Raw genomic sequence first — 57,671 nt, forward strand, 5'->3', positions numbered from 1 at the left:
CTTTAAAAAAATATGGCAATCGCGGTATTGACGGTAGAGAAAATTTACCAAAAGAACATGAAGTCGTAACTTTTCTGCACGATTAAATATAAAGGATAAAAAATGGCGCTATAGCAATAAGCAAGGTGAGAATTATAAAGTCACGTTGATAGATGCAAGAAAAGGATAAATAGTTTTTTATCCGATCAGAATTCAGCTCGGTAAATTTTAAAATTTAGCGCAGCGAAAGGCTAAAATTTGATAAGAGATCACGACAAAGTGTTTTTAAAAGTGCCGAAATGAAACGCGATATAAAAGCCGAATTGATCTTAAAAGCTATAAATTAGGGGCTAGGGTGATAAAAGAGTTCATTAAAAAATGTTTTGAGCTAAAAGGGGTGAGGATTTTATTCTGGATCGCCTTGCTCTTTTTTACAATAGATTGTTTGGGCGTTATATTTGCCAGCATAGACGCGGTTTTTTTGGCGGAGTATAGCGGTTACGATATCGCGCATCCGTTTTCTATCGTTTTAAAAGCTTTTGAACTAACGTGGCACGAAGAAGCGAGCGATAGCGAAAGCGATATTTTTGGCGCTATGGTGTTGTACCTATTTTGCGCGACGGTAATTTGCCTCCTATCATCTGCTGCTTCATATTTTCAAAGATAAAGACTTTTATTCTACTGGATAAAATATCCGGCGCATCCGCATTTTTTATAAGTTTATTTTATACTTATTCGCTGACCGTAATAATCCTAGCAAAAGCGGGTTTTACTTGGTTGGGTCATCTGTTTGATCGCTCAAATTTTAATTTTAATATAATGATGATAAGCGCTTTATCATCGCTAATAATAGCGTCTGCAACGGTTTTTATTCTAAAAAGAAGAGATAAAATTTAATGCAGATAAGTTTATGGGATCATCTTTTTCGGCTAAATTTTACATAAATTAATACGTAAAATTTTATGAATAGGGCTCGAGAAATGGAAATTTAAAAGGGCAAATTTTGAAATGATCTTGAAATTTGTCTCTGCTTCAGATTTGAAATTTCAAGTTGCACAGTTTGGAATTTTGATCATTGACTTCAAATTTTAAAATTTTAATCCCGCCTACTTTCTTAAATTTTATAATCTAAAATCCTCGTGTTTCAAACCATGCAGCTTGAAGTCGCTGCTTCTTAAATTTAAAATTCTAAGCTCTGGGATACGGAACCCTACTCGATAAATTTTAAAATCTAAGCCGGAATTTAATTTGGTAAAAATTTTATCAGGTAGAATTCGGCTCGGTAAATTCTATTAAATGCTCCTATAGGAGAGAAAAATATGAAATCTCAAATACAGCATTTCAATTTCCAACGGGATGGAATTCTACAGCACGAATTTTGCCATTTTTCTAGGTAAAAAGTGTTAGGAGTATATATTTTTATGCCTTAAAATGGACTAAATTTAAAAAAGCGCCGATTGCTCAATGCCCAAGATTTCGGCATTTCAAAATCTTAAAAGCAACTTTATCGCTATCTATATGTATCGTGAGTGCAAATGTTAAAATCTAAATATAAAGATATTCAAAAATCGAAGTGTGAATAATAAAAAGCTGAAATTTTAAAAGCATATGCGTTTTTAAAGCCAATTCGTTCGCCGTTCCGTGCTTCAGATCAAATTTATTTTAAAAGCACATGCATCTTAAGAGGGCACAATCTATAGGCGCAAGTGATTCTAGTCAAAATTTCAAAAGCACGAATGAGCTTAAACCCCCAACCTACCGCCATACCAACCCCTCGTAAGGCACGCCTTCACAGACGTATTTTTTAATCTGATTTGCCTCGCGACGGATAATTTGACGCCAGGTTAAGCTCTGTCCCGCTACGTTCGCGCAAGATGATAGTTTCTCAATTATTTTTAGCTCGATTTTTTGCACCGCTTCTTTACCGAATCGAATACGCCCCGCATCCGTTTCAAAATCTTTTGCCGTAATCTCGCGCTTGTTTAACATTCCAAAAATTAATCTATCTCCTAAGATCGGCTTAAAAATCTCTGCAAGATCAAGACGCAGGCTTAACGCGCGGTAGTTTGGCTCGTGCAAAAAGCTGATGCGCGGATCAAGCTCGGTTTTGTAAATTTCGCTGAGGCAGACGTTATAAATGCGCGTATTTACATAGCTAATGAGGGCATTAATTTTATCTGCCGGCGGGCGTTTGGAACGCGTCGTAAATTTAAAACTGCACTGATCCTCGATGATTTCGTTCCAAGCCGCGAAATACTGCTTGGCAAAGCCGCCTTCCACCGCCATTACCGCTGCTATGTCGCAGGTGCGCGCTAGGGCATCCAGATGCGGCGCAGTATCGAGCGAGACGCCGTAAGCCTTGCAATTAATGGCTGCATTTAAGATGCGAGCGCGAGTAATCTCTCGAGCGATAAAAAGGCGCTTAGAAAGATCGTCAAAAGCCCGCAGCTGCGCCAAAAGCACAAAGCCGCTTTTATTTACAGAATTTGAAGTGTTCGGGAAAAAACTGCCGCGAAAGCTCTGATAGGCGCTAAAAATATGCAGCAAAATGTTATTATCAGCCAAAAACGCCATAGTATAAGTGTCAAGCTCTACCCGAGCCAAAATATAAATTTCATCAATTGCGTTAATCGGCAAAATTTTACTAGTTAAAATTCCGCCCTCGTCATTAAATTTATCGAAGTATAGATTATTATCTTTGCGGCGCAATCGACCTGGGCTTAAAATAAAATGCGTGCGATCCGATTTTTGCATACTTTATCCTTAAATTTTAGCTGAATATTGCCTCGTTTTTATCGCACCCGATGACGAGACGCTGTGAATATTTAAGCGAATTAAAAGTATAAATTACTACCGAATCAAGCTTGCTGGCGCATTCTTTTTGCAAAATTGCTATTAATTTTTTAAGATCGCTCGCTCTGATTTCGCCTTCGAAAACGCTAAATTGCACGCGAGGCAGAAACTTCTCGACCGCCTTTCGGATGCGCGCAGCGTTATTTTTCTCCTTTTCGTCGCTGCTTGAAATATCGTAAAATAAAATAGCGTACATTCTATCTCCTAAATGCAATAATCACGATAAGCGCAACTCTCGCAAATCTTTTGCGGGCTAAATTTAGGCGGCTTTGGCTCGTTTACAAGGGCGGCGATGCTGTTTAGAATTGTTTCGATTTTAGTGAAATTTTCGGCGCTGTCCTCAATGGCTATGACGGTTTTGCCGCTAATTAATTTGCCTTTCACCTCTTTTAAATTTAAGCCTGTTTTTAAAAGATAGATATAAAAAAGTAGCTGCATCTTGCCTGCTTCTGGATTTTTTAGGCTCTTTTTATATTCGGTGATGAGATAATGTCCGCGCTGCTTGGAAAGCTTGTCGAATTTCAAATTTGAAAATGCAAAGTCCTGCAAATCGTTCTCTTTGATATCCGCTAGTGCCTTGCCCATCAGCACGTTTTCATCCTCCTGATTGGCGTGAATATTGTGTGCGTAAAGCCACGCCTCGCGCTTGCAGGTGATGTAATAATTCACAAGCGTGCCGGTAATTTGGTCCTTGCAAAACATTAGTCGAAAAACTCATTCTTGAGATTTAAGGCGGCATCCTTTTTAATCCCGAAATTATTATTGTATGAAGTATCGCCAAATGGTAAATAATAGACATCTTTTAGCCCATCAATACGCTTTATATTTAAACGCTTTGCATCAAATTCTGTGATATTTACACCAAATCTATTAATTTTCTTAATAGTATTCGTAAATATATCTTTCTTATTAAATTTGTCCATATCAAGCCTATTGATTTCAAAAATTTCATTTTGAAATTCTTTAATATAATCTTCTTTTGGCTCAATTATTACTAAAATTTTAAGCCTATCATCCATCGCCTCGCTAATCTTTTCGTTTATATCGTAAAATCCGAGCTCTCGCATCTGTTCCGCCAAAAGTAAGCTCTCTAGGCTTTGCTTTATGGCGCTGAAATACCTAGTGGAAATATCTAAAATTTCGCTTTCGATGATATCTCTTTGCTTTAGAATTTTTACCAAAATAGTATCGCTAATACGTTTTAAATCACCGTAAATGAGATCGGAATAGTCGCAAATATCGTTAAATACGTATAATTCTCCCAGAGCTGTGAAATTTCTATTTATACGACCGGCAGTTTGGATAATCGAGCTAATGGGTGCTATCTCTCTAAATCCGACATCAAAATCCAAATCCACGCCAGCTTCGATAGACTGCGTAGAAATTAGCAAGATCGGATCACCGTGCCCACTTTTATTTTTAGTAACTGCATCTTTTATATTTTCGATATTTTTTCGTTTGTGATCGTCGCACATATATCCGTTTAGGCAAAAAACTTTAAATTCATCGTAAAATTCCAAAAATAGCTCTTGCGCTTTTTTAATGGTATTTACGACGACTAGTGTATTTTTGCTTTTTGCCGATTGTTTAATCTTATCTTTTAAAGCACTCTCATTACCATCAAACCACTTTAAAACGTATCTATTTTGATCTTTGAAATAATCCAAATTTGAAATTTCTTTAAATTTAGTCGCATCAACAATAGGCATCGTAGCGGACATAAAGATAAAAATGCAGCCAAATTTCTCCGCTATCATCTCGCAAAGTTTCATAAAATCCGCCCTAAACTTATACGGTACCGCCTGCGCTTCATCGATTATTATTACACTATTTTTTAATCGGTTAAATTTTACGCTATCTTTATTTTTGTTTCCAAAGAGTGCAAATATAAATTGATATAGCGTAGTTACGTTGATATCTCCGCTAAAGGAATCCATCAAAAATTTAACTTTAGAATAGCGATCTTGCGGAGTGCTTTCATCTATCGTAGTTTTGTGATGAATTTTATGAATTAATATATTTTTATCGTCTTTGAAAATCTCTTTTATCTCATCATAAACTTGATCTATGATAGCCGTAAACGGCAGCACATAAATAATACGTTCTTTATTAAATTTGGCGGCAAAATTTAGCGCAGTCAAAGTCTTGCCGTAGCCCGTAGGCGCAGTTAAAGTAAAAAGATTATGATTTACATCGAAATTATTTAAAACGAATTTTCTAAACTCGCTTCTTTTTTCATTTGGCTTACGATTTTCCAGGACTTTGATATATTTTTCGATCGTATTAGGATTCGCCGGTTTAGAAGCAGGAATTCTTTGATTAAAAATAGCTTCATATTTGTCGCTATAAATAAGTGACGAAAATATGTCTTTGAAATTTAAAAAGTCATCGTAATCAAACTTCTTTTTCGTAAATTTGGAGTATTCTCTTAAATGTTTAGCTTTAATTAAAAGCTCATTTTTATCGCTTTTAATATCTTTGTAAATTTCTAAACCTAAAGCCTTATCTAAGACTTCGTCCCAAAAGTCTAGCTCTTTCGAGCTCTCAAAATATTTGCCGAAATTTTTATTTTGCGTTGTAAGCTCACAAAAATTTTCTACATTTCCATGGTGTGATACGATGGATAAAAATCCAAAAGCCGTATCTAGCTCATTAAATTCTGAATTTAGTAAAAATATGTAAGAGGATAATAAAGCATGATTTTTATCTGCAATTTTTTCGGTAGGATTTTTGATATAAATTTGAAAATTAGTTTTTAGCTTAGCTATATCGTGATAAATTTTAATGCATTGTAAAAGCCTACTATCCGATTCGGCAAGTATATTTATTATATGCTTTCTTAGCGGCTTATTAGGATGCGATAGCGGCTCACTTTGCAAAGTAGACCTTGTAGTCATTTATTTGATAAATATTTCCTCTATTCTTTGCTTTGATTTGACTATTGCCGCTTAGCTTGATAACGAAATCTTTAAAATCCTTAAAAATTCGACCCTCTTCGCATCCGCAAGCCATTCTAGCCGTAGTAAGTCTGATATCAAAGCTTTGTGCATCAAATATAAAATCGTCCATCAAAACGAACGTATCTATAAAACTTTCCTTTTCATGCACCAATTCACAATTTTTTATCTCGATATATTTAAAATCCGCTATACAAAAATTTATACCTAAATATGGCGTAAAGACACATCTATGAGCTTTTAAGCTGTCGATTATATTTTCTTTATAAGAAGCTTTTAAAGCACTTAAATCAACGAATATGACATATCTAGGATCTTTTATTAGCTCTTTATAAAACTGCTTTTTCTCGCTAGAATCTTGATAGCCTTGTTCGATATGCATATTTGACGATAGAGCAAATTTTATACCGTTAAAAATCATAGTTTTTTTGCGAAATTGCGAACTTAAAATAACGCTATAACCTATATCGTTAAGTTTAAAATAATTCATTTCACCTATAATCGATCCCAAAAGCCCCATGACGGCAGTCTTTGGCGGCACGGGATATGTAAGAGACGAGTATATAGTAGCCGGATGAGAAAAATGCGCGTAATCTCCCGATAGCTCAAAAGCTATTATATCCATTTAAAATCCTATTTTTATCCAACTACTATCAAATTGTGATCTATTATTTTGCTCGAAGTCAAAATCGATCATATACTCTATTTTTTCGATCTCTTGCGCGTATCTGGTAAGTTTAGCTTTTAATCTAGAAAAATCAATCGTAAAATCATTTATACTTCTTATCTCTACGTCTTCTTTGCTACTATTTATACTTATACAGTTATTTAAATCTCCAGCGAAAGTATCATTTTTATATGTAATTACTAGCATAAATCTAGGCATCTGACCCATTTTCGTGCGAGTAATTAAATTTTTAGTCCCGCCCCAAAGCGCTCTTAAAATCACTTTCACATCATCTTCACTTAAATTTGTAATCTTTGCACTATGATTATCTACTATTCCGTAAGTTGCAAACATTGCATAATTTAAAAAATCTTCTTCTCTAAACGTTTTATTTGCCTTATCGCTACCGCTTGCAAACGCGCCGGTGCCTTTTATATGCTCTACCGCAACTCTATGAAGCGATCTGCTCATTCTAAACTGAATGGGTCCAACAAATTGAATTCCTGCTGTTTTTATGCCTTCTTTTTTCATCTCATCTTTATCCGATATCGGCAAAACCCCACCAAATGCGCGAATATCGATAAATTTAGATAAAATTTCTTTTTCAATCTCGATTTTTTCTTGCTTTACATTAATCACTTCACGTATCGCGCTTTTGCAATCTAAGATATTTTCATCTCTTTTATACTCTTTAATGAAAATCGTACTTTCGTCTTTTTTCATAATTTCATCTCTAATTGTTCGCTTTATACGTACATCAGTAACTTCTGCTATACCCGTCTCATCGTCTATCCTAGGAGCGTTATCTCTTAGCATATCGCCGTTTGGATTAAAATTTTCGCCGTCCCAAAGAAATAGAATTTCCTTCTTTTTCATTACTCGTCTCCTTGAGTGTTATCTTTAATATATTTCGTAAAATCACTTCCGCCCATAGCAAAAGCTAGCGTTACATAAGCGCTCTTAACCCGCTTTTGAGATAAAAACGCACTTGGTAAAATTCCAATCAAAATATCGCGCATGATTTCTATATTAGCACTTCTTTTTCCTCGCGATACATTGGAGAGTTTTTTGTTAGTTTCATCGCACTTGGTCCAAATCCGTTCTAAAAGCTCTTTCGTAATTAGTCCGGCATTATTCAGCCATTTTTCAAATGAACTATTTTTGCTAATAGCAAATTGGCGATTTATCAACCCTGCTGACATCATTCCTAGCAAATATGCGCTCTGCAATACTTCATTATCTTTTAGAAATTCGCTATTTTTCAAAATAGAGCTTATTAGCTCTTTTTTATCGCTTAAGCTTTGCAAATTAACCTCCCTTGCAAATGATATTTTTCCATTTAAAGCACCTATTTCATTAAAGAAATTTTGATATTTTTCGATACTTTTTATACTTCTATTTTGATATGTCTTAACGCAATTAAAATAAAATCCCCACTCTATTTTTGACGCATAACTAGAGTTAATATTGCCTTTATAAATCAAAGCAGCATATTTTTCCATCATATCGTCCAAATTCATCCTATTTTGTGATAATAAAAAATTCATAATGTCGATGTTTTTAAGAAATAAATTTTGCATGTAAATAGTATCATCTTGTTGATCTTTACTATCTTTTCGCCTAATCGCCCTAATATTATATCTACCCATTAAATCGGAAATTTTAGAAATATAAGACGGCAATACATCATCTATTTGCAATAATACATTAACCGCAGCATTACTTTTTTTATAAAATAGAATTGTATTTAGCACGGGCATATTTGCTTGCGCTTTAGCTACGGATTCCAACTCGTAATTAATACTTTCTTCGATATTTTGTATGCCTTGTAGATCTTTTTTCTTTTCGCTCGGATCTTTTAAAATTTCCACTATTTTTTCTAATAAATTTGTATCATTTACCATTAACGTTGGTAAGACCGCCATTTTATCCCCGTAAAAATTAAAAGATAATTCCTTATCAATTGCCATAAAACCGTTTTTAACCAAATTTACATTAGCGCCATTTAGAGGTAGTAATCTAACTTTAATGTCTTGTAAAGCAGTCGGTAACTCATTTACGGAACAAAACGCCAAATTCGCATCTCCGCCGATACCAATACTATTTGTAAGCATATCATAACCATAAATTTTGGTAGTTTTACCATTATTGCTATCGCCTAAATGACACGTAAAAATATTTTTGAAATACGCTGAAATCGGTCTATCCTCCCAAGATAATGCAAAAAAAGTAGCTACTTTCATGCCCTTTTTCTTAGGCTCTTCTTGTAGAGTTGTAATTTCACTTAAAATATCATCAAAAAAGCTCTCGTTTAAGCTAGATAAATCCGTTAATATTTTATCATTTTTGATATCGTCAGGATTGAAGCAAGAGAGCATATTTTTTACGGCTTTTAAAATTCCTTTTATAAATTTAGGAGTATCGTCTTTTACGGCTTTGCTAATGAATTGGACATTGGGGAACAAATTACCAGAATTCGCGCCTATGCCAAATCTACAAACTATTAAATCGTCTCTTGAAATATTGTTATTTACCGATATTTCTTTACTTTTAATATCACAAAGATAAATTTTAATAGCATCGTATTCGTAGCTCTTGTTGTTAATTTTAGTTTTTTGTTTGTCGTAAATTTCGCCGATACTAGAAAAAATTTTAACTATATCGCCCAAAATTTATCCTTTCTAAAATTTAGCGCAATTATATCTAAATTAAAATCAATATGTCAATAGTTACTATAATTTAATATAAAGAAAGTTTGATTTTTTAAAAATTTTATTATAGAATTGCCATAAAGCAAGCAAATATTCTTTTAGAATTTGAAATCTATACTTTAATATAGTCTTGCTTTACAACCTCCAAAACCCCTACTCCGTAGTTCATACACCCACTTCCAGCGCCCGTGCCAAGGATCAAATTTATTAGTTCTGCATTAGCTACAATTCTCCATCTTGCTTGCCACGCATATACCGGCTCGCGGTTGTTGCCATAATAGAATTTCACAGACTCACCCAGCTTTTGCCACAATAAATTTAATTCCATTTCGCCATCATATTTTTGCCCCATAATCGTTTCAAATCGCTGTAAAATATTCGTCTTCATCATCTCTAAATGCCTACTATCTTGCGGCTGCAAATAAACCTTATGCCCCAAAAGCCCGCTTACTGCGCACGCCACGTAGCCTTGCACAATAGATTCGTTCTCGCAAATTTTATGATTTTTCGCTTCGACGGTAGTTTGCGTAAATAGAATTTCACCCAAGCTTAGCCCGTCTTTTAGCACTGCTAGCGCGATTTTACGTTCAAACTCCGGCTCGCATGAAGCAAATCGCACGCGCAAGTCCTCTCCTCGCAAGATAAAATCAAACACCGTGCGTTTAAAAATTTTACCGCTTGATTCGTGCCTGTATCCTACGTGCTCTGAAGCCGGCAAATAGCGATAAATAAAGCCCTGAATCAGCTGCGAGAGAGATTTTGTGATTTTTAGATTTTTAGTTGGTAATTTTGCGTTGATGATTAGCATTTGCGCTCCTTTGCGCAGTAAAATTTTGCCCAAGGTTCGCGTAAACCTTGGGCAAATGAGCTCTAAGTAAAATTAAAATCCTATCTCTTTGATATCGGCAAACTGCAAAAACGCGCGATAAATTTGCCCGATATTTGCGATACGATTTGCGCGTATCTTGACATCCTGGACGTTTATCATTACGTTATCGAAAAAATCATCAATCACGCCTTTAAGCCCAAACAGTGAGCGCAGATACCCACTCACGTCGTTTTCGTTGAGCTTAATCGCTCTGAATGCCGCATTTAGCGCACGCTCAGCATCGTGTTCGAATAGGTTTTCGTCCACCGCGCCTATTTTTTCGTCCTTGATGATATTGGCTAGGCGCTTAAAAGTCGCGAAATTTTCCCCGAAATCCGCTGCTGCTGCGATCTCGCCCAGCGCCTTTATGGCCTTGCTTAGTCGTAATAGATCGTCGTTTTCGCCGCTTGCGATGCACGCCTTGATCACAGACGGATTTATCTCGTCAAAAATTCCGTATAACCTATCTTTTATAAAATCCAGCAGCTTAGAAATGTCAAATTTCTTATAATTTGGCGCCAGCTTCTGCGCCAGCGCATTCGCATCAAAGCTCAATCCTTGATTTAGTAAAATTTTAATTAGCCCCGTAGCTGCGCGGCGAAGTGCATACGGATCTTTATTGCCGCTTGGAACTTTATTGATACTAAAAAGCCCCAGGAGCGTTTCAAATTTCATCGCCACAGCGATTACGCTACTAAATACACCGCTTGGCAGCTCACTATCCTCGCCGCTAGGCAGATATTGCTCGCGTATCGCGCGGCATACATGATCTGTAAGTCCAGCGTGTGCGGCATAGTAGCTGCCCATAATGCCTTGAAGCTCGCTAAATTCGCCCACCATCGTGCTGCCAAGATCTGCTTTGCTAAACATTACGGCATTTTCCACATCCCGCGCAAAATCCTTTTTGCCGATCTCCGCCTCGATCTGTGTAGCATAATCCGCGCTCAGTGCCCTTGCTACCGCTAGCTCGCGCACTTGCTTATCATAAACTGAGCCAAGAGCTTGCATATAGGATATTTGCTTAAGTTTTTCAGGGCTAAATTCCGCTTGCAAATCGCTTTTCCAAAAAAACATAGCATCGCTTAGGCGCGCGCGTAAAACTTTTTCATTGCCGCGCACCACTAGCTCGTCATCATCGGTGATCGCATTACTAACGACAACGAAGTGATTGCTTAAGTTTTTACCCTCGAAAACGGGAAAATAGCGCTGATTCTCCTTCATCGAAGTGATGATGACCTCCTTTGGCACGCTTAAAAAATCTCGCTCAAAGCTACCTAGCAGCGCCGTCGGATACTCAGTGATAGCCGTTACTTCATCCAGCAACGCAGGATCGACCTCGATCTTAAAGCCATGCTTTTTCTCGAGCTTTGCAAACTCGCTTAGAATTTTATCTTTTCTTTTTTGCTCGCTTAAAATTACGCCGTTACGCTCCAGCAGTGTAAAATAATCCGCAGCGTCTTTAAATTTAATCGCTTCATAGCCAAATTTTCTGTGCGGAAAAAATGCAGCCGCGCTTCGCACGCCATAAATTTCAAAATCTACGTTTTGACCGCCCAAAACGCAGGCTATGCTTCTTATCGGACGGATAAACTCAAACTCGCCGCTACCCCAGCGCATTGCGCGTCCAAAATTTAGTGATCGTAAAAACTCCTCTATCATTTCGCCTAGAATTTCACGACTATCGCGCCCCTTTTGCACCGCAGCGTGATATAGCACCTCTTTGCCGCCTATCTGCCGAAATTCCAGCTCGCTTTCGCTTATGCCGCATTTTTTAGCAAAACTTAGCGCCGCAGGGCTCCACGCGCCGTCTTTTAGGGCGACGGACTTAGGTGCTCCCGTGCTTACGATCTGCGCATCATCGCCGCGTTGTGGAAAATCCTCGTGAAATAGCACAAATCTACGCGGGCTAAATTCGAAGCGAAAGTCGCTATTTATGCGGTTAGCCTCAAGCACCGCGCGCCATTTTGGCGCGATATTCGCAAGCTCTTTTAAAAACGGGATCGCAGGCAGCTCCTCGACCCCAATCTCAATGAGTAGTTCCATCTTTATCCTTTTTTCGTTGATTTCGTTTTTCGTTTTTCTCCATCATTTCGCGGTTAAATCCTACGATCATAAATATCATAAAAAGCACGAAAAGTGCGGTTATAACGGCGTGTATCATTCTACTATAAATTCCTTTTGCCCTTTATAAATCGTAAAATAGGCATTTTTAAATTCTAAATTTTTGCCGTTTTGTACAGGAGCGCTTTTGCGAAAAATTCTAAACTCTCCCGTGCTTTTTAGATCAATTATGCCGTCCTTAACGTCGCCTTTGATCGTGCTTATCACATCTCCTGCGCGCAGCTGCCGTACCGATGCGCTAGGCAAAACGTATGGCGCGATAGAGCCTACGTTGCCGCTTCTAGCTACGATCTCATAATCGTCGATCTCAAAGCTTTGCTTATAAAATTTCGTCTTTTTTACTAGCAAATCGAGTTTGTCGCCTAGCTGCAGCCCGCTGCCGCCATAGACAAAAACTCCGCTTCCATCTTGAGAAATCGCAAAGCCGTGGCGGTTTGTAAAGCTCACGACTACGCCTTTTATCAGCACAGGCTCGCTTATAATGCGCCCGTAAAGCTCCTCTATCGTGACGGTCTTTGCGGCACTAGCGGTATTTTTAGCTAAAAATTCTTGCTTTTTCGGCATAGATTTTAAAGCGCCTTCGTCCGTCAGAATGAAGCTAATCGGGAAATGATCGGAAGTGAGAGAGGATTTGGCAAACGCGAAGCTGTCCTTTTTATATCCCGGCTCGCTACTAAAAAAATCGTCGCTAAGCAAGATATGATCGAGCACCGCACCGCTTTCGTGAGACTCACAAGAGCCAAAATGCTTTAACTGCGAGCAGGGATGCAGTGCCCATAGATCGCTAAATCCATCGCGCTCGATAAGCTCATTTAGCAAAGAATTTCGCCCGAAATTCGTATTAAAATCTCCCGCTATGATAGCGCGTTGGTGCCCTTGCAAAACCTCGCGTAAAAAAGCGAAATTGCGCTTGCGCTCGCTTAGCGGATTGCGCGCAGAGAGCATATGCACGACATAAAAGCTAAAATCAGTGCCACCAAGCGCAAAATCAGCGCGCAAAATATCTCTAGTTTTAAGCTCTATCGGGCGGTAGGTTTTTTGAAATTTTATCGGTATGCGCGACATCACCGCTACGCCCGCAGGTGCAGTCTGCGCGCGCGAAAAAGCGTAGAATTTATAGCCCGCTTTCTGCGCAAGTGCTTTTAGCACGGCTTCGTTTTCGATCTCTTGTAGCCCCAAAATATCGGCGTTGAGCGCGCTTATCTCATTCGCTATCTCTTGCAGCTTGCGCTCGTATTTTTGCTCGCTCCAGCCTCCGCGCCCGATCTTAAAATCCGCGTACTCCGTGCCGTCGTTTACGCCGTCGAATAAATTTTGCACGTTAAACGATGCGATTTTCAGCTCCACCGCACTCGCGCCGCAGAAAAACATCGCAAAAAGTAGTGCTAAAACTCGCAAACCGCGCTCCTAAAGTCGAATTTATCGATATTTTGACGGATCGCTTCGTAGGTTACGATACCCACGCTGGTGGCTAAATTTAAACTGCGCCCCGCCCCGCTCATCGGGATCGTGATGCAGTTTTCGCGGTTTGTGCGCATTATTTCAAGCGGCAGTCCATGCCCTTCAGAGCCGAAAATCAAAAAATCGCCCGGCTGAAATTTCGCCTCGTAGTAGAGCTTGTTCGTCTTCGTCGTCGCAAAAAAGAAGCGCTGCTTAAATTTATCGTTCGCCGCCATAAACTCGTCCCAATTTTCCCAAATTTTAAGATCCAAGTTCGCCCAATAATCAAGCCCAGCTCGGCGCAGATGCTTATCGTCGATGACGAATCCGAGCGGCTTAATCAGATGCAAGCGGCAGCTCGCATTGACGCACATACGCCCGATGGAGCCAGTGTTTGTGTGGATCTGCGGATATACTAACACGATATTAAACATCAAAAACCGCCGATTTTGCACGGGCACAATTTTGCGATTTAAAATTCCGCGAGGTAAAGTTTTGAGATTTAGAATTTTGCAAAGCTAAATTACGCAGCTTGGAATTTTGCGCGGTAAATCCTTGTAAATTTGAATGGGCAAAATTCCGTATTTTGAAATTCTGTGAAATAAAATTTAGGTCCATGATTTTGCGACGCTGCAGTACGTCAGATCTCTCCTCACAACGATACGTCTCTTTTGTTCTTATGTGGTGCGGCGCGAGAGCTGCTCCCATGGTACAGGACACGCGATACGGCTCGATAAATTTTGCTTTAATGCGTTTAATACGACGCGGGCTGTGAGATTTTGCGCCAAGATGTCCTAATCCGCAAAATTTCATCTCGCTGCAATGCGAGCCGTGAAATTCCGTCTCGCTGCTGCACGGCTCGTATAATTTCTCGCCGCAGTGATGTGATCTGCGAAATTCTCTCGATCCATAAAACTTAGCCTCGTGGGCTTTTTTGGTATGGCAGCACGATGGATGAAATTTTAATAGGTAAAATTCTGCGTCATAAAATTCTACCGAGCTAAGCTTTGCGCTATGAAATTTTACGCCGCAAAAATTTAAATTTCGCTCGCCAAAAAAGATAAAATTTCGTGCAGTAAAAATCACGAAATTTTGCCTGCGATCAAAGCAAAAAGCGCGCTTTTGCAAATACACAGCATTCTTGCAAAACGCGTAAATTTCGTCGCGACGATAGAATTTTTTCATAAAACTAGCTCCTAAATAAAACGGCAATTTTACAAAAATCTCTCTAAATTTACGCTTTTAAAGCCGCTACAAACGCCCTAATCTCCGCTTCTTGCAACCTCTCGATCTCCTTGCCGATCGCAGCGCCGCGCAGATTGCGAGCGACATCCGCGGCGCAAACCAAGCTTTTAAATTTCTTATCCCAAATCCCAAGCTGCTTTGCCGCTTGCACCCTACCTTTACAATACAGCCCGAGCCACTGCTTAAGCGGCATTTTTAGAGCGATTTTGCATAGCCGCTCGTCGCTTACCCGCTTAAAAAACGGCTCGCTAAGTAGCCTTTTATAAAGAGAATTTAGCCCTAAATTCTTTAAAATCTTATTTTTATCTAATCCTAAAAAATTCAAAAACGCGTATAAAAAAAACATTTCATTTCGCACAAAAGATTCGCCGCGCTCTATGAATTGCATCAGTCGCTCGTGCGTACGCGTATCAATCCGCAATCCAAAAACCCGCTCGTAAAGCCCTAGCTCTTGCATTAGCATCATTCCGTATCGGTGCGCAGGTGCACAGAAAAATTTAATCAGCTCTGCTTTAACGCGCTCGCAACTAAGATCGCTAACGTCGATACTACGCATGAGCTCTAAGGTGTGATGCTCGGTGCGAAGCTCAAATCTTGCGGCAAACTGTACCGCGCGATACACGCGCAAGCTATCCTCCACGAAAGTGCGTGGATCAACCACTCGCAAAATCCTCGCATGCAGATCCGCAAGCCCGCCGTAAAAATCGAGCACTTTGCCGCTTATAGCGTCTATCATCATCGCATTGATCGTAAAATCGCGCCGCCTACTAGCATCGCGTTCGTCCGTAGCCAAAGCGACACTAAAGCCCTTGTGCCCGACACCCGTCTTGCTTTCGGTGCGCGGAAGCGAAACATCGAAATTTTTATATTTATAGACGAAATAGCTTTTGCCGACGCCCTGTGCGCCGAAGTCCTGCATAATTTGCTCGAAACGGCGCGGTCCCACATCGTAAAGCTCCACATCCACATCAGCGCTCGCCCGCCCCAAAAAATAATCGCGCACGCAACCACCTACCAGATATATGCGTGAGCTAAATTTTTTGAGATAATCTAAAAGCGCGATGAAATCGTCATTTTGATAGATTTTCAAGTCGGTTTTCGATACTTGCAAGCAAAAATTCCATAAATTTTAAATTTAGCTCCACACGCGCGTTCAAATCGCCCTTCTCAAAAGCGTTCAGCCCCTCAAAAAGCACTAAAATCCGCTCTTTTATCGCGCTCAAAAACTCCGCTTCGCTTGAAATTTTAAAATCTGCATTTGTGAGATATTTTGATTTATCGCCCGCTTGTCTCGCGGCCCCGAGATGTCGTGCTTCCTCGGGCTGGCGCACGGCTGAATTTTGAGCACCATAAGAGGCAAAACTTCCCGCTTGCATATCCTGCACGGCAGAATTGCGAAGCTGCGGTGTGGCGAGCTCATCGTCTCGCATCCCAGGGATCGTAAAATTCTGCGGCTGCGAAACGAAATTTTGCTGGTGCGCGGCAACATTGCGGATATTTAGCGCGGCGGAATTTTGAGCTTGAAGCGACGCTAAATCCTGCTTTTTAGAATGCGCCGTGCTGAAATAATCGTCAACTTCGTTTTCTTTGAAATCAGAGCCAGACCCAAAATCGTCATTGCGTAGCTCCTTAAAATGAGCACCTAAAATACGAGGCGTCAAATCTTGCTCGCTTTGGGAGCCATCATCCGTAGAATTTAGCGCTAATTCAAAATCTTTACTTTCGGCAGAGCTTTGCGCTATGCTTGCGTCCCTGCTTTGCGGAGAAACAAATCCATTCATATCGCTGCCTAAACTATCGTAAATTTCGCCTGCGATGCCCGATAAATCACGAAAGCTTTCGTCAAATTTTGCGGCGGAGCTTTTTAAAATTTCATCGTTTGCAAAAGCAGTATTTGCGGAATCTTTGCCACTTGCAGAAGCGGAATTTATAAAATTTTCTCCATTTAAAGAGACGGAGGCCACAGAATTTTTACCGCCTGCAAGATCAGAATTTTTAAAATTCTCTTCACCGGAAAAAGTAAAATTTTCATCTTTTGCAGCAGATTTTTTTAAAGTAGCGTCCGCTGCAAATTCCGCGCCGCTAGGCGCAGAGTTCTTGCGTGCCAGGGCATTTGAACGATCTAGGGCGGAATTTAAAGCATTCGATGAAACAAAGCGCGAAGTGGAATTTTTAGTATCTGAGGAAGTGAAATTTTGCGCGTTTGATGAAGCGATATCTGGTGCAGATGTGGAATTTAAGGCATCAGGTGCAATGGGATCTGGCGCAAAAGAAGCGGGGCTTAAAGCATCCTGCGAAGCCTGCGATCCTGCTTCGGTACTGCTCGCATTCACAGCCCCCTCTTGCTGCACCGCCAAATCTTGCACGCGCTTTTGTGCTTTCATCTCATTTACTGCTTCGATGATATCTTCCAGTTCATTTTCATACATCAATTAGCCACCTCTTAAATTCCGCTTGTTTGCTCGCATCGACGCTTAAAAAGCGCTCCAGCATCGCCATATTGACGCCAGAGCTTACCCGGTGATTTAAATTTAGCCGCGCAAAAAGCACCGCCGCATCGCCATCTTGCGGATTATCGCGTAAAATACCGCGGCAAATCCGCATCGCGCCGTAGATATCGCCTTTTTTCTCAAGCTCCATAGCGTATGCTAGTGCGCTATTCAAAGCTGGCTCCTAAGCCTTAGCCGCGTAATCCGCGATGATCGAGCCGATCTCTGCGGTCGAGCAAATTTCTTTGGCGTCGTACTGCGCGATGTCTTTGGTGCGGTATCCGTCGCGAAGCACGCCGCGCACGGCAAGCTCGATCGCGGCTGCGGCCTCATTTTCGCCGAATGCGTATTTCAGCATCATCGCAGCGCTTAAGATCGTAGCGATCGGGTTTGCGATCCCCTGCCCCGCGATGTCGGGCGCGCTGCCGTGAATCGGCTCGTAAATTCCTACCTTGCCGCCAATGCTCGCACTCGGAAGCAACCCGATCGAGCCGCAGATCATACTCGCTTCGTCGCTTAAAATATCGCCGAATAAATTCTCCGTCAAAATCACGTCGAACTGCGCAGGCGCCCGCACGAGCTGCATCGCGGCGTTATCGACGTACATAAACTCCAAATTTATCCCTGCATAATTTTTCGCTAGCTCGCTTACGACCTCGCGCCACAGCTGGCTTGTTTCAAGCACGTTGGCTTTATCCACAAGCGTTATCTTTTTATTTCGCAAAAGCGCGGCCTCAAACGCGACCTTAGCCACGCGCTCGATCTCGGCGGCATTGTAGCACATCGTATTTAGCGCGTCCTTTTCGTTTTTAACGCGCGGCTGCCCGAAATAAATCCCGCCCGTAAGCTCGCGTACCACCATTATATCGACGCCTTTGATGATCTCCGGCTTTAGCATCGAAGCGTTTATCAGCTCATCAAAAATCATCGCAGGGCGCAGGTTTGCAAACGCCCCAAGCTCTTTGCGAATTTTTAGCAGTCCGCTTTCTGGGCGCAGTTCGCGCGGCAAGCCGTCCCATTTAGCGCCGCCGATCGCACCGAAAAGCACTGCGTCGCTTGATTTAGCGGCATTTAGCGTTTCATCCGGAAGCGGAACGCCCATAATGTCGATTGCCGCGCCGCCCATCAAGCGGTAGTCAAAATTTAGCTCAAAATTAAATTTATGGCTTACGGCATCGAGCACCTTGATCGCTTCTTCTATGATCTCAGGGCCGATTCCGTCGCCTTTTATCACGCATACGTCGTATTTTTTCATCCAAATTCCTTACAAGTTTATCTTTGTTTTTGCGTAATTTATCGCTCCGCCGGCATCGAGGAGCTTTTGCATAAACTCGGGGATTGCGCCGAATTTATACTGCGTCTTTTGAGTTAAATTTTTAATTATGCCGCCCTTTAGATCGATTCTAAGCTCGTCGCCCTGCGCGATCTTATCCGTCTCGTCGCATTCGAGGATCAAAAAGCCCGTGTTGAAGCTGTTTCGATAAAAAATCCTAGCGAAGTTTTTTGCGATCACGCATGAAATTCCGGCGGCCTTAAGCGCCATCGGTGCGTGCTCGCGCGAGCTGCCGCAGCCGAAATTTTTCCCCGCTACGATGATGTCGCCGCGAGCGATTTTGGACGAAAAATCCTTGTCCGCATCCTCCATGATATGCGTCGCAAGCACCGCCGCGTCGGACGTATTTAGGTAGCGCGCCGCGATAATGATGTCGGTGTCGATATCATCGCCGAATTTCCATACTTTTGCCATATTTCCGCCTTAAATTTTAAAATAGATGCGCGATTTTACCGACAAATTTATTAAAATCCGCTCAATCGCTCCGATATGAGGGCGGAATTCCTCGTTTGAAATTTAGGGCAAAATTTAAACGCAAAAGCTCAGAGATAGGAAGTGCGGAGGCATTAAATTTTAAAGCGACGGCGCAAAGGAAGCGGCGTTTCAGCGCGCTAATTTTCGTCTTGCGAACGCAGAATTTCAGCGGGCAGTCTTAAATTTAGCTAAAAATATAACCTAAATTTTAAAATTTAGCCTAATTTCTAGGATTTCAAAAATTATTAAATTTAGAGAGTTTGCGCCGTATATAAGCAAAAATAAAGAGCGTTTCGGTATAATCCGATCTTCCAAAACCAAATACACAACGACACAAGGAGATTTTATGGCGAGCCCAAAAGACGCCTTAACGCCCATCGAGCAGTTCTTCGACGAAAATCAGAAAAGCTACATCACCTACGAAAGACTGATAAAATTTTTCGACAAAGCCCCCACCGCGACGGCCGTTAAGAAGGTCGAAGCGCTTACGAAAAAATTCGACGTCGAGCTGATCTCCGCCGCAGAAATCTCCAAAATCAAAAATTTAGAGGACGCAAAACTCAAAGAAGCCACGCAAAAAAAGCTGCTGGACGAGGGCTGGGACGAGGAATTTGACCTATCCAGCGACGTCGAGCTTTTGGAGTGGAGCCGTTCGGACAGCCCGGTGCGGATGTATCTGCGCGAAATGGGACAGATCCCGCTGTTAACGAAAGAAGAAGAGATCGAGATCAGCAAAAAAATCGAGCTCGGCGAGGACATCATCATCGACGCGTTTTGCTCGGTGCCGTACTTAATAGACTTCATTTTAGACTATAAAGAGCCGCTCATCAACCGCGAACGCCGCGTCAAGGAGCTTTTCAAGAGCTTTGACGACAGCGACGAAGAGGGTGAAGAGGAGGACGAAGAGGAACTATCGGAGGAGGATTACGACGACGAGGAGGATGAGGAAAGTGCGGACGAGGCGAAGCAAAGGCGATCCAAAAAGAACGATAAGCGCGCTCTAAAGGTCATCGAAAGCTTCAAGGCTCTTGAAAAAGCCAAAAAGGACTGGATGAAATTTGCCGAGAAAAACGCCGAGGCGATTAAGCAGAGCAAGGGAATTTTATCGAAGCTAAACTTGGCGTTTAAAAAGAAAATTTTAAAAGAAAAGCTCATGGATCTGGGGCCTACGAGCAAGCTCATCACCGAGATCGTAAAATCGATGGAGACCGCGCTAAAAAGCGACGAGGGCTTTGAAAAGGAGCTCAAGCGCTTAGAGTACAAGCTGCCGATGTTTAGCGCCGAACTGCGCGAAAATCACAAAAAAATTCTAAAAGAGATTACGAGGCTTAGCAAAGACGACATCATCGCGCGCGTGCCAGAAGCTACGATGGTCTCGACCTATGTCGATATAAAAAAGCTCTTTTTGACAAAAGAGGCGAGCAAAAAAAGCTTCAACCTCGAGCCAGAGCGGCTGAAAGAAATTTTAGAGCAGATCAAGCGCGGCAAGCGCATTAGCGATAACGCAAAGGCGCGCATGGCGAAATCCAACCTGCGCCTGGTCGTCTCCATCGCCAAGCGCTACACCAACCGCGGACTGCCGTTTTTAGACCTCATCCAGGAGGGCAACATCGGGCTTATGAAGGCTGTGGATAAATTTGAATACAAGCGCGGCTATAAATTTTCGACATACGCGACGTGGTGGATCCGCCAGGCGATCAGCCGCGCCATCGCCGATCAAGCTCGCACGATCCGCATCCCGATCCATATGATCGAGACGATAAATCGAATTAATAAAATCACGCGCAAATATATGCAAGAGGGCGGCAAGGAGCCCGATATCAACGTCATCGCGCAAGAAGTAGGCCTTAGCGTCGATAAGGTAAAGCAGGTCATCAAAATCACAAAGGAGCCGATCAGCCTAGAAGCGCCGATCGGAAACGAGGATGACGGCAAATTCGGCGATTTCGTCGAGGACAAAAGCTCGGTTTCGCCGATCGAGCAAATTTTAAAATCCGATCTAAAAGAGCAGATCGACGATATCTTAGAACAGCTCAATGACCGCGAGCGCACGGTGATCCGCATGCGATTCGGACTGCTTGACGACGAGAGCGACCGCACGCTCGAAGAAATCGGCAAAGAGCTCAACATCACTCGCGAGCGCGTCCGCCAGATCGAAAGCTCGGCGATCAAAAAGCTAAAGCACCCAAAGATCGGTCGCAAACTGAAAACCTATATCGAGAGCTAGAACAAAACGCCAATATAGCGATTTAGCACACGCCGAGGTAGCGGGCTTTTTAAAGCGATGTTATCGCGCGTACTTGTAAAATCATAGAATTCCGCTCTAAATCCAAAGCGGAATTCTATGATTTTATAAATTCTACGATTTTGCTTAGTTTGATATGCAAACCGAACTGAGTAGTGTAGGTTATTCAAGGAGACTTTATGAAAACTTTAGTAATCGTTATTTTAGACGGCTTTGCCGACTGGGAGGCTTCGCTACTGGCCCCCGCACTACGTATTTCACGGACTATAGCATCCTTTATGCCTCAACCGATAAAAACGAGAAAGTATCGTTCGGAGCTTTACGCGCAAAACCTGATTTAACAATAGATGAAATTTCGCCAGATGCCGCGGCAATCGTGTTAATCGGCGCTAGAAATTCATGGCGCGAACTGCCTAGCGAAAACGCCTCAAAAATTGCTAATTTAATAGAGGAATTTAAACAACAAGGCAAGGTGGTAGGCGGTATTTGCGACGGGGCGTATTTCTTAGCGGCGGCAGGAGCGCTAAATGACTGCCATCACACCGCAAATAGTCTAGCAGACATCGTTAATTTGCCAAAATACAAAAATAAGCATGCCTTTATACAAACAAGTCGCGAAGCCGTAGTAGACGGTAAAATGATCACCGCAAACGGAAACGCATTTATTGATTTTACTATTCAAATGCTGCGCGCCTTAGGAGATATAGACGAAGCAATAATTGCCCAGTGCGAACAAATGTGGCGATAAGTAGGCAGTGCGCGTTTAGCAAATAAAATTTTGCCGAAGCAACACTCGAGCATATAAGCACAAATGAGATACAAAAAATACTGAAAATGAAATTTTGCCGAAGCGGTACGACATCGATGCTCGCTAGGTCTAACACAATACCTTAGTTTGCGTGCTTCCGTGCAAATACAGCATGGAATTTTACGCTCATTTTGCCACTAAAATTATATACGGCGCGAGCCTAAGCCAACAGACGCTATGAAATTTAAAGCAAAGTGTGCCGCCAAAGCGGTACTTCAGCACGCGCCCATCGTCGTAAGCAAAAACGATGTCTTTCCCGTTTCGCCTTTAAATTTAGTGGAGCTCACCATGCCTCAAATAACCCTCGCACGGCGAAATTAAATAGGTCTCAAAAAGCAAAAGCCACAAAGCTTGCTTTGTACATCTTATTTGCCACTTTATACCGAGTCCCGTTATCTCCCGCCGCCTCATTATTGCGCGCCGACATACAATGCAATACCTATAGCTTTTATGGCCCGTTTATCACATCCCACCGCTATGATGCCTTGCCCATAATGGAACGCTTTAAAAATAATGGTAGAGCTGTCTCTCTTTACTTACACTTGTCGTACCCGCAATCGCAGCGCCCATAAATTTACCGCATTGCTGCGCTGAAAACCGCAACACTCTTAAATTTACTGCTCCGCCGTGCCGTCTCGCTCTTAAAATTTACCTTTCGTAGCCAAGGGTGTGCTGGATAACACGACGTCGGTATTTTTGTCTTGCTCTAAATTTACCTTCCGTCGCGCCGCTAAATTTAGCCGCGTCGCAAGCTGTGTTTTCTAAGGTAGCTGTAAATCCAAGCTCCGAGCAATAAAACCGCCGCAAGGCAATACATATAAAAGGCCGCGCCGTTTTCGTACTCCACGTCCTGCGCGGTAAAGACCTGCTGCGACATTTCAGGGTTTCGCGCCGCCTCGTCTGCTATCTGCGCCATCACCTCCTCGTCATGTACCTCAAGCGTGATCTTTCGCAGCTCGATGAAATTTGTCCGCTTATCCAGATGCCTGCCGCTGCGACCCGTGACGTAGACGCTATACGAGTAGAAATTTAGATAATAAAATCCCGCGTCGTCTTTAAAAAGTTTCTCTGAAATCTGCCGCACGGCGCCTTTAAACGGGTTATCGCCCGCCCTTTTTAGCGCACTTAGCTTACTGCCGTCTGCTCCAAATTTATAATACACGTACCAAAACGCGTCTTTGAGCCAGCCCTCGGCGCCGCTACCGCGCGGTCGATTTAAAATTTTATCTTTGCTTAGATAAAATATGCCGTTTTTGCTCGCAAACAGCATATATTCTTGATGTCTGCCCTGAAAATTTAGCGGCGTATAGGGCTCGTTTGCGGGGTCAAATCTCTCGCCGTTCATCAGCACCGCGCCCGCCTTTGGATCATAAAGAAACTCTATGCCCGAGCTTGGCTCCACGAGATACATCTGCTCGCTAGGGGTGAAATTTAGCCTCTCGCCGTCCGCATAAACGCTGCGTCCGTCGCTTAGCCACCGATCGACCGGGCGAAAGTGCGCGGGCGAATCGGGGCCGTCTTCGTATACGGTTTTTAGCCTTATCTGTTTTAGATTTTTTGCATCCGCACCCGCTAAAATTTTACCCTCGTAAAATACCCGCTCACCGTCGGTTGCGACGTAAGGGCTGTCCGTCAGTGGCGAGATGGGCGCGCTAGTATCAAGTCTAGCATAGGGGTAGTTGTACTCCTGCGGCCATTTGGAGAGCCCAAACGCATGTAAAAATACTTTATAAATGTAGCTTATCGCGCCGCCCGTGCGCTGCGTGACGTCCGAGCAGAAGTAGCTCACGCGCCCGTCGCTGTAGTATCGCGCGCCGATCTTTTGCGTGCGAGTGGGATCCAGCCCCGACATCTTTCGAGCGCCGCAAAATACGCTACTAGCGTCCATGCCGACGTTTGTATAGGAGTATCTGCCGGTATCAAGCGCGCGAAAGCTCGCCGCGTCCGCGCCGCCCTCTAGCTCGTAGGGAGCGAGATTCCAAGAGCGCAGGTAAATTTTGCCGCCGATGTTGTAGTAATCGCTGCCGCTGATCTTTTGCGCGTCTGCGGGCAGCTCGCGCGAGCGGTCATACACCGATAACTCATAAATAAAAACGAGCGAGACGAAGAGCGGCACGAAAAGTACCGCAAAGAGAAGCTTTAGCGCCTTTTTATCAAACCTGCTTAAATTATCTGCCTTTTTCATAAGGCAATTATATATCTTGCCAGTTTAAAACGTTAGAAATTTAAAAGCGTTTGCGGGGGAAATTTTAAAATTTAGAGTGCGGTAAATTTGACGGCGAAAAGCTGCGGGTAAATTTAACGCCGAATTTTAGCTCAAATTTACCCGCAACCGCGCGAAACGACTCAAGCTTTGCGCAAATTTAACTTAGTAGCCGTCAAAATGCTTGGTCTTTGGCAGCACTAAATTTAACGTAATGCCGATGAGCGCGCCAAGTCCCACGCCGCTAAAGCTCATCGCGCCGAAATCCAGCACCATGCCGCCGATCGCGCAGACGAAAATGAGCGCGACGATGATCATATTGCGCGGTTCGGCTAGATCTACGCCGTTTTTTATAAGCGTTTCCATGCCCACGCTAGCGATGATACCAAAGAGTAGCAGCATGATGCCGCCGATGACGGGAGCGGGGATTGTGGAGAGCGCGGCGCCGAGCTTACCCACAAAAGCTAGCAGTATCGCCGTAAGCGCAGCAAAGGTCATGATGGCGGGATTGTAGGCCTTCGTGATACTGACTGCGCCTGTGACCTCCGAGTAAGTGGTGTTTGGCGGACCGCCGAAGCAGCCTGCTAGCGACGTCGCGAGTCCGTCGCCAAGCAGCGTGCTTTTAAGCCCCGGATTTTTGAGGAAATTTTCCTTCGTGACGTTGCTGATCGCAAGCATATCGCCGATGTGCTCGATCGCGGGTGCGATAGCGATAGGCACCATGTAGATCACTGCTTCGAGTTTGAAAACCGGCGCGGTGAAATGCGGCAGCACAAACCACGGCGCGTTTAGAATCGGCGTAAAATCCACGATACCTACAAACAGCGACGCGCAGTATCCAGCCGCGATACCGCAAAGTATCGGCACGAGGCGCAGCATGCCGCGTCCAAACATCATCACGACGATAACTGCCGAGAGCGAGATGAGCGCGATCGTAAGCGACTGGCCTTGCGTATAGAGCGCCTCCTTGCCCTTGCCCATGACCATATTTACGGCCGCGGGCGAGAGGATGAGACCTATCGTCATGATGACGGGACCAACGACTACGGGCGGTAAAATTTTATGCAAAAAGCCCTCGCCTTTGAGCCTAATAAGCAGGCTCAGAACCACGTAAAAAAGTCCCGCCGCGATCACCCCGCTCATAGTCGCGGCGATACCCCACTCCTTCACGCCAAAGCTTAGTGGCGCGATGAACGCAAAACTAGACGCGAGAAAGATCGGCGGGACGTGTTTGCGCGTGATTAGCTGAAACAGCAGCGTGCCGATGCCCGCCGTAAACAGCGCCACGGACGTATCAAGTCCCGTCAAAATCGGCACCAGCACGAGCGCGCCGAACGCGACGAATAAAAACTGCACGCCGACGAGAGCGTCGCGTAGCCTGAGATTGTAGCCTTCGTATTTTTCCATCTTCTCCTCTTTTATCTTTGCGGCTTGCCTCGCGAGCGTCTTTAACGAAGCTAATAAAAATTTAGCTTGGTAGGCTATATGCCTTATCTTCGCTAAATTTTTACGTCGCAACCCTTAAATCCATCTCGCGATCCTTCGCCTTGGCTCCTGTATTAAAAATTTATAATACACCGACATTCTGTAAAATTTAACTCGCCGCAGTCACGGACGAATAGTCCGCTCCTTTGCAAGCACTAAAAATTTATCGAAACTATACATCATCTGTCTTGAATATTTTCAAAATTTATGCCTTTCCGCCTCATCTAAAGAAAAAATACTACGCCTTAATTTTTAAATCTGACACATCAAAAATTTTGACCTACCCGGTCGCAGACGGGCAGTCCGCTCCACCCTCCACTGCCGACCATCGGCGGCTGCAAGCAGAACAAAGCAGTAGTACTTCCAAACTACCTGCGACCCACATTAAATGTTTTAAAATTTTAGCCTCTTTTTAAAATTTTACGACCTCATTTTAAAATTTCGCACTCAAGCTTAAAGCTAAATTTTAAGTCAAAGCCGCGTAAACAGATCCAAACAAACAACGACCAAAATCCGCAAACCAGCAACTAAATTCCACAAGCATAGCGGCTAAATCAAAACCTATGCAAGCCGAATTTACCGCTAAAATTTAGCGAGAGAATTCCATCGTACGGCTATTTTTTGCGCAGCAGGTCTTTTAGGCTCGCCCTTACGTCCTTGCCACGCAGAATTTGCGCGACCTCGGTAGCGATCGGAGCGTAGATCTTATGCTTTGTCGCGATATTTACGACCGCTTCGGTCGTAGCCACGCCCTCGGCGACCTCGCCCAACTCGCGCAGAATTTCCTTGAGTCCTTTGCCGCGCGCAAGCCCTAGTCCCACGCGGTAGTTTCGCGATAGTGCGCTCGAGGCGGTCAAAAACAGATCGCCCACACCGCTTAAGCCCAAAAAAGTCTCGTCTCGCGCGCCGAAAAACTTGCCGAAGCGCGCGATCTCTACGATGCCGCGCGCGATCAAGCTCGCTCTAGCGTTATTGCCGAGCTCGAGCCCATCGCAAACGCCGCTAGCGATGGCGATGACGTTTTTATACGCGCCGCACACCTCTGCGCCGATGATATCACCACTCGTGTAGGTCTTGATGTAGGCAGGGAAGGCACTTGCGAAAAGTTCGGCTAGATTTTCGTTACACGAGCTTACGACGAGCGCGCAAGGCAGCTTCTGCATGACTTCGGTGGCAAACGACGGACCTGATAGATAAGCAAGATTGCCGCGTGCGACGTGAGATTCAAAAATTTCGTTCAAAAACCTGCCGCTTGCGGCGTCGATGCCCTTGGAAGCGACTAGAATTTTTTGATTTTTGTAAGTGAAATTTTGATCCAGCCACTGCGCGGTTTGCTGCGCTGCGAGCGCGAAAACGAGCGCTTCGCACTCCAATGCCTCGCTCACGCTTACAAAATGCGGAATTTGCCTTGGCGTGCGCGAAGTGATGACGCATTCGTTTTTTGCGCTAAGCGCGTCAAAAAGTGCACTACCCCATTTGCCCGCGCCGATAACCGCGATTTTCATTATGTTCCTTTTTAAAAATTTATTCGCAAATTTGCGGTTTCTCAAATTTCATTCTCTTGAAATTCCCGCTCTTTGAAAATTTAGCCCAAAAGCGCCGACATGAGCCTGCGCAAATGCTAGCCGAAGCCACGCTTTAAAATTCGCTTTTTAAAATTTACCTTACTAAAATTTCATACTTTTAAGGTTTTGCTCCTCCGTCAAAAAACACTTTCACAAAAGGCGCGGCAGTGAACGAATGAGGATTTTGAAACTCCATTATACGTTTTAAATTTCACTTGTGCATCGCCAAGGCAAATCAAATTTTTAAAAATTTTACTTAGACGCCCGATCGCAAATCGCGCTTTTAAATCCACTTAAATCTATCAAGGCGTGCTTTGGACCTAGATGATCTGCGGTCGCTCGCCACGTTATCGTTTGGCGCAAGGTTTGAGGCACGCGTATCCGACGCAGCGATTGATTAAATTTAGCCTGCATATGGACTCGCCGCTCAAATTCGACCCTACGTATTCGATCCTATCCGCGCACCCCGAGCTTCCGTTCTCGCTCTCGCAAGCAAAGCAATTTTACGCATTCCCTATAAGCTTTACCGCGCTTTGACGGTAACCGTGAGTAAAATTCCTAACGGACGCGCTTCTTAAAACCCCTCCGTCGCAGACCGACACTCGCGCAAACGACCCGCACGAGAAAAAACGAGCTCAAAAGAACAAAACGTGCGCGAGGCAGAGCGGGTAGCCGCCGAGATCGCGCCGAATGAAATTATAACACACAAAAGCCCTCGTCATTGGCGCCTGAAAGCTTTAGCTCGAAGCAAAACGTTGCGAGCGGATTTAAAATTTTACCCCAGAGGTTTTATCTATCGCGCTCGCACCGCCGCCTTTAATTCGCCGTTTGCTGCCGCAGAAGCTGCGAAATCAGCCCAGCTTCTGTTTCAGAAGCTCGTTCACCTTCGCGGGGTTAAACGCGCCCTTGCCCTCTTTCATCACTTGACCTACAAAGAAGCCAAATAGCTTGTCCTTGCCGCCGCGGTAGTCCGCGACCTTCTCCTCGTTCGCGCCCATCACGCGCGCTATGATCTGCAAAATCGCGCCGTCGTCGCTTACCTGCCTCAAGCCCAGCTTATCGATGACCGAGCTTACGGCCTCGTCGTGCTCCATTAGATAATCAAGCACCTCTTTGGCGGCCTTTTGCGACACTACACCACCTTCGATCGCGCCGAGCAGATCGCCGAGTTTGGCGCTGCTAACAGGCGAATCCTCGATCGTAACACCGTTTTTGAGCCTGCCCGCAAGCTCGACGGTAAGCCAGCTGACGCAAAGTTTTGGCTCGTGTCCCGCCGCGATCAGATCCTCGAAAAATCGCGCGTTTTCATAGGTCGAGATTATGATCTCGGCATCCTTCTCTTTAACGCCCAGCTCGCGGACGTAGCGTGCCTTTTTTTGATCGGGCAGCTCGGGGATCTGCTGCGCAGCAGCCAGCATCTCGTCATCCACTATCACGGTTAGCAGGTCGGGGTCTGGGAAGTAGCGATACTCGGCGCTGTCTTCTTTGCTGCGCATCGGTTTAGTGATAAACTTAGCGGTGTCGAAAAGGCGGGTTTCTTGCACGACCTCTTGCTCATATTTGCCGTCCTGCCACGCTTCGATCTGACGCTCAATCTCGAACTCGATCGCCTTTTGGATAAATTTAAAGGAGTTTAAATTTTTAATCTCCACGCGCGTGTAGAGCTTTTGCTCGCCTTGCGGACGGATGCTGACGTTTACGTCGCAGCGAAACGAGCCTTCCTGCATATTCGCGTCGCTAATATTTAAAAAGCGCAAAATGCTGTGGAGTTTTTTTAGATACGCGACCGCCTCGTCCGCAGAGCGCATATCCGGCTCGCTTACAATCTCCAAAAGCGGCGTACCTGCGCGGTTTAGATCGACCAAGCTGCGCGAACTTTCGTGATTATTCTTGCCCGCGTCCTCCTCCAGGTGCGCGCGCGTGATGCCGATGCGCTTGCTCTGTCCGTCCGCAGCTATAAAAAGCTCGCCGTGCTCGACGATCGGGATCGTCCACTGCGAAATTTGATACGCCTTGGGAAGGTCGGGATAGAAGTAGTTTTTGCGGTCAAATACCGACTTGCGATTGATCGTCGCATTGACGGCGGTGCCGAAGCTGATGGCTTTTTTAACCGCTTCCTCGTTTAGCACGGGAAGAGCGCCGGGAAGCGCTAGGCAGGTCGGGCAAACGTGCGAATTCGCCTCATCGCCGAAGCTCGTGGGGCAGGAGCAGAAAATTTTGGTTTTGGTATTTAGCTGGCAGTGTACCTCCAGGCCGATCACGGTTTCAAACATAAACTTAACCTTTTAGAATAAAAATTTCGCGTAATTTTACAATTTTTTGCTTTAATACTCGCTTGCGGCGGCACACGGCGCGACTAAATTTTAAAATTTAATCGGATAGATTTTTACTCGCCGCCGCTAAGGAGCTTTTCTTTCAGATCGAAAACATCGACCATCAAGCAGGTAATGATGACGCATATCACGCCCGGAGCGGTGCAAATGAAGAGGAATTTTAACCCCAAAAAATAAAATGACGGATAGGCAAAAAAGACGAATGCGCCGACGAAGATCAATCCGAACGACGCACCCACGAGGAAGTATAAGAAATTTCGCTTAAAATTAATGCTCATCGACGATCACGGCGCCCGCTAGATAAACGTAGCTTAAAACCATGAAAATGAAAGTCTGCAAAATCGCCATAAAAGTAAGCAGCGCAAACGGCACCATCGGCACTAGCGCAGGAGCAAGAGTAAGCATAACGAGCAGGAAAGTATCGTCGCCTTTGATGTTTCCGAAAAGTCGGAACGAAAGCGATACGACGCGCGAAAAATGCGAGACGATCTCTATGACGAACATAAACGGCGCTAGGATTTTCACCGGGCCCATAAAGTGTTTTAGGTAGTTGATCACGCCGTGCTCGCGAACGCCCTCAAAATGGTAATATAACCAAACGCAAAGCGTAAGCGAAAGGGTTAAATTTAGACTCGCGCTCGGCGACTCAAAGCCCGGCACCAAGCCGATAACGTTACTAAAAAATATCACAAATCCCAATGTTGCGATTAGCGGAAGATATTTTTTGGCTTGTTCCTCGCTGCCCATAGCGTCCTTACCGATCGTTAGTACGCCGCTTAGGTAGGCTTCGGCGATGTTTTGCATGCCGTGTGGTACAAGCTGAAGAGAGCGAGTGGAGCAAAGCGCGACGACTACGATGATAGCGACGACCAAAAAGAAGTAAAAAAGGTAGATAAAAGTGTGGTCGTAAGAAATTAAACCGCCGAAAAGGAAGATGTCTTTTAGCATAAAAACCCTTGATCGTTAAAATTTGAGGCGTATTTTACACTTCTATTCGTTAAAGTATATTTAAATTTGCGCCAGCGAATAAAATTTTGAGCTTTGCGAGTTCTCACACCGCTTACTTGCCTAGCACTTACGTCTAGCTTGCGCGCCATTTCGGCGGGAATTTTGCGTTTTTTTGGCATTTAGCTCCATATTTACAGCAAATGACAAAATTTTTGCTAGTAAGCACGAAATTTACGGCTACACTGCCAATTCGCCATTATTGCAAATATAGAATTAATCTGGCACATACGGCGAAGCTCTAAGCCGGCTGTGTGGTAAAATTTATATTTAAAGATACGAAAAGCACGATAAAATTTACCGCAATGGCACCGCGATAAATTCCAAGAATTCCAAGAATTCCAAGAATTACGCTCATCTCAAAAATCATAGTTAAAATTTAGCAAACTCAGGACTTGATTGCTAAAATTTTATAAAATTTATATAAAAACCTTGACATCCTACCACTCAATGTTGTATAATACTGGCAATCTTACCGAAAGAGTGCTAAAAGTGAAAACAAATAAACGCGATATGATCCTGGAATCCATCATTTCCGCCTATCTCGATAGCAATACCCCGATCGGATCTTCCGAGCTGGGTGAGCGTATGGGCGTAGCGATGTCAGCGTCTAGCATTCGAATTTATTTTAAGCGCTTAAGCGACGAGGGGGCTTTGACGCAGCTTCATGTAAGCGGTGGTAGAATCCCCACAGTTGCGACGATGCAAGATTACTGGCGCGCTAGACTTAGCTTCGACGATGAGTTAAAAATAGACGATGCTCGCGAGCTAGAAGCGGTGCTTGAGGATTTTGAAATTTACTGTATGATTTTCAATGCCGAAAACGAAGCCCTAAGCGAAGTCATCAATCATGATGATCGTTTCATAATCCTTACATTTAGAACGGACGAGATTATCTTAAAATACGATTTTAGAGTTTTTAAATTCTTATCAAATTTAATAGGAATTTCACTCGGAGATTTGGAGCTAGCTTCGATGCAGATCGGTCTGCGCGAGCTTAGCACCAAAATCAAAGAGCTAAAAAATTCTAAAATCGAATTTCTTTGTAACGAGGTCGTAGCGTATAAGATTTTCAAAGACGAGCGGTTTAAAATTTTACTCAACCCCTCGATCGCCGTAAATTTTACTAAAAATTTGATCTTCGCGCCCTACTTCGAGCACGGATTTATGGGGATCAAACGCCCCGTAAAATTCGAAGGCGAGGACGCTACGATGATCTGCGCAGGCAGCGTTTACGAGAATTACGAGAAATTTTTTAACTACGCTAAAGGAGTAGCATGAGCCATAAATTTAAAGAGCACGGCGATAAAAACGCAGCGTGCGATAGTGAAGAAAAAGAGGTTTGCGAGCAGCGCGCGTCAGAGGTGAGCGAGCCGCAAGAGGCGCAGACATGCGACGATACCGATGCGCAGATACAAAAGCTTCAAAACGAGCTGAGTGAGATCACTGATAAATTTTACCGCGCCAATGCGGATTTTGAAAATCTCAAAAAACGTTTGGAAAAAGAAAAAGATAGCGCTGTTGCTTACGCTAGCGAGAGCTTTGCGAAGGATCTGCTGCCGATAATCGACGCGCTTGAGGAGGCCGCCAAAATTGATGTGGAAGGTAATGAGCTTGCGGATAAAATCGAAGTCGGCGTAAAACAATGTCTAAGCCTTTTTACAAAGACTTTTGAAAAATATGGTATCGTTCCGATAGCGACGGATGCGGGATTCGATCCTAGCGTGCATAACGCTATTTCGATGATTGAAGCCGAAGGCGTTAAAAAAGGCGATATAGTTCAGGTCTATCAAAAAGGCTATATGTATAAGCAGCGCGTTTTGCGCGCCGCTATGGTAGTAGTGGCGAAATAATCGTCCAAATTTTAAAATTTTAAATTCAACACAAAGGATAACAAATGGCAAAAGTCATAGGCATCGACCTAGGAACAACAAACTCGTGCGTAAGCATATTCGAACGCGGCGAGAGCAAGATCATACCGAACAAAGAGGGCAAAAACACCACTCCGTCGGTAGTCGCTTTCACCGACAAAGGCGAGGTTTTAGTAGGCGACAGCGCCAAGCGCCAAGCAGTCACTAACCCGGAAAAGACGATCTACTCGATCAAGCGCATCATGGGTCTTATGATGAATGAGAAAAACGCGCAGGAAGCCAAAAAGCGCCTACCGTATAAGATCATCGACCGAAATGGCGCGTGCGCGGTAGAGATCGCGGGCAAGGTTTATACACCGCAAGAAATTTCAGCCAAGGTATTAATCAAGCTAAAAGAGGATGCTGAGGCGTTTTTGGGCGAGCCCGTCGTAGATGCGGTCATAACCGTGCCTGCGTATTTCAACGACAGCCAAAGAAAGGCAACAAAAGAAGCAGGAACGATCGCGGGCCTAAACGTGCTTCGTATCATTAACGAGCCGACCGCAGCGGCGCTTGCGTATGGACTGGATAAAAAAGAATCCGAAAAGATCGTCGTTTACGATCTGGGCGGCGGTACGTTCGACGTAACCGTGCTAGAAACCGGCGATAGCGTCGTAGAGGTTTTAGCTACCGGCGGTAATGCATTTTTGGGCGGCGATGATTTCGATAACAAACTGATCGACTTTTTAACCTCGGAATTTCAATCTGAAACAGGCATTGACTTGCGTGGCGACGTCATGGCTATGCAACGCCTAAAAGAGGCTGCAGAAAACGCCAAAAAAGAGCTAAGTAGCGCGATGGAAACGACGGTAAATTTACCTTTCATCACTGCTGACGCCACAGGTCCAAAACACTTAATGAAAACCATCACTAGAGCTAAATTTGAAAGTATGATCGATTCTTTGGTAGATGAGACCATAAGCACTCTCAAAAAGGTCGTAAGCGATGCAGGTCTTAGCATGAACGACATAAAAGAAGTTGTCATGGTAGGCGGCTCGACGCGCGTGCCTTTAGTGCAAGAGGAAGTCAAAAAGGCTTTCGGCAAGGAGCTAAATAAGAGCGTAAACCCTGATGAAGTCGTAGCGATCGGCGCTGCAATCCAAGGCGCGGTCATCAAAGGCGACGTAAAAGACGTGCTACTGCTCGACGTCACTCCGCTAAGCCTAGGCATCGAAACCCTAGGTGGCGTGATGACCAAGATCATCGAAAAGGGAACTACGATACCTACGAAAAAATCTCAAACCTTCTCGACAGCAGAGGATAACCAAAGCGCCGTTACGATCAACGTCTTGCAGGGCGAGCGCGAGTTTGCAAAGGACAACAAATCGCTAGGAAATTTCAATCTTGAAGGTATCATGCCCGCTCCTCGCGGCGTACCGCAGATCGAGGTGGAATTTAACATCGATGCGAACGGAATTTTAACCGTTTCGGCAAAAGACAAAGCCACCGGCAAGGCAACCGACATCCGCATCACCGGCTCAAGCGGCTTAAGCGATGCCGAAATCGATAAGATGGTGAAGGATGCCGAGCTTCACAAAGAGGAAGACAACAAGCGCAAAGAGACCGTCGAAGCGCGCAACCAAGCCGACAGCATCGCACATCAAACCGAAAAGAGCCTAAGCGAGATGGGCGAGAAGGTGCCGGGCGATCTACGCGCTAAGATCGAGGGCGCGCTAAATGATCTAAAAGCCGTGCTAAAGGATGAAAACGCGAGCAAGGAAGCGATAAACTCTAAAGTAGAAGCCCTAAGCAAGGTCGCCGAGGATCTATACAAGGCTGCCAGCGCAAATCAGGGCGCGCAAGGCGGATCGCAAAGCTCCGGCTCAAACGGCGGTAAAAAAGACGACGACGTCATCGACGCCGAAGTCGAATAGCTCGCTCACGCAAAGTGAAATTTTATAGCCGCGCGCTCGGTAGTTTTGTCTGCGCTTGAAAAGTAATTTTACCGGCGCGCGGCAGAAGCGACCCCATAAACCGCACATAAAATTTCATAGCCTCACAGACTCGGGCGTTTTTCATACGCCCGAGCTTAACTGCTACTTCAAATCAAATTCCCAACAAACTAAAATTTTGAGTCACACATAAATACTACTAAATTTTGCGCTGTATAAATATCGCTAGACATTAAAGTATATCCGAACGCGACTGAAATTTCTCCGTGCCGATCTCAAATATAGCTGAAATTTTAAGCCTATCGCCCACAAACGAAGCTGCGATAAATTTAAACGTATGGCTAGAAAGTAAAAAATGTATCATAAAGAGAAGTGCCGGTTAAATTTTAGAAGCAAAAGAACTAAATTTAAAGGCGCACAGATTGATTTATGAAAAAGCAAAAGTCCAAAGGCGACGCTTCGTCTTTGGGCTTTAAATTTAGCTTTATTTAACTAGAGCTAATTCTTGCGAGTATTCGCATCAGGGGTGAAAAGCGGCTTATTTAGCAGCTTGAAATCGCCTACGAACTTCTGCCCCTTCTCGCTAGTGATCCATTTGATGAAGCGCTGCGCGTTTTCGTAGTCGGCTTTTGGGCAGTGCTTCGGATTGACCGCGATTACGGAATAAAAATTCTTCAGATCGTTATCGCCTTCATTGATGATAACCATATCGGGATTGCCCTTTTTATTGTCCTCGTATTTGATGTAGGTGCCGCGATCGGTAAAGGTCACGCCCTTTTGCTCGGCGGCTGCGTTGATCGTGGCGATCATGCCTTGACCGGTTTGGTTATACCACGCCTCATTTTCAGGCACGGCGCCCTCAACCTTTTTCCAAATACCTTTCTCTTTGTTATCGGTGCCCGATTTATCGCCGCGAGAGAAAAATTTAATCTTCTCCGCCTTGATTAGCTCAAACGAGCCTTTAAGGTCTTTGCCTTTAAATTTAGGCGCGATCGATTTATCGGCGATGAGGATAAAATCATTATACATAACGGGCGTGCGGTCAACGCCGAAGCCTTTTTCTACAAATTCTTTCTCGACCTTCGGCGAATGCACGAAAAGTATGTCCGCATCGCAGTTCTCGCCAAGCTTTAGAGCAGCACCTGTGCCTACCGCCGTCCATTTGATATCGACGCCGGTTTCCGCTTTATACGCAGGATAGATAGCGTCTAGCAAGCCCGTATTATCGGTGCTCGTTGTGGTTGCCATCACCAAATCGTTATCGGCGGCAAAAAGGCTCGCACTAAGAGCAAGCGAAACAAAAAATATTTTTTTCATGTTATCTCCTTTAAAAAATATGCTATTATAGCATATAAATTTGCCAGAATAGAACATTTAGGACACAATCTTGGACTTTATTTTAGAAGGAATTTTAAGCGCATTCGGGCTGCTTCTTAGCGGCGATGCGGAGACCTTTTCGGCGATTAAAGCGACGCTTTATACTTCGAGCATCTCGATACTTTTTGCGATTATAATCGGCTTCCCGATAGGATTTATCCTCGGATTTTACGAATTTCGCGCTCGCAGAACACTTAGACTTTTAAGCGACGTAGCGCTTGCAATGCCCACAGTGGCGATAGGACTGATTCTTTACGCTTTCATATCCAGAAACGGCCCTTTGGGCGAGCTGGGGCTGCTTTTTACGCTCAAAGCCGTGATGCTCGGGCAGTTTGTGCTGGCACTTCCCATCATCGTCTCGCTAAGCGCCAGCGTCATCGAAAATATGGACAAAAAACACTATCTAAACATTATGAACTACCGCCTAAGCCCGCTAAATTTAATCCTTTGCGTGCTTTACGAGCTGCGCTACGCCCTGCTGGTCGTCATCGCCACCGCTTACGGGCGGATCGTCGCCGAGGTAGGCGTAGCGATGATGATCGGTGGCAATATCAAATATTTCACCCGCACGATCACCACGGCGATCTCGCTTGAGACCAACAAAGGCGAGTTTGCGATGGGTATAGCGCTCGCGCTGGTGCTGATTTTAATAGCGTTTGCGGTAAATTTAGCCATCCACGCGCTAAAAAGGCTGGATCGATGAGTGCAGATAAACTAAAGCGTCCGAGCAAAGATTTCACGGACAAAAACCGCGCGGAGCGGGAGCGCGAAAATTTTATAAGCGAAAATTTCACGGACGCAAATTCCGCCCCCGAGAATTCTACGAGCGTAAATTCTATGCGCATAAATTTCGCCGCCGAGAATTCTGCGAATAAAAATTCCACTGCGGTAAATTCTAAGAGTGTAAATTCTGCGACCGAGAATTCCATTAGCGCAAATTCCGCGGGTAAAAATTCCAAAAGCGAGAATTTCGCGAGTGAGAATTCTGCGAGAAAGAATTTTGCAAATGAGAATTCCGCCGCCGCGCGATCCGTACCCGATAGCGAACTGATCTCGGTGCGGGATCTAGTGCTGTGCTACGGACGGAGCGAAATTTTAAATATCCCTAGCCTCGATCTAAATACGAGCGGCATCACAGCGCTTTTGGGTTCCAACGGCAGCGGCAAATCCACGCTACTGCGAATTTTGTCCTTTTTGCAGCATCCAAGCAGCGGCAGCGTGGAGCTTTGGGGGCAGCAGGCGCCCTCTTTGCAGACGCTGCGGCAGACCTGCTTGCTGCTGCCCGAGCCCGTGCTTTTAAAACGCAGCGTGGAGCAAAATTTTAAATTTGCGCTCAAAAGTCGCGGCGCGCTTGCGGAATTTGACGAGCGAGTGGATGAGGCGCTCGCCCTAACGGGACTTGATAGAAGTTTTTTATCGAAGAAGCATTTCGAGCTTAGCTCGGGGCAGACGCAGCGCATCGCGTTTGCGCTCGCTCTGGCGCAGCGCGCGAAGCTCTATCTGCTCGACGAGCCGACCAACAGCCTCGATCTTGCTGCCTCCAAGCTCTTTGCGCGCGCGATTTTATTTATGCGAAGCCGCTACGGCTGCGGTTTTATCATCGCCAGCCACGATGAGAAATGGCTCAGCGCGATCGCGCAAAGAAGCGTATTTTTGCATCGCGGCAAGATATGCGAGTTTGAATACAAAAATATCTTTGACGTGCAAAACGGGATTTTAAAATTTTCGGATGAAATTTCGCTGCGCCTTGAAGAGGGGCTGGCACGGGCTCGCAAAATCGCGATAAATCCGAGTAAAATTTTATTATCCCAAAGCCCGTTTGAGCGTTGCTTCGCGGGGATTTTGCACTCGGTTTCGCTTCAGTACGGCTCCTCGCTGCTCATCAAGATCAAGGCGGGCGACGTGTTGCTAAAATGCGTCACGGCGCAGGATGAGCGTCGCTGGAGCGCAGGCGAGAGGATCTATTTCGGATTTGAAAGCGGCGCGTTTTTAGGGCTGGAGTAGTTCTGCGCGAAGTGCGGATAAACTTTATTTCGCTTTAGAATTTTTATTCGCGCGGCACTAATATTATTTCTGCCTCAAATTTTTACTGCGAACCATCTAGCGCGGCATACCCGGCGAAACAGAGCGCAAAAATTTGCGCCTTGAAATTTTGAAATTTACAGGCAGGGCTTTACCTGGCGGCGCAGTGTGAAATTTTAAAATTCCATCGCTAAAAAATTTTAAAATTTAGCCGCAAATATAGCTAACGGGATTTTGAAATTCCACAATTTCTAGGCGCGGAATTTCAAATTCTAAATTTTAATTCCGCAGAGCGTGCCGTTTATTTCGTCTACAATGCAAAGGCGGAACGATGGTAAGAATTCCGCGGCGCAAAACCAGCGTAAAATTCCAAAGAGACGGCGCGGAATTCCGATAAATTTTAAAAACAGCGCGGAATTTTATAAAATTTCGCGAGCTCAAAAAAGTGGCAGAGCTTTAGCCTTACACTGCTTAAATTTTCCCGCCAAACATCTCATACATCGCCTTTTCCTCGCCCCAAAGCTCGCGGTGTTTTTTGATGCAGGATTTTATCGCGCCCACAAGATAGAGCACGTCGCGCTCGGTGTGCGTATAGTGCAGGCTCACGCGCACGAAGCCCGGCTTGCTTTCTGGCATGCGCCCCTCCTTGATACCCAGCAGATCGTGGGCATACGGCCCAGCACACATCACGCCCGCGCGCGTCTGGATACCGAAATCGTTGCTCAGGCTCGCGGCGAAATCATACGCCGAGACGCCGCGCACGTTAAATGAAAAAATCGGCAGCCGCGGCGCGCCCTTTGGAGCGTAGTTTATGATCTCGTCTATGCCCGCTAGCTCGCTCTCAAAAAGCCGCGCGAGCTCGTCCTCGGCGCTTTTTATCCTCTCAAAACCGACTTCGTTTCGCAGCGCGTAGGCTAAGCTTGCTCGCATGAGCCCGGTGATAGGCGGCGTACCGCCCTCCTCTAGCTGCTCGTGATTTTTCAAAAACACGTGTCCTTCGCGGCTGGCGTAGGCGACCGTCCCGCCTGCGGCAAATGTCGGCACATCACTGCTAAGCAGCTCCTTTTTGATCGCCAAAAGCCCGCAGCTTGCAGGCCCTCCGAGTAGCTTATGCGGCGAGAGGAAAATTGCGTCGAAATGATCGCAGTCTAAATTTGCGTGCGAGCTCAGCGCCGCGCAGTCAAAGGCCACGATACCGCCCGCGGCTCTGATTAGCTCGCTAATCTTTTTATAATCGCTAATGACGCCCGTGACGTTTGAGGCGGCGCTAAACGAGCCGATGATACGGCGTGTTGCGTTAAGCTTTAGGATGCGCTCAAGCGCAATCAGATCGATCTCGCCGCCCTCGCTAAGCGGCATGCGCAGGTAGTCGCAAAGCCCCTCGCGAAAGCTAAGCTCGTTTGAATGGTGCTCGTATGGCGAAACGAGCACGAGCGGAAGCTGCGCGGCGCGTAAATTCGCCTCGCCGATTGCGCTTCTGGTCGCAGGCGGTAGGTAGATGCCAAGTAGCTCCTGAAATTTCTTGATCGCGGCCGTCGCGCCCTGCCCGCAAGCGATGAGATAAAACCTCTCATCAAGCCCAAGCAGCTTTTTTAGGCTCTCGCGTGCGCCCTCGTAGCGCCCCTGCGTGATGATCGCGCTCGAACTACTGTCGGAGTGTGTGTTGGCGTAGGTTTTTAAAACGTCCGCTATCTCGCGCTCTACGGGCTCATAGGCAAGCCCCGAAGCGGTGTAGTCAAAATAATGCACGCCCGGTTTTAGAATGATATTTTTTCGAATTTCGTCTAAGCTTAGCATTCGCGGCCTTTAAAAATTGAAGTGATTAATTATAGTGAAATTTGGATTAATTTAAGGCTTTACGTCCTAGCTGGGAGAAATTTTAACGAGAATTTTAAAATGACCTCGCCTACAATGTTCGGGTTTTTATACTTTTCTCTATCGAACTTCGCCATTGCGCCTCTCCTTATTTGGAATTATTATTGCTATTTGTTTGTATCAAGCTGCGTATTTTCATCTAAGTTTACTACCGTTTCGGTATCGCCATTTTCAAAGTAACTCTTCAAATATGCCAATACCATCTCGAATTCTTTTTCACCGCTTCGCCAAGCTATAAATTTTTTGGTATCTTTAAATGTAGAATTTGCATCAGGGCAATGCTTATCATAAAATTCTTTTTTCATAGGCCTTAGTCTTTCAAATCTCTCTTTCGAAATAGGGACGGTATATCGTTCAGATATCTGATTGATTCTTTCTACTCCTCTGCAATATGATTCATATGTATTACGCAGAAAAAATTCTCTATCACTATAGCATTTATCATATTCTATTTTAAGCAGTTCCCTGGGAGGCTGCCCTTTGACATTATACTTTAAAAGTAAATCTAGCATTTTTTCATAATGCGGCACATAATCAAGTAGTCTATAATACGTATAATAGTATCTAAACTCCTCTATATAAAATTTTTGATAGCGTTCCTCTTCCGTATTCTTCTTTGTCGCTAATATGCTTTCCTCAGGGACTATATCCGTAAACTCATCGCTTGTTATTACATTCTCATTATTATCATAGCCGTAATAATATTTTGTCACATACCCATTTTTCAATATCATTTCCGCTAGCTCTACAAAATTATTACGAATAACGTACTCAAGAAGCAGGCTTGCATCACTTGAACCCGGGCCCCTATTGTGTTTGGTATAATCGATATGATCTACTTTGTTATTTTTAATATAGATCTTTTTTATATTTGGCGGATATAGGTACATCTGCACCACCTTGGCTTCTTCAAATTTAACGCCGTTGTCTAAAAGTAGTCTTACCGCTTTGGTGGAGTTATTTTCTATCGCATAAGCCATAGCGGATAGCTTGTATTCGTCTTTTTTATGTATATCCGCGCCTAGCTTTATAAGCTCTTGAGTAGTATTCGTATCGTCCCAAAAGCTAGAATACATCACGGGCGTTACCCCTCCGTCCATAGTATGATCGACGGATAGATTATTATCTTTCATAAATTTTAAAATTTCATCAGTTTGCTTGCTTTTTAAAAGTCTTTTTAGCTCTACGTCTATGGCGGGTTCTTTAAATACGTTTTCTGGATTTGAATTGTAATCTATATCCCAGTAGCGAAATGCGAAGCTATCGACCTCTTCTTGGGTTGCGTATTTGCTAAGACCCGGCACTTTTGAGACATTTGTATCTGAAGTAACGGTAAAATGGGTTTGTTTGCGTTCTGTAAGACCTAATCTTTCGGCTAGCAGATACAGCGCACATACGACTACCACGCAGACGGCATAAATAAACCGAAGTTTAAAGCTTTTCAAAATTTCCCCTTAGAATTTTGCCCGCGACTATATCCAATGAGTACTTAATAAAATATAAATACTATATAGGCGAAATAGGCAAAGCTAGCTGAGAAATGCGGTTAAGTCGGGTTTGAATGATGAAATCTTTCGAGTAAATTTGGCGAACGAATGTCGTCATAGACCTTATTTGCGTAGCTACATCTTCTATTTACACCTACGCTAGGCATTATATCCGAAGCTCGCTCGCCGTAAATTTACCGCAACATCTTTGCGCAAGCTCTTCTTGAAAGCACAAACCACCGAATTATCGTAGTGTTAATGAGCGGCAAGCCGCTACCGTATCACCAAAAGCGTATTTTGCGGGATTTGTTCTCAAGCTGCTCGCGCGGCTATGAAGTGCGCTTTGCGGCTATTTGCCGATAAAATTTTTCTGCAGCCACTCCATCGCTTTTTCTTCGCTTTCAAATCTGCCGCTTTTGGCGACTTGAAACTGCCCCTCATAAAAGCGAATTCTGATACCGTCTTGGACGCTATCTACCTTGATGCGCGTGATCCTGTCTTTGTTTAGATAGGTTCGTTCGTTTAGCTTTACAAACATCGTTTTCTCCTTTAAATTTAATGGTTTTTATCTGCCGCTTTACTTGCGTCTTTTTCGCCCTCTTTTTTCAAAAACAGCTCCTTAAAGCGCTCGTTTGCGTAGTTTTCTATATCGCTTTGCAGCTGCTTATATGCAGCAATCAGCTCATAGGCGCGTGCATTTAGCGTCGTACCCGCGGCATTGCCGCCGCCTTGCTTGGTACTAAAGAGCTCCTCTTGCAGATTTTTTTGTAAAATTTGCAGATGGCTCCAGCACTTTTTATAGTTCATCCCCAAAACCTCGGCGGCCTTAGAGATGGAGCCCGTTTGAGCGATCACGTCCAGCACTTCGGTTTTGCCCTTGCCAAAAATGAGCTCGCCCTGCGCATTTTCGATCCAAGTTTTCGTTTTTACCCTCATTCTTTTGCCTTTCTTCTCCTTAAAGCAGCCCAACTGACAATATTTCACGTCTATGGCGTGCTCCTTAAGCGTAGAGCGCACCGTATCGAACCCCACTCCGCCGCTAGCTACGGCGCGGGCGTCGCGGCAAAAAATCCGCCTTTTCTCATCCAAAAACGGATTTAGCTTCTGCAGAGCCTTTATGCTGCCTCCGCTACATTGCAGCTTGCCGAACTGTCCGAGTTCGCAGCGATCTATCCGTATCCCTTCGCGTGCCGCGAGATCTCCTACGACGCTCGCGTCTACGCCTAATTTGGCGGCGATCTTAAACGCCGCGCCGCAATCGAGCTTGCCGCTTGGATTTAGTAAATTTAAAATCAGCCTTTTGATCTCGCTTGCTTTTTTATCGTCTATCTTGATATCTATCTCCATGCCGCCTTCTTAACTCAAAATTCTCTCTTCGCCGCTATAGACGTTTAAATTTTCGCCGCGCGCGAAGCCGCAAAGAGTAAGATCAAATTTACGCGCGATCACGACGCCGAGGCTCGTAGGAGCCGTGCGCGAAACAAGCGCGCTAATGCCGCTCATCACGGCTTTGGCGACCATTTCGGAGCTTAGCCTGCCGCTTACCAAAAGAAGCGAGCCCTGCGTATCGCGCCCCGCCAAGACCGCCTTGCCGACGGATTTATCGATGGTATTGTGCTGGGCGATATCCTCGCCGATAAAATACTCGCCGCCCGCGGTAAAGAGCTTTGCGGTGTGCACGCAACCCGTCATCTCGTAAAGCTCGCACTGCGTGTAAAACTCGCTCATCAAATTTAAAATTTCATTCTTATGAAATTTAGCGTCCGAGCGGACTTTGCGCGCCGCCATCGCCTCTGGATCGATATTTGCGGTAGAGCTGCGCCCGCAGCCGCTGATGATAACCTTTTCGGCATCGAAGCTATTTAGCCGCTTTTCGTTTATCTCGCCGCAGACATTCACGCTAAGCCCGTCCGGCGCGAGCTCAATGCTTCTTATGCCGCTTGGATCCGAGATCAAATTTTCGCTCAGCAAATAGCCTACCGCAAGCGCCTTTAAATCACTCGGAGTCGCCATCAGCGCGCCGAAACGCTTGCCGTTTAGTAAAATTTCAAGCTTGATCTCGCGAACCAAGATATCGCTTACGTTCCTTCTTTCATCCCCTTTAAATTTAACTATCTCCGCCCTATAAATCGGCTCCATAGACCTTCCTTATTTTAATTTCGCCCGTATCGTAGTGAAATTTTGCTTAAATAGCCTTAATTCGCCGAAGTAAAGCCGAAGCGGCGTGCGTAAATTTAAAGCGCTCGCAGTTTTGTATTTAAAAAATCGCGTGGAAAACCCACGAGCCGCTCGCACCATGCGCGCAAGCGGCCATGAAGCGCCCGCAAAGATAAAATTTCATCAAATTTTGCCGCAGCCGCGATGAAATTTCATCTATATAAAGCGGGTGGAACTTGCCGCCCAAACTACTTATGAACCGGCGATAGATAAGGTTTTTCAGAGTGCATCGACATCTCGTTTTGTCTTCTGAACTCGATAAACTCGCTCTCGCTAAGCTTTCTGATATTTGCAATCGTCATCTTTAGCGGTGGGATACCCGATAGCGGATCCAGATCGCCCGCATGCACGAGCTCGTTGCCGTCGGCCTCGCTGTAATGGAAGGTCGTAAAGATCGTGCCCTCTTTTAGATCCGGATTTATACGCAGTTTCGCCGCGATCTGGCCGCGCTTATTTTTGACTAGCGCGTAGCAACCTTCGGTAAGCTCGCGTTCGCGTGCGATGTCAGGGCTTACCTCGATGAGCGCGCCTTCTGCGCCCGCGCCGTACTCTAGCGCGCGGCACTCTCTCGTCATCGTGCCAGTATGGTAGTGATAAACCTTGCGCCCAGTCGTAAATAAGCACGGATAAATTTCATCCGGAATCTCGCTAAGCGCGCCGCTTCCCACTGGATAATCATCAGGAATTTTCATCTTGGCTCTAAAATCCGCCTCAGCTTTAGCGCGCTCCTCTTTATCATCCACGTAAAGTACCGGCACCATTCTAAATTTACCGTCAGGCAGCATCGATTTATGATCTGCGTAAAGAACCGGTGTGCCCGGATGATCTTCATCAGGACATGGCCAGCTTATGCCGCCTAGCTTATCTAGCCTATAGTAGCTAATACCGCCAAAAAATTTAGGCATTAATGCACGCACTTCGTTCCAAATTTCTTCCGCACTTAAAAAATCAAACCCTTCAAGTCCCATTCTTTGTGCGATATTGCAAACGACCTTCCAATCAGGCTCTACGCCAGGAGCCGGCTCGCTTGCCTTGCGCGTGCGTTGGACGCGACGGGAAGTGTTTAAAAAGGTGCCGTCCTTCTCACCCCATCCGGCAGCAGGTAGTACGACATCTGCCTTCTGTGCGCTCTCGGTAAAGAAAAGATCCTGCACGATAAAGCAATCCAGATGATGCGTTGCATGCACGAAGTGCTCCGTCCAAGGATCGCTCATTACGGGGTTTTCGCCGTAAACATAGAGTAGCTTCAGCTCGCCGCTATCCATCTTATCGGGTGCGACCGTAAGCTTAAAGCCTGGAGTCGGATTTAGCTCAAAGTGCCATACTCTGCGCGCCTGCTCCTGAGCGTAAGCGGAATTTACCGCACCTGCAGGGATGACATTAGGCAGCGCGCCCATGTCGCATGCGCCCTGGACGTTGTTTTGACCGCGCAAAGGATTTACGCCCGCGCCTCTTTTGCCTAAATTTCCCGTCAAAATAGCTAAATTTGAAAGCGAAAAGACGTTTGAGGTGCCGTCACTAAACTGCGTGATACCCATCGTGTAGCAGATCGCCGCTGCGCCTGCTTTAGCATACATTCTAGCAGCTTCGATTACGAGCTCTTTTTTCACGCCGGTCTCGCGCTCGAAGCGCTCAGGAGTAAAGTCCTTAACCGCTTCTTTTAAATACTCGTAGCCGTGAGCGTAGTTTTTGATAAACTCGTCATCTTGCAAATTTTCGGCGATGATAACGTGCATAATGGTATTTAGCGTCTTAATGTTCGCGCCCGGCGGGATCTGCAGATAGATGTCTGCTTTTTTCGCCATATCGGTGCGTTTCGGATCTACTACGATCATCTTAGCGCCGCGCTGCAAGCCTCGCTGCATCTGCATAGCGATGATCGGGTGACACTCGCTCGTGTTGGTACCGATGAGTAAAAATACGTCCGTATCGGTCGCAAATTCTACCAAATCATTAGTCATCGTTCCGTTTCCTAGCGTGCTGGCAAGACCTGCCACTGTAGGAGCGTGTCAAAGACGGGCGCAGTGATCGACGTTATTGCTGCCCTGAGCTCGGAAAAATTTCTGAAAAACGTAGTTGTCTTCGTTATTTGAGCGTGCCGAGCTAAAGCCCATTATTGAGCTTGGGCCATATTTAGCGACGGTCTCTTTAAATTTAGTCGCTACAAAATCGTAAGCCTCTTCAAAGCTTACCTCCTCAAGCTTACCGCTTCTATCAAATACTCCGTTTTTCTTACGGATCATAGGTTTGGCAAGGCGTTTTGGAGAGTTTACAAACTCCCAGCCGAACATCCCTTTTAAGCATAGCTCGCCGTCATTTACGTGATGAGCCTGCGTAGGGCGCGCGTTTACGATCCTGCCGTCTTTTACGATAAGATCGATACCACAGCCGGTGCCGCAGTAAGGACAAGTCGTTTTGACAATCTTTTCTCTGGACTGCATAATATTCCTTTCAAGAATTTTGGTTTGCACGGCTATTATACTTTCTAGATTATAAAAGAATTTTTAAATTAGTGAATTTTTTTAAGCAAAATTTAAGCAATATGCAAATATCGCATATTAAATTGAATAGTTAAATTTTACGCTTTTGCCTCGATAATGACGGCGTTTTAGTGTAAAATTTATCGCTTATCACAAAATACGCTTTTTAAGCTAAGTTTTATAATTTTAATAAAATTTCGAAATTCTATTACGCTCCGTTTTATTTCAAAGCGCGATTGAATTTTTATGAAATTTTAATGCTAATTTATCGGTATAATATATTAATTTAATTAAATGAAAATCTATATTAAAATTTATCAAAAACTCGCTATCCTGATAAAATTTGAGCCACTAAATTTAAAATTTATAAAATTATTATCTTATATCTGAAATCTATGTAGAAAAAACTTTGATTTTAATCTAGACTAAGCTGTTTTTTTATGCTATTATTCAAAATCTTAGTAGAAATTAATTCTAAACGAAAGGTTAATCTCATGGATAGACGAGACTTTATAAAAAGCTCTGCAGCAGCGGCTGCCTGTAGCGTTGCGGGCATCAGTTTGCCTAGCAGTCTTAGTGCTGCGGACGAAGCCGAAAAAGGCTGGCGCTGGGACAAGGCGGCCTGTCGCTTCTGCGGCACCGGCTGTGGCATCATGGTAGCCACCAAAGACGGCAAGATCGTAGCGGTCAAAGGCGATCCGCTAGCCCCAGTAAATCGCGGTCTAAACTGTATCAAAGGCTATTTCAACGCCAAGATCATGTACGGCGCCGATCGCATCACCAAGCCTCTTTTGCGCGTAAATTCCAAAGGCGAATTCGACAAAAAGGGAAAATTTATCGAGATCAGCTGGCAACGAGCGTTCGACGAAATGGAGAAGCATTTTAGGCGAGCCTATAACGAAGGTGGTCCCGAGGGCTTTGCCGTACTTGGTAGCGGTCAATACACGATCCCGGAAGGTTACGCCGCAGCAAAGCTAGTAAAGGCGGGCTTTCGCTCCAATAATCTCGATCCTAATGCTCGCCAGTGCATGGCCAGCGCCGTCGTAGGCTTTATGCAAACCTTCGGTATTGACGAGCCTGCGGGTGTTTTCGACGATATCGAGCTAACCGATACCATCATCGCTTGGGGCGCGAATATGGCTGAGATGCACCCTATCCTTTGGTCTCGCGTCTCCGACCATAAGCTTCGCAACCAGGATCGCGTAAAAGTTATAAATCTCTCGACCTACTCTAGCCGCACTTCGAATATCGCCGATATCGAAATTATATTCCGTCCGAATACTGATCTTGCGATATGGAACTACATAGCACGAGAGATCGTTTATAACCATCCAGAGATGATAGACGAAAAATTTATTAAAGAGCACTGCGTATTCGCTACCGGTCCAGTAGATATCGGTTATGGCTTGCGAGAAGATATAAATCATAAAAAATACCGCAAGACCGAGCTTGATACCGCGGCTAAGCAAAAATCCAAAATTTTAAGCAAATCCGAGGGCGTTACCTTAGCATATCTGGGTATGAAAGAGGGCGACGTACTCGAAAACAAACACTCTGACAAATCGGATGCTCACTGGCTCATAAGCTTCGAAGAATTTAAAAAAGCACTGGAGCCTTACACGTTAGAATTTGTAGCGCCTTTAGCTAAGGGTGACGAAAGTGAGGATTTAGAGGCGTTTAAGACCAAGCTAAAGCAGCTTGCTGATTTTTATATAGAAAAAGATCGCAAAGTAGTAAGCTTTTGGACGATGGGCTTTAATCAGCACTCAAGAGGAACTTGGGTCAATGAGCAAAGCTACATGGTACATTTCCTTCTTGGCAAGCAAGCCAAACCTGGCTGCGGAGCGTTTTCGCTTACCGGTCAGCCTAGCGCTTGCGGCACGGCTAGAGAGGTGGGCACGTTTTCTCACCGCCTACCTGCTGATATGGTCGTGGCAAATCCGGCTCACAGAAAGGTTTCCGAAAAAATTTGGAAGCTTCCGGAAGGCACGATAAATCCAAAACCGGGTGCGCACTACGTGCAGGCTCTGCGTAATCTCGAAGACGGCAAAATAAAATGGATATGGGTACAGGTCAATAACCCGTGGCAGCAGATCGCCAACGCAAACCACTGGATAGCCGCAGCGCGCGAGATGGATAACTTCATCGTAGTAAGCGAGCCATATCCGGGACTAAGCGCGAAGGTAGCCGATCTGATCCTGCCAACCGCGATGATCTACGAAAAATGGGGCGCATACGGCAATGCCGAGCGCAGAACTCAGTGGTGGAGACAGCAGGTTCTTCCTGTGGGCGACGCTATGAGCGATACGTGGCAGATGCTAGAGTTTTCCAAGCGCTTCAAACTCAAGGATTTCTGGGGCGAGGTTAAAGTAAATGATAAGCTTACGCTTCCAAACGTATTAGATAAAATTTCAGAATTCGGCTATACGCCAGAGACTACACTATTTGAAGTGCTCTTTGCAAACAAAGACGCTCAGGCTTTCGCGGCAAAAGATCCGATTATGGCAAGCTTCGATAACTCCGAAGTAAACGGCGACTCACGCGGCGTAATCGGCAGCGACGGCAAAGAATTTAAAGGCTATGGCTTTTTCATTCAAAAATATCTCTGGGAGGAATACCGAAAATTCGGCACCGGTCACGGACACGACCTAGCCGATTTCGATACATATCACCGAGTGCGCGGTCTTAGGTGGCCGGTCGTAGACGGCAAAGAAACACTTTGGCGCTTTAACGCTCAATACGATCCTTATGCCAAAAAAGCGGCTCCGGATAGTGACTTCGCCTTCTATGGCAACGCCAAAGCGGCGCTTCCTAGCGGCGATCTGAAATCCGCTACTTCTGGCGAAGAAAAAACTAGCCTTGCTAATAAAGCTAAAATTTTCTTCCGTCCATATATGGATCCTGTAGAAGTGCCGAGCGAGGAGTATCCTTTCTGGCTATGTACGGGTCGCGTGCTGGAGCACTGGCATACGGGCACTATGACTATGCGTGTGCCGGAGCTTTATCGCGCGGTGCCTGAGGCAAGATGCTATATGAACGAAGCCGACGGCGCCAAAATCGGCGTGCAACAAAACGAAATCGTCTGGATCGAGTCGCGCCGCGGCAAAGTCAAAGCGCGCGTGGACTTCCACGGACGTAACATTCCGCCGAAAGGGCTTATTTTCGTGCCGTTTTTTGACGAGAAGGTTTATATCAACCGCGTCACGCTCGATCATACCTGCCCGCTTTCAAAAGAGACCGACTACAAAAAATGCGCGGTTAAAATTTACAAGGCGTAAATTATGGATAGGCGTGAGGTCTTAGGCATTCTTTCTTTAGCTGCTGGCGTTGGCGTTTTGGGGCTCGGAGTCGCAAACTCCGGCGAGCACGCCAAACTCCGCCCGCCCGCAGCTATAGGCGAGAAAGAATTTCTTAGCAAATGCCTGAGGTGCGGACTTTGTGTCGAGGCGTGCCCATTTGATACGCTTAAGCTTGCGAGCTTTTGCGATCACGCTATTGCAAACGGCACGCCGTTTTTTATCCCGCGCGAAATTCCGTGCTATATGTGCGACGACATACCTTGCGTCGCAGCCTGTCCTAGCGACGCGCTAGATAAAAATTTAGTGAGCGAAAACTCTAAGCTAAACGTGCGTCTATCCAAAATGGGCGTTGCGGTCATAGATACAGAGCATTGCATCGCTTATGCGGGTATCCAATGCGACGCGTGCGTGCGAAGCTGCCCCGTGATGGATAAGGCACTCAGGATCGATTACCGTCACAACAACCGCACCGAAAAGCACGCCCTGCTCGTGCCCGTCGTAGATAGCGATTACTGCACGGGTTGCGGTAAATGCGAGCATGCCTGCGTCACGAAAAAGGCGGCTATCAGCGTCGTGGAGCGCGAGCGCGTCATAGGAATTTCCAGCGATAACTACGTCAAAGGCTGGATCAAGGGCGACGACGCGAAGCTAAAGGACGCAGATACCAAAATTAAGCTCGATCCGCAAAAAAGCAGGGATTACTTAAACGAGGACGATCTAATGGAAGGGGCTAGACAATGAAATACACTATTTTAAGGCGTTTAAGCCAAATTTCTATTCTAGTCCTTTTTATTTTAGGAAATAATTTCGCCTTCAAAGCCGCGAGCGAAAACGGAATTTTATCAGGAATTCTAAAGGGCAATCTAAGCTCGTCGAAACTTTTCGGCACGATTAATCTAAGCGATCCGTTTGCGACGGCGCAGATGCTGCTAGCTAGCTTTTCTTTAGGTGCTACGGCGGTTATAGGAGCACTTATCGTAGGAGCATTTTATGCGCTTATAGCGCCGCGATTATATTGCTCATGGGTTTGCCCGATAAATTTACTAACCGATCTTGCCGCGTGGCTTCGTAAAAGACTTGGCATAACGACTAAGATCGTTAGCGTAAACCGCAAGGCTCGCTACGTCCTAGCGGTGCTAGCGCTTGTTTGCAGCGGAGCTTTCGGCTTTGCGGCGTTTGAGAGCGTGAGCTTTATCTCGCTTTTCGCACGCGCCGTCATATCGCTAAGTGCTAGTGCGTTTGCAATCGCGCTGCTGATTGTAGTTTTTGAAATTTTTGCGGGCGATCGCACGATCTGTTCGCGGCTATGCCCGCTCGGCGGATTTTGGGCGGTGCTTAGCTATTTTAGTATCATTCGCATTCGCCACGAGGTTGATAAATGCACGATGTGCGGCAAATGCAAAATGGTCTGCCCCGAAGTTCAGGTGCTTAAGATGGTCGGGCGCGAAAACGGGCGCGTTAGCAGCGAGTGTATCAGCTGCGGGCGCTGCATCGACGTATGCGACGACGATGCGTTAAATTTTAGTATATTAGGAGTAAAAAATGAAAAAAATGGTTTTAGGCTTGGCTCTTGCATGCTGTGCGGCGCTCTTTGCCGCGGACAAGACGGCTTCTATAGATGCCGACAGCTTGGGCTTTATAAAAAGCGTGGACGAATCGGTGCAAAATAAAAATTCCCTGCCCGATTTCAAATATAGCGAGGATGCTCCGGGCGCCGCTTCGAAAATCGAGCGCAGCTTCGAAAACGCTCCGCCTCTTATACCGCACAGCTTAGAAGGGCTCGTGCCGATCACAAAGGATAACAATATGTGCGTAACCTGCCATATGCCCGATGTCGCTAAGGATGTAGGCTCTACGCCGATTCCAAAAAGTCACCTGGTAGACTTTCGCACAGGCGCGGATCTAAACGGCACGCTAGCCGAGCAGCGATTCAATTGCACTCAATGCCACGTACCGCAAGCCCAAACCAATCCGCTAGTGAAAAATAATTTTAAGGCTGATTTTAGTAGGTTTAGCGACGCAAATTCCACTTCTAATCTCATAGATACGCTAAATCAAGGTGCCGAGGTTGAGTAGGAGCGCGCGATGAAATTTTTACCACCGCTGCTACTTTGCGCCTGCTTCATCTATGCCGGCAACGGCGTTGCAATACCTAGTGGTGCTGTGGGCATAGATGCGCCTGCAAAGATCAAACACGCTAGCTTCATACTAGAGCTTGACGCAAATGTCGCGGTGCTAAAAAATCTAGACGGCGAAATTTACGCAGGGCTTGACAACGGCAAGCTCTATAAAATCACCATTAACTCCGCGGAGAATTCCGCGCTAAATTCCACCGCCGGGCAAAATTTCGCAGATCAAAATTCCGTCGCAAGCACAAATTCCGATGCGGCGCAGAATTTCAATGCTAAAGCAAGCGTAAATTCCACGGGAAATTCCACCGCAAATTCCGCTGCCGTAAATTCTTTAGAAAATTCCGCGAAGCAGAATTCTGCCGAGAATTCTACGGCATTAAATTCCGCCTCAAATTCCGCATCGAGCGCAATATCCAAAACGCTAATTTTCGCCCTACCCTCGTCCAAAAATTACCTAGACGAGCCAATGGGCGCTACCATGTTCGACGTCGATAAATTAGGCGAAAAATACGCATTTTTATATAACGGCGACGCGTTTGAAAAGATACTGGGCGTGTTTGCGGGCGGCAATATTACGCACTATAAATTGCCGATGACGGGGATCAAAAACGTCTATTTCTACAACGAAAACACCGTGATTTTGCTAGGTCTTGGTAGCGAAATTTTATACTTCGACCTACCTAGCGGCAAGGTAAGCTTCGAGCAAAAGCTTACCATCGCGTCTTTGGGCGGTAGCGCCTACGACCGCACTAGCGGGACGCTACTAATCTCGTGTGAAGGCGGCATCGTGTTTTATTTCGACGCGAAAGCGAAAAAGCTTATGAGCCAAAAATCCCTGCACAAGGACGGGATCTACTCCGTGGCGCTGCTTGGCGATCGCATGATGAGTGGCTCGAACGACAAAGAAAGATCGTGCTACTACGAAAACGGCGATTTCGCTAAATTTTATAACGCCCATTTTGCAGTTTTTGCCGTGGCGCTAAGCCCCGAGCTGGGTGCTTTTACAGTTGGTAACGGCGTACGCGTAATCGATAAAGCAGGCGAGATCGTCCGCAGCATCGAGCTGGACAACGACATCATCAACTATCTGCTTTTCGAAGGAGATTATCTCGTGGGCTCGGGGTACAATAGATATATCTACTTTTGGGGGCTAAAATGAATATTTCAAGCGTCGTAATCTATCTAGGCGCAAATACCGACGTAGCGGCGTTTCGCAAGCAGCTGCAAAGTATCGACGGCTGCGAGTTCGTCGCGTGCAAGGACGGCAAGGCGGTAGCCACGATTAGCGCGGAGAGCTTCGAGGACGAGATCACCGTATTTCGCGCGATAGAGGCCATAGAGGGCGTAAGCGAGGCGATGATGATCTACTCATACTCCGATCTGGACGCAGATATCGCCGCGGCAAACTCCGACAACGGCGAGCAGATAATGCGAGAGCTGGACAAAAAAGACCCGAGCCAGATCAAATACGGCGGCAAGGTGCGGGTCTAAACCGCCGCCGCCATATTCGCGCTTTTTGTCTAAATTTTATATTTTCGGCGATCTCTGCGTCACTCGGTAAAATTTTTTGTATAAATTTTATCCGCACTCACGGAATTTGAAATTTTTTCCAACTCATCTTTACCGCTTCTAGCCTGTTTTTGTATCTCTAGCCTGCCGCCTTCGCACTCCTAGCCGACTTTTATGCTTTTGATTCGCCGCATTGCATTCGTCTGCGAAATTTTAATCTGCAGTTAAGCCCCGCGACGATGTGGAATTTTAAAAAGCGACTGGTAGATAAATTTATAGAATTTCTACGCAGTGCGATGCCTCGCGCCGCATAAAAAACATGCCGCACCAAAATCAGACGCCGCAAAAAATACCGTGACCGCCGTCTGGCGCCGCAGCCTATAGCCGCCGCGACGCCCCGCCTGCTTGGGATGCGCTATAAAAATACGGCGACCGGGGCGCCGACCGCCAGCAGAAACTACTTCCGTGCGCAGCTTGAGATGCGCCGCAGTAAAACATCGAGCTAACTCGGCCGCCGTCAAATACGCTAAATTTATCGCGACATTTACTCCCTAGTATCGCAGCCCTTCGTTAGGCGCACGGTCCTTGCGGCGCACAGAGGGTTTTTAAATTTCAAAACGAGAGCATAAATTTTAAAATTCCTAGGTGTAGAAATTCCGCGCCGAAGCTAAATTTTAAAATTTATACTGCGGGCACTCAAAGAGAGTTAGCGGTGCGCCGAAATTAAAATTCGCCTTTAAATTTAAAAGCTTTGTGCCCGCGCAAGAGCTGCGAACGGACAAAAAGCCGCCAGGACATGTTAGGCATTGCGCTTTACGGGCGACATTTTCATAAATTTAAAAACACCCAGCGGCGCAAGCCCTACTCGAATTCTATCTTTTTTAGATAATCGTATAAATTTAGCACCGCGATAAATAGCGTTAAAATCGCGGGCCCCAAGATCACGCCCCAGAATCCGAACGTGCTGATGCCCGAAAGCATCGAGAAGAAGATCAGCATCTCGTTGATGTTTGCGGGGTTTTCGACCAGGCGCGAGTTGATAAATTTGATCACGAGCGGCTTTACGAAGCTGTCTGCGAGCGTCGAGATCAGTATCACGCAATACGTCATTATCACGATCGCGCCCGAGGTGCTGCCCCCCGCTAGCACATATAGCGCGGTGGGCACGTAGATGAGTGCGCCGCCGACTGCGGGGATGAGCGAGCAGAAGGCGAAAAGCACCCCCATCAGCAGCGCGTCAAAGCCGAAGATCCCCGCGATGATTGAAAACAAAAAGCCTTGCAATACGGCGTTGAAGATGGTCGAGTAAAACACGACGCTCATCGTATTTGCCGTCTCGGAAAAGATATAATCGATCTGCGCGGGCTCGACGGGTAGAATTTTTTTGAAAAAGCGCTTGAAGCTCTCGCCGTAGAGGTAGGCAAAAAAGCAAAACACGACGATAAGTACCATATCGACGATAAATTTCGCGCTGGACTTTCCAACGACCGAGAGATAGGAGATGATCTGCTTCGCCAGGCCCGCGACGTCTAGGTTCGCCAAAAACGAGCGAAACTGCGTATCAAATTTTTCAAAAGGCCCGGGCAGCTTGATGTTTAGGCTCTGAACATAGCTAATCGCGTCGTTTAGGCGCGCCATATCGAAGCTCGCGGCGTTTTTAGCGATCTCGATCACGGCGTAGATGAAGGGCACGAAAAAAAGCGCGCAGATCAAAAACAGGCTAAGCACCGAGGCTAGCGTGCGCCTGCCGCGGCACAGCTTCGTTACTTTAGAGTGTAGACCCGAGGTCGCCACCGCCATCAGTACGCCGATTGCGATCACCATCAAAAACGGCGAGAACAGATAGATCACGCAGCAAAACATCAGCAAAGTAGCGCCGATAAAAAATATCTTGCTCGTCTTCGCGCGTCCGCTAGCCTTAGCAAAGCCTGCTTTCATACCCGCAGCGGCTCCCGAAGCGGCAGTAGCGCCTAGCGCGGAAGCATTAGCCGAGAAGGTTTCATTGGCTTCGGCAGCGTCGTTAAGCGCGGAAGCACCAGCAGATGAGGCCTTGTCGGTTTTGACCCGGTTTCCGCTTTGATTTTCGGCGGCGGTTTTAGTCCTGCCTTCCGCGGCGTCTAGCGCAGCTGCGCCTGATTTATCGGCGCTGGTATTTGCTCTGGCGGCTTTGCCCGTTTCGGCTATGCTTTCGCTTTGATTTTCGGCGCCGATTTCGGCTCTATTTTCAGTAGCGGTTTTGGTTTTGTTTTTGACAGTCGCTTTGGCTTCGGCGGCGGCTTCGATTTTACCCTCAGCGTTATTTACGGTCTGATTTTCGGTGAAATTTTGCGCCTCGCTTTTGGCGTTATTTTGGGCTATATTTTCAGCCAGGTTTTCATTGCGGCTTGCGGCGTTATCTTTCGGCGTCGGCAAATTTTATCCTTTTGAAATTTGATGAGCTATTTTATAAATTTTTTTATCAGATTTAGATTAAATTTTGAAATTTCATAAAATTTACGAGCGGCGTTCTCGCACATACAGCGCGCTATACGACATGTACACGGATCGTACCTAATTTATGAAAATAGCGCATAGCTCGAACATACGTCAAAACCAGATGTGTGCTCCTATGCCGTATTTGAGCATTGCGCGCACCGCTGCAAGACGCCGTCTTGCGCCGAACTTTTGGCGCAGCTAGGCCTATCTCGCGTGGTAATCGGCGCGCGCGATACGAACGCGCAGGCTGCGGGCGGCTAAATTTGATGAAATTAGCGCTTTGGTGGGCAGTGCTGATATGTTGACGCCAGACGCGTATGCCGCGCCGCAAAATCTAAAGCTGTGCGCGCCCGATGTTTGGATATACTCGCGCCGCAACTCTTACAATAAGCCCAATAGCAACTTCACGCGGAAAAGAAAAATGTATAGCGAATGCGTCTGCTAGAAGCGAAGTAAAATCGGTACGATAAACGAGAGTGAAGTAAAAGCTAAGCGGACGACAGGTTATTTTTTAGAAAATTAATGTACCTTAATAATAGCAAACAACAATCTGCGTAGAGCAAAAGAATACGAATTTATAAAATAATGAGCACAACAGGTGCGCGAATAGACTAAATTTTAACTTTCAATGGAGAGTGAGAATAATAGCCGCCCTTATAGGCGTACGAAAGCAGAACTTCGCTCCAGCTTGCGCTGCAGCCGTATTAGCGAGACCATGCGAAAGCGCATCCCTAATAAATACCCAACCCGTTACTCATTTTTTGCTCCTTCTTCTGGATTGTTTTTAATCAAATTTCTATCTGAAAAATTTATAAAAAATATCAACAAAAGTAGAAAAACCACCCCTTTTAAAAAGAATTTAAACTGTGCGGTCATCAAATATGGTCTTAACAATCTATGATCGAAATTATATCCCTTATATATCTTTCCATCTTTATCTTCAAGCTGTAAAATTTCATTATTACCTAATATATCCGGGCTCAGCTCGCCGTAAATTTTGATTTTTTGCCCTTTTAGCTTTTCGTAAATATCCCTATCGCTTTTGCTTATTTCATAAACCTTTTTCTTGCCGTTTTCTAGTTCTATATGTATTCGTCCGCCGCTTCCGCGAAAATTATAATAAACGTTTCTTAAAATTCCGGTATCTATCTCAAGCTCATTCAATTGTTTGGGCGCCGTATCCGTTCTATAAATAGTAAGAAGCATCCCGCATAGGACAAAAAGCAAACCATAGCAGCCTATGCTAGCCACCTGTGCCTGCGGATGCGAAACTCCCCTGACAAAAACGCGTCTGTAAAATACATCGTAAAAATAATAGAAGAGCCTTCTTATATATTTTGTTATGAATTTCATAAAATTTCCCTTCATATCCTTTTGGATATTTTATTGAGCCGATAATAAATTTGCTCTAAATTTACAAAATCGCCCGCTTTAAATTTTAAATCTAAAGAAACTTTAAAACCAAGCAAAATTCAAAGACCAAACATGCAAAATCGCCACGGTAGGGTTTCCACCTGCGTAGCTATGGCTCAGCGCCGTGAAGTATAAAATTTCATCCGCCCTACTCCTCAAACAGATTTCTCTCCGCGGCCTTTAGCACGCGACCGAACGCCTCGCGCGCCTTATCGGTTGCGATGCGGCCTTTGGCGGTCTTTTCGATGTAGCCGTTGGCGAGCAGATAGGGCTCGATGACGTCCTCGATCGTGCCCTCATCCTCGCTAAGCGCCGCCGCGATCGTGCTAAGCCCCAAGGCGCGGCGCTTGGCGTCAAATAAAATTTCCAAATATTTTATATCCATCTCATCAAAGCCCTGCTCGTCCACGCCAAGCGCCTCGAGCCCTTCGCGCGCGCGATCGTGCGAGATAGCGCCCTCGTCGCGCACCTCAGCAAAATCGCGTATGCGTCGCAGTAGCCGTAGCGCGATACGCGGAGTACCGCGGGAGCGGCGCGCGATCTCGGCGCTGGCGTCTGCCGCGCTCTCTTTTCCGAGTTTAACAGAGGCGATCTGCACTATCCGCGCAAGCTCGGCGTGCGTGTAAAACTGCAAGCGAAACTGCATGCCGAAGCGATCCCGCAGCGGCGCCGAGATCATGCCCGCGCGCGTCGTGGCGCCGATGAGCGTAAAGTGCGGAATGTCGATCTTGATGGTTTGCGCGGCGGGGCCCGAGCCGATGATGATGTCGAGGCGGAAGTCCTCCATCGCCGAATACAGCAC

Annotated in this window: 50 protein-coding genes (1 of these 50 running past the window's edge); 15 read left to right on the forward strand and 35 right to left on the reverse strand. The window is 45.5% G+C overall.

What is annotated here, in order from left to right:
• Positions 1 to 334: 334 nt before the first annotated feature.
• The gene (locus tag Q0323_RS08415; protein WP_298053478.1) at positions 335 to 646 is read left to right on the forward strand and encodes a hypothetical protein; all 312 of its coding nucleotides are present in this window, start codon (positions 335 to 337) and stop codon (positions 644 to 646) included.
• 1,088 nt (positions 647 to 1,734) lie between these two features.
• On the opposite strand, the gene cas1 is transcribed toward Q0323_RS08415, so the two are convergent.
• The 18 genes from cas1 to Q0323_RS08505 form a co-directional block, all read right to left on the reverse strand.
• Entirely contained in the window at positions 1,735 to 2,733 is a 999-nt protein-coding gene (gene cas1, locus Q0323_RS08420) for a CRISPR-associated endonuclease Cas1 (protein ID WP_298053479.1), read from the reverse strand.
• Positions 2,734 to 2,749: 16 nt separating this feature from the next.
• A complete protein-coding gene (cas2, locus tag Q0323_RS08425; protein ID WP_298053481.1) occupies positions 2,750 to 3,028 on the reverse strand; it encodes a CRISPR-associated endonuclease Cas2 in 279 nt (92 codons plus the stop codon).
• A gap of 8 nt (positions 3,029 to 3,036) precedes the next feature.
• Positions 3,037 to 3,534, reverse strand: coding sequence for a Dna2/Cas4 domain-containing protein (locus Q0323_RS08430; RefSeq protein WP_298053482.1), 498 nt, complete (start codon positions 3,532 to 3,534; stop codon positions 3,037 to 3,039).
• On the reverse strand, positions 3,534 to 5,711 hold the full coding sequence (gene cas3 / locus Q0323_RS08435) for a CRISPR-associated helicase Cas3' (RefSeq protein WP_298053483.1): 2,178 nt from the start codon (positions 5,709 to 5,711) through the stop codon (positions 3,534 to 3,536). Before cas3 ends, Q0323_RS08430 begins: the two co-directional genes overlap by 1 nt.
• Positions 5,701 to 6,414, reverse strand: a complete 714-nt coding sequence (gene cas5 / locus Q0323_RS08440; RefSeq protein ID WP_298053485.1) for a CRISPR-associated protein Cas5 — start codon at positions 6,412 to 6,414, stop codon at positions 5,701 to 5,703. The genes cas3 and cas5 overlap by 11 nt, the downstream gene beginning before the upstream one ends.
• The gene (gene cas7b, locus Q0323_RS08445; protein ID WP_298053486.1) at positions 6,415 to 7,332 is read right to left on the reverse strand and encodes a type I-B CRISPR-associated protein Cas7/Csh2; all 918 of its coding nucleotides are present in this window, start codon (positions 7,330 to 7,332) and stop codon (positions 6,415 to 6,417) included.
• Positions 7,332 to 9,125, reverse strand: a complete 1,794-nt coding sequence (locus Q0323_RS08450) for a TM1802 family CRISPR-associated protein (protein WP_298053488.1) — start codon at positions 9,123 to 9,125, stop codon at positions 7,332 to 7,334. Before Q0323_RS08450 ends, cas7b begins: the two co-directional genes overlap by 1 nt.
• 154 nt (positions 9,126 to 9,279) lie before the next feature.
• Positions 9,280 to 9,975, reverse strand: coding sequence for a CRISPR-associated endoribonuclease Cas6 (locus Q0323_RS08455; protein WP_298053491.1), 696 nt, complete (start codon positions 9,973 to 9,975; stop codon positions 9,280 to 9,282).
• A 72-nt stretch (positions 9,976 to 10,047) separates the two neighbouring features.
• Positions 10,048 to 12,078, reverse strand: coding sequence for a glycine--tRNA ligase subunit beta (gene glyS / locus Q0323_RS08460; protein ID WP_298053493.1), 2,031 nt, complete (start codon positions 12,076 to 12,078; stop codon positions 10,048 to 10,050).
• Positions 12,062 to 12,196, reverse strand: a complete 135-nt coding sequence (locus tag Q0323_RS08465) for a hypothetical protein (protein ID WP_291937682.1) — start codon at positions 12,194 to 12,196, stop codon at positions 12,062 to 12,064. Before Q0323_RS08465 ends, glyS begins: the two co-directional genes overlap by 17 nt.
• Positions 12,193 to 13,554, reverse strand: a complete 1,362-nt coding sequence (locus Q0323_RS08470) for an endonuclease/exonuclease/phosphatase family protein (protein WP_298053495.1) — start codon at positions 13,552 to 13,554, stop codon at positions 12,193 to 12,195. The genes Q0323_RS08465 and Q0323_RS08470 overlap by 4 nt, the downstream gene beginning before the upstream one ends.
• Positions 13,542 to 14,030 (reverse strand): tRNA (cytidine(34)-2'-O)-methyltransferase, encoded by a 489-nt coding sequence (locus tag Q0323_RS08475; protein ID WP_298053769.1) that lies wholly within the window; start codon positions 14,028 to 14,030, stop codon positions 13,542 to 13,544. Before Q0323_RS08475 ends, Q0323_RS08470 begins: the two co-directional genes overlap by 13 nt.
• Positions 14,023 to 14,781: a hypothetical protein gene (locus tag Q0323_RS08480; protein ID WP_298053497.1), complete on the reverse strand. Its 759-nt coding sequence runs from the start codon at positions 14,779 to 14,781 to the stop codon at positions 14,023 to 14,025. The genes Q0323_RS08475 and Q0323_RS08480 overlap by 8 nt, the downstream gene beginning before the upstream one ends.
• 49 nt (positions 14,782 to 14,830) lie before the next feature.
• Positions 14,831 to 15,952 (reverse strand): CCA tRNA nucleotidyltransferase, encoded by a 1,122-nt coding sequence (locus Q0323_RS08485; RefSeq protein WP_298053499.1) that lies wholly within the window; start codon positions 15,950 to 15,952, stop codon positions 14,831 to 14,833.
• Positions 15,912 to 17,273, reverse strand: coding sequence for a hypothetical protein (locus tag Q0323_RS08490; protein ID WP_298053502.1), 1,362 nt, complete (start codon positions 17,271 to 17,273; stop codon positions 15,912 to 15,914). Before Q0323_RS08490 ends, Q0323_RS08485 begins: the two co-directional genes overlap by 41 nt.
• A complete protein-coding gene (locus Q0323_RS08495; RefSeq protein ID WP_298053504.1) occupies positions 17,263 to 17,505 on the reverse strand; it encodes a hypothetical protein in 243 nt (80 codons plus the stop codon). Before Q0323_RS08495 ends, Q0323_RS08490 begins: the two co-directional genes overlap by 11 nt.
• Before the next feature lie 9 nt (positions 17,506 to 17,514).
• Positions 17,515 to 18,585 (reverse strand): 3-isopropylmalate dehydrogenase, encoded by a 1,071-nt coding sequence (gene leuB / locus Q0323_RS08500; RefSeq protein WP_298053505.1) that lies wholly within the window; start codon positions 18,583 to 18,585, stop codon positions 17,515 to 17,517.
• 9 nt (positions 18,586 to 18,594) lie between these two features.
• A complete protein-coding gene (locus Q0323_RS08505) occupies positions 18,595 to 19,077 on the reverse strand; it encodes a 3-isopropylmalate dehydratase small subunit (RefSeq protein ID WP_298053507.1) in 483 nt (160 codons plus the stop codon).
• A 406-nt stretch (positions 19,078 to 19,483) separates the two neighbouring features.
• Between Q0323_RS08505 and rpoD the strand changes: the two genes are divergently transcribed.
• The 3 genes from rpoD (at position 19,484) to Q0323_RS08520 (ending at position 22,130) form a co-directional block, all read left to right on the forward strand.
• Positions 19,484 to 21,364: an RNA polymerase sigma factor RpoD gene (gene rpoD, locus Q0323_RS08510; RefSeq protein ID WP_297913508.1), complete on the forward strand. Its 1,881-nt coding sequence runs from the start codon at positions 19,484 to 19,486 to the stop codon at positions 21,362 to 21,364.
• A 197-nt stretch (positions 21,365 to 21,561) separates the two neighbouring features.
• A complete protein-coding gene (locus tag Q0323_RS08515; protein ID WP_298053783.1) occupies positions 21,562 to 21,723 on the forward strand; it encodes a hypothetical protein in 162 nt (53 codons plus the stop codon).
• On the forward strand, positions 21,654 to 22,130 hold the full coding sequence (locus Q0323_RS08520; RefSeq protein WP_298053772.1) for a DJ-1/PfpI family protein: 477 nt from the start codon (positions 21,654 to 21,656) through the stop codon (positions 22,128 to 22,130). The genes Q0323_RS08515 and Q0323_RS08520 overlap by 70 nt, the downstream gene beginning before the upstream one ends.
• A 796-nt stretch (positions 22,131 to 22,926) precedes the next feature.
• Here the strand turns inward: Q0323_RS08520 and Q0323_RS08525 are convergent.
• From Q0323_RS08525 to Q0323_RS08550, 6 genes are all read right to left on the reverse strand, one after another.
• Entirely contained in the window at positions 22,927 to 24,375 is a 1,449-nt protein-coding gene (locus Q0323_RS08525) for a DKNYY domain-containing protein (protein ID WP_298053508.1), read from the reverse strand.
• 183 nt (positions 24,376 to 24,558) lie between these two features.
• Positions 24,559 to 25,800: a uracil-xanthine permease family protein gene (locus tag Q0323_RS08530; protein ID WP_298053511.1), complete on the reverse strand. Its 1,242-nt coding sequence runs from the start codon at positions 25,798 to 25,800 to the stop codon at positions 24,559 to 24,561.
• A gap of 692 nt (positions 25,801 to 26,492) precedes the next feature.
• The gene (locus tag Q0323_RS08535; protein ID WP_298053774.1) at positions 26,493 to 27,386 is read right to left on the reverse strand and encodes an NAD(P)H-dependent glycerol-3-phosphate dehydrogenase; all 894 of its coding nucleotides are present in this window, start codon (positions 27,384 to 27,386) and stop codon (positions 26,493 to 26,495) included.
• 908 nt (positions 27,387 to 28,294) lie between these two features.
• Positions 28,295 to 29,716, reverse strand: a complete 1,422-nt coding sequence (gene gatB / locus Q0323_RS08540) for an Asp-tRNA(Asn)/Glu-tRNA(Gln) amidotransferase subunit GatB (protein ID WP_298053514.1) — start codon at positions 29,714 to 29,716, stop codon at positions 28,295 to 28,297.
• Positions 29,717 to 29,829: 113 nt separating this feature from the next.
• Positions 29,830 to 30,054 (reverse strand): hypothetical protein, encoded by a 225-nt coding sequence (locus tag Q0323_RS08545; protein ID WP_297896069.1) that lies wholly within the window; start codon positions 30,052 to 30,054, stop codon positions 29,830 to 29,832.
• Positions 30,044 to 30,724, reverse strand: coding sequence for a F0F1 ATP synthase subunit A (locus tag Q0323_RS08550; protein WP_298053517.1), 681 nt, complete (start codon positions 30,722 to 30,724; stop codon positions 30,044 to 30,046). Before Q0323_RS08550 ends, Q0323_RS08545 begins: the two co-directional genes overlap by 11 nt.
• 549 nt (positions 30,725 to 31,273) lie before the next feature.
• On the opposite strand from Q0323_RS08550, the gene Q0323_RS08555 reads away from it, so the two are divergent.
• The 3 genes from Q0323_RS08555 to dnaK are packed head-to-tail and all read left to right on the forward strand — an operon-like array spanning position 31,274 to position 34,565.
• Positions 31,274 to 32,062, forward strand: a complete 789-nt coding sequence (locus Q0323_RS08555; RefSeq protein WP_297949967.1) for an HrcA family transcriptional regulator — start codon at positions 31,274 to 31,276, stop codon at positions 32,060 to 32,062.
• Positions 32,059 to 32,634, forward strand: a complete 576-nt coding sequence (locus Q0323_RS08560; RefSeq protein WP_298053519.1) for a nucleotide exchange factor GrpE — start codon at positions 32,059 to 32,061, stop codon at positions 32,632 to 32,634. The genes Q0323_RS08555 and Q0323_RS08560 overlap by 4 nt, the downstream gene beginning before the upstream one ends.
• A 44-nt stretch (positions 32,635 to 32,678) precedes the next feature.
• On the forward strand, positions 32,679 to 34,565 hold the full coding sequence (gene dnaK / locus Q0323_RS08565) for a molecular chaperone DnaK (protein ID WP_291937735.1): 1,887 nt from the start codon (positions 32,679 to 32,681) through the stop codon (positions 34,563 to 34,565).
• Positions 34,566 to 34,815: 250 nt separating this feature from the next.
• Here the strand turns inward: dnaK and Q0323_RS08570 are convergent, their stop codons facing one another.
• Both Q0323_RS08570 and tupA read right to left on the reverse strand, forming a co-directional pair.
• A complete protein-coding gene (locus Q0323_RS08570; protein ID WP_298053523.1) occupies positions 34,816 to 34,947 on the reverse strand; it encodes a hypothetical protein in 132 nt (43 codons plus the stop codon).
• 134 nt (positions 34,948 to 35,081) lie between these two features.
• Positions 35,082 to 35,900, reverse strand: a complete 819-nt coding sequence (gene tupA / locus Q0323_RS08575) for a tungstate ABC transporter substrate-binding protein TupA (RefSeq protein WP_291937738.1) — start codon at positions 35,898 to 35,900, stop codon at positions 35,082 to 35,084.
• Positions 35,901 to 35,970: 70 nt separating this feature from the next.
• Between tupA and tupB the strand changes: the two genes are divergently transcribed.
• Together tupB and tupC are read left to right on the forward strand one after the other, a co-directional pair.
• Positions 35,971 to 36,663: a tungstate ABC transporter permease TupB gene (gene tupB, locus Q0323_RS08580; protein WP_298053526.1), complete on the forward strand. Its 693-nt coding sequence runs from the start codon at positions 35,971 to 35,973 to the stop codon at positions 36,661 to 36,663.
• Positions 36,660 to 37,964: a tungstate ABC transporter ATP-binding protein TupC gene (gene tupC, locus Q0323_RS08585; protein WP_298053528.1), complete on the forward strand. Its 1,305-nt coding sequence runs from the start codon at positions 36,660 to 36,662 to the stop codon at positions 37,962 to 37,964. The genes tupB and tupC overlap by 4 nt, the downstream gene beginning before the upstream one ends.
• A 489-nt stretch (positions 37,965 to 38,453) precedes the next feature.
• On the opposite strand, the gene Q0323_RS08590 is transcribed toward tupC, so the two are convergent.
• The 6 genes from Q0323_RS08590 to Q0323_RS08615 form a co-directional block, all read right to left on the reverse strand.
• On the reverse strand, positions 38,454 to 39,779 hold the full coding sequence (locus Q0323_RS08590) for an aminotransferase class V-fold PLP-dependent enzyme (RefSeq protein WP_298053532.1): 1,326 nt from the start codon (positions 39,777 to 39,779) through the stop codon (positions 38,454 to 38,456).
• Positions 39,780 to 39,964: 185 nt separating this feature from the next.
• Entirely contained in the window at positions 39,965 to 41,302 is a 1,338-nt protein-coding gene (locus Q0323_RS08595) for an ankyrin repeat domain-containing protein (protein ID WP_298053534.1), read from the reverse strand.
• A 391-nt stretch (positions 41,303 to 41,693) separates the two neighbouring features.
• Complete coding sequence (locus tag Q0323_RS08600; RefSeq protein WP_177388229.1) at positions 41,694 to 41,882, reverse strand: sodium-dependent tyrosine transporter; 189 nt, start codon at positions 41,880 to 41,882, stop codon at positions 41,694 to 41,696.
• A gap of 17 nt (positions 41,883 to 41,899) precedes the next feature.
• Positions 41,900 to 42,691, reverse strand: a complete 792-nt coding sequence (locus Q0323_RS08605) for a LysR family transcriptional regulator (RefSeq protein ID WP_297896768.1) — start codon at positions 42,689 to 42,691, stop codon at positions 41,900 to 41,902.
• Positions 42,692 to 42,700: 9 nt separating this feature from the next.
• Positions 42,701 to 43,483, reverse strand: a complete 783-nt coding sequence (gene fdhD / locus Q0323_RS08610) for a formate dehydrogenase accessory sulfurtransferase FdhD (RefSeq protein ID WP_297896767.1) — start codon at positions 43,481 to 43,483, stop codon at positions 42,701 to 42,703.
• Between the two features lie 266 nt (positions 43,484 to 43,749).
• Positions 43,750 to 46,002, reverse strand: a complete 2,253-nt coding sequence (locus Q0323_RS08615; RefSeq protein ID WP_298053537.1) for a molybdopterin-dependent oxidoreductase — start codon at positions 46,000 to 46,002, stop codon at positions 43,750 to 43,752.
• A gap of 533 nt (positions 46,003 to 46,535) precedes the next feature.
• On the opposite strand from Q0323_RS08615, the gene napA reads away from it, so the two are divergent.
• From napA to Q0323_RS08645, 6 genes are read left to right on the forward strand one after another with little or no spacing between them, the layout of a single operon-like run.
• Positions 46,536 to 49,319, forward strand: a complete 2,784-nt coding sequence (gene napA, locus Q0323_RS08620; RefSeq protein ID WP_298053540.1) for a nitrate reductase catalytic subunit NapA — start codon at positions 46,536 to 46,538, stop codon at positions 49,317 to 49,319.
• A gap of 3 nt (positions 49,320 to 49,322) precedes the next feature.
• A complete protein-coding gene (napG, locus tag Q0323_RS08625; protein ID WP_298053542.1) occupies positions 49,323 to 50,081 on the forward strand; it encodes a ferredoxin-type protein NapG in 759 nt (252 codons plus the stop codon).
• Positions 50,078 to 51,010 (forward strand): quinol dehydrogenase ferredoxin subunit NapH, encoded by a 933-nt coding sequence (gene napH, locus Q0323_RS08630; protein ID WP_298053545.1) that lies wholly within the window; start codon positions 50,078 to 50,080, stop codon positions 51,008 to 51,010. The genes napG and napH overlap by 4 nt, the downstream gene beginning before the upstream one ends.
• Positions 50,892 to 51,416, forward strand: a complete 525-nt coding sequence (locus tag Q0323_RS08635; RefSeq protein ID WP_298053778.1) for a nitrate reductase cytochrome c-type subunit — start codon at positions 50,892 to 50,894, stop codon at positions 51,414 to 51,416. The genes napH and Q0323_RS08635 overlap by 119 nt, the downstream gene beginning before the upstream one ends.
• Positions 51,417 to 51,425: 9 nt before the next feature.
• Positions 51,426 to 52,631, forward strand: coding sequence for a hypothetical protein (locus Q0323_RS08640; protein WP_298053549.1), 1,206 nt, complete (start codon positions 51,426 to 51,428; stop codon positions 52,629 to 52,631).
• Positions 52,628 to 52,963, forward strand: a complete 336-nt coding sequence (locus Q0323_RS08645; protein WP_298053551.1) for a chaperone NapD — start codon at positions 52,628 to 52,630, stop codon at positions 52,961 to 52,963. Before Q0323_RS08640 ends, Q0323_RS08645 begins: the two co-directional genes overlap by 4 nt.
• Positions 52,964 to 53,842: 879 nt before the next feature.
• Here the strand turns inward: Q0323_RS08645 and Q0323_RS08650 are convergent.
• The 3 genes from Q0323_RS08650 to ruvB form a co-directional block, all read right to left on the reverse strand.
• Positions 53,843 to 55,393 (reverse strand): AI-2E family transporter, encoded by a 1,551-nt coding sequence (locus Q0323_RS08650; protein ID WP_298053552.1) that lies wholly within the window; start codon positions 55,391 to 55,393, stop codon positions 53,843 to 53,845.
• Between the two features lie 813 nt (positions 55,394 to 56,206).
• Entirely contained in the window at positions 56,207 to 56,809 is a 603-nt protein-coding gene (locus tag Q0323_RS08655) for a hypothetical protein (protein WP_298053554.1), read from the reverse strand.
• A gap of 208 nt (positions 56,810 to 57,017) precedes the next feature.
• On the reverse strand, positions 57,018 to 57,671 hold the 3' portion of the coding sequence (gene ruvB / locus Q0323_RS08660; protein ID WP_298053556.1) for a Holliday junction branch migration DNA helicase RuvB. 363 nt of this gene lie beyond the right edge of the window; the window shows 654 of its 1,017 coding nt (coding positions 364-1,017); its start codon lies beyond the right edge, outside the window — the gene reads right to left on this strand; its stop codon occupies positions 57,018 to 57,020.

Source organism: uncultured Campylobacter sp. (assembly GCF_938030145.1).
Taxonomy (GTDB): domain Bacteria; phylum Campylobacterota; class Campylobacteria; order Campylobacterales; family Campylobacteraceae; genus Campylobacter_B.

Excerpts from the sequence above, each read along its gene's own strand:
- cas1 (WP_298053479.1), bottom strand. The coding sequence starts at position 2,733 with ATGCAAAAATCGGATCGCACGCATTTTATTTTAAGCCCAGGTCGATTG.
- cas2 (WP_298053481.1), bottom strand. The coding sequence starts at position 3,028 with ATGTACGCTATTTTATTTTACGATATTTCAAGCAGCGACGAAAAGGAG.
- Q0323_RS08430 (WP_298053482.1), bottom strand. The coding sequence starts at position 3,534 with ATGTTTTGCAAGGACCAAATTACCGGCACGCTTGTGAATTATTACATC.
- cas5 (WP_298053485.1), bottom strand. The coding sequence starts at position 6,414 with ATGGATATAATAGCTTTTGAGCTATCGGGAGATTACGCGCATTTTTCT.
- cas7b (WP_298053486.1), bottom strand. The coding sequence starts at position 7,332 with ATGAAAAAGAAGGAAATTCTATTTCTTTGGGACGGCGAAAATTTTAAT.
- Q0323_RS08455 (WP_298053491.1), bottom strand. The coding sequence starts at position 9,975 with ATGCTAATCATCAACGCAAAATTACCAACTAAAAATCTAAAAATCACA.
- glyS (WP_298053493.1), bottom strand. The coding sequence starts at position 12,078 with ATGGAACTACTCATTGAGATTGGGGTCGAGGAGCTGCCTGCGATCCCG.
- Q0323_RS08465 (WP_291937682.1), bottom strand. The coding sequence starts at position 12,196 with ATGATACACGCCGTTATAACCGCACTTTTCGTGCTTTTTATGATATTT.
- Q0323_RS08475 (WP_298053769.1), bottom strand. The coding sequence starts at position 14,030 with ATGTTTAATATCGTGTTAGTATATCCGCAGATCCACACAAACACTGGC.
- Q0323_RS08480 (WP_298053497.1), bottom strand. The coding sequence starts at position 14,781 with ATGAAAAAATTCTATCGTCGCGACGAAATTTACGCGTTTTGCAAGAAT.
- leuB (WP_298053505.1), bottom strand. The coding sequence starts at position 18,585 with ATGAAAAAATACGACGTATGCGTGATAAAAGGCGACGGAATCGGCCCT.
- Q0323_RS08505 (WP_298053507.1), bottom strand. The coding sequence starts at position 19,077 with ATGGCAAAAGTATGGAAATTCGGCGATGATATCGACACCGACATCATT.
- rpoD (WP_297913508.1), top strand. The coding sequence starts at position 19,484 with ATGGCGAGCCCAAAAGACGCCTTAACGCCCATCGAGCAGTTCTTCGAC.
- Q0323_RS08515 (WP_298053783.1), top strand. The coding sequence starts at position 21,562 with ATGAAAACTTTAGTAATCGTTATTTTAGACGGCTTTGCCGACTGGGAG.
- Q0323_RS08525 (WP_298053508.1), bottom strand. The coding sequence starts at position 24,375 with ATGAAAAAGGCAGATAATTTAAGCAGGTTTGATAAAAAGGCGCTAAAG.
- Q0323_RS08530 (WP_298053511.1), bottom strand. The coding sequence starts at position 25,800 with ATGGAAAAATACGAAGGCTACAATCTCAGGCTACGCGACGCTCTCGTC.
- gatB (WP_298053514.1), bottom strand. The coding sequence starts at position 29,716 with ATGTTTGAAACCGTGATCGGCCTGGAGGTACACTGCCAGCTAAATACC.
- Q0323_RS08545 (WP_297896069.1), bottom strand. The coding sequence starts at position 30,054 with ATGAGCATTAATTTTAAGCGAAATTTCTTATACTTCCTCGTGGGTGCG.
- Q0323_RS08550 (WP_298053517.1), bottom strand. The coding sequence starts at position 30,724 with ATGCTAAAAGACATCTTCCTTTTCGGCGGTTTAATTTCTTACGACCAC.
- Q0323_RS08560 (WP_298053519.1), top strand. The coding sequence starts at position 32,059 with ATGAGCCATAAATTTAAAGAGCACGGCGATAAAAACGCAGCGTGCGAT.
- dnaK (WP_291937735.1), top strand. The coding sequence starts at position 32,679 with ATGGCAAAAGTCATAGGCATCGACCTAGGAACAACAAACTCGTGCGTA.
- Q0323_RS08570 (WP_298053523.1), bottom strand. The coding sequence starts at position 34,947 with ATGATACATTTTTTACTTTCTAGCCATACGTTTAAATTTATCGCAGCT.
- tupA (WP_291937738.1), bottom strand. The coding sequence starts at position 35,900 with ATGAAAAAAATATTTTTTGTTTCGCTTGCTCTTAGTGCGAGCCTTTTT.
- tupC (WP_298053528.1), top strand. The coding sequence starts at position 36,660 with ATGAGTGCAGATAAACTAAAGCGTCCGAGCAAAGATTTCACGGACAAA.
- Q0323_RS08590 (WP_298053532.1), bottom strand. The coding sequence starts at position 39,779 with ATGCTAAGCTTAGACGAAATTCGAAAAAATATCATTCTAAAACCGGGC.
- Q0323_RS08600 (WP_177388229.1), bottom strand. The coding sequence starts at position 41,882 with ATGTTTGTAAAGCTAAACGAACGAACCTATCTAAACAAAGACAGGATC.
- Q0323_RS08605 (WP_297896768.1), bottom strand. The coding sequence starts at position 42,691 with ATGGAGATAGATATCAAGATAGACGATAAAAAAGCAAGCGAGATCAAA.
- fdhD (WP_297896767.1), bottom strand. The coding sequence starts at position 43,483 with ATGGAGCCGATTTATAGGGCGGAGATAGTTAAATTTAAAGGGGATGAA.
- napA (WP_298053540.1), top strand. The coding sequence starts at position 46,536 with ATGGATAGACGAGACTTTATAAAAAGCTCTGCAGCAGCGGCTGCCTGT.
- napG (WP_298053542.1), top strand. The coding sequence starts at position 49,323 with ATGGATAGGCGTGAGGTCTTAGGCATTCTTTCTTTAGCTGCTGGCGTT.
- napH (WP_298053545.1), top strand. The coding sequence starts at position 50,078 with ATGAAATACACTATTTTAAGGCGTTTAAGCCAAATTTCTATTCTAGTC.
- Q0323_RS08635 (WP_298053778.1), top strand. The coding sequence starts at position 50,892 with ATGGTTTTAGGCTTGGCTCTTGCATGCTGTGCGGCGCTCTTTGCCGCG.
- Q0323_RS08640 (WP_298053549.1), top strand. The coding sequence starts at position 51,426 with ATGAAATTTTTACCACCGCTGCTACTTTGCGCCTGCTTCATCTATGCC.
- Q0323_RS08645 (WP_298053551.1), top strand. The coding sequence starts at position 52,628 with ATGAATATTTCAAGCGTCGTAATCTATCTAGGCGCAAATACCGACGTA.
- Q0323_RS08655 (WP_298053554.1), bottom strand. The coding sequence starts at position 56,809 with ATGAAATTCATAACAAAATATATAAGAAGGCTCTTCTATTATTTTTAC.